Source organism: Hyalangium sp., assembly GCF_045802625.1.
Lineage (GTDB): Bacteria > Myxococcota > Myxococcia > Myxococcales > Myxococcaceae > Hyalangium.
Genome location: NZ_JBJMQP010000082.1, coordinates 1 through 55,070 on the forward strand (window position 1 = coordinate 1; position 55,070 = coordinate 55,070).

The 55,070-nt window shown below is 65.7% G+C and carries 37 protein-coding genes and 2 pseudogenes; 17 read left to right on the plus strand and 22 right to left on the minus strand.

Features of this window, described 5'->3' with window-relative positions:
* The 3 genes from ACJ8AT_RS15555 to ACJ8AT_RS15565 all read left to right on the plus strand — a co-directional run.
* On the plus strand, window positions 1-621 hold a 621-nt coding region (locus ACJ8AT_RS15555; protein ID WP_407738515.1), incomplete at its 5' end, for a LuxR C-terminal-related transcriptional regulator.
* A gap of 242 nt (window positions 622-863) precedes the next feature.
* Window positions 864-1,772, plus strand: a complete 909-nt coding sequence (locus ACJ8AT_RS15560; protein ID WP_407738516.1) for a DUF6310 domain-containing protein — start codon at window positions 864-866, stop codon at window positions 1,770-1,772.
* Window positions 1,769-2,524, plus strand: a complete 756-nt coding sequence (locus tag ACJ8AT_RS15565) for a DUF5953 family protein (RefSeq protein ID WP_407738517.1) — start codon at window positions 1,769-1,771, stop codon at window positions 2,522-2,524. Before ACJ8AT_RS15560 ends, ACJ8AT_RS15565 begins: the two co-directional genes overlap by 4 nt.
* A 306-nt stretch (window positions 2,525-2,830) precedes the next feature.
* On the opposite strand, the gene ACJ8AT_RS15570 is transcribed toward ACJ8AT_RS15565, so the two are convergent.
* The 5 genes from ACJ8AT_RS15570 to ACJ8AT_RS15590 all read right to left on the minus strand — a co-directional run bounded on the left by ACJ8AT_RS15570 (window position 2,831) and on the right by ACJ8AT_RS15590 (window position 6,873).
* Window positions 2,831-3,226, minus strand: coding sequence for a hypothetical protein (locus ACJ8AT_RS15570; RefSeq protein WP_407738518.1), 396 nt, complete (start codon window positions 3,224-3,226; stop codon window positions 2,831-2,833).
* 13 nt (window positions 3,227-3,239) lie between these two features.
* The gene (locus ACJ8AT_RS15575) at window positions 3,240-3,389 is read right to left on the minus strand and encodes a hypothetical protein (RefSeq protein WP_407738519.1); all 150 of its coding nucleotides are present in this window, start codon (window positions 3,387-3,389) and stop codon (window positions 3,240-3,242) included.
* Between the two features lie 16 nt (window positions 3,390-3,405).
* Window positions 3,406-4,908 (minus strand): serine/threonine protein kinase, encoded by a 1,503-nt coding sequence (locus ACJ8AT_RS15580; RefSeq protein WP_407738520.1) that lies wholly within the window; start codon window positions 4,906-4,908, stop codon window positions 3,406-3,408.
* A 96-nt stretch (window positions 4,909-5,004) separates the two neighbouring features.
* The gene (locus ACJ8AT_RS15585) at window positions 5,005-5,898 is read right to left on the minus strand and encodes a trypsin-like serine protease (protein ID WP_407738521.1); all 894 of its coding nucleotides are present in this window, start codon (window positions 5,896-5,898) and stop codon (window positions 5,005-5,007) included.
* A 24-nt stretch (window positions 5,899-5,922) separates the two neighbouring features.
* The gene (locus ACJ8AT_RS15590; RefSeq protein ID WP_407738522.1) at window positions 5,923-6,873 is read right to left on the minus strand and encodes a trypsin-like serine protease; all 951 of its coding nucleotides are present in this window, start codon (window positions 6,871-6,873) and stop codon (window positions 5,923-5,925) included.
* 140 nt (window positions 6,874-7,013) lie between these two features.
* On the opposite strand from ACJ8AT_RS15590, the gene ACJ8AT_RS15595 reads away from it, so the two are divergent.
* A complete protein-coding gene (locus tag ACJ8AT_RS15595) occupies window positions 7,014-7,946 on the plus strand; it encodes an ABC transporter ATP-binding protein (RefSeq protein WP_407738523.1) in 933 nt (310 codons plus the stop codon).
* Entirely contained in the window at window positions 7,943-8,710 is a 768-nt protein-coding gene (locus ACJ8AT_RS15600) for an ABC transporter permease (RefSeq protein WP_407738524.1), read from the plus strand. Before ACJ8AT_RS15595 ends, ACJ8AT_RS15600 begins: the two co-directional genes overlap by 4 nt.
* Here the strand turns inward: ACJ8AT_RS15600 and uvrA are convergent.
* Window positions 8,707-11,256: an excinuclease ABC subunit UvrA gene (uvrA, locus tag ACJ8AT_RS15605; RefSeq protein ID WP_407738525.1), complete on the minus strand. Its 2,550-nt coding sequence runs from the start codon at window positions 11,254-11,256 to the stop codon at window positions 8,707-8,709. The genes ACJ8AT_RS15600 and uvrA overlap by 4 nt on opposite strands.
* 152 nt (window positions 11,257-11,408) lie before the next feature.
* Between uvrA and ACJ8AT_RS15610 the strand changes: the two genes are divergently transcribed.
* The 4 genes from ACJ8AT_RS15610 to ACJ8AT_RS15625 all read left to right on the plus strand — a co-directional run bounded on the left by ACJ8AT_RS15610 (window position 11,409) and on the right by ACJ8AT_RS15625 (window position 19,511).
* On the plus strand, window positions 11,409-16,097 hold the full coding sequence (locus ACJ8AT_RS15610; protein WP_407738526.1) for a hypothetical protein: 4,689 nt from the start codon (window positions 11,409-11,411) through the stop codon (window positions 16,095-16,097).
* A 366-nt stretch (window positions 16,098-16,463) separates the two neighbouring features.
* Window positions 16,464-17,006, plus strand: coding sequence for a hypothetical protein (locus ACJ8AT_RS15615; protein WP_407738527.1), 543 nt, complete (start codon window positions 16,464-16,466; stop codon window positions 17,004-17,006).
* 267 nt (window positions 17,007-17,273) lie between these two features.
* Complete coding sequence (locus tag ACJ8AT_RS15620; RefSeq protein ID WP_407738528.1) at window positions 17,274-18,908, plus strand: DUF1521 domain-containing protein; 1,635 nt, start codon at window positions 17,274-17,276, stop codon at window positions 18,906-18,908.
* A 108-nt stretch (window positions 18,909-19,016) separates the two neighbouring features.
* A complete protein-coding gene (locus tag ACJ8AT_RS15625; RefSeq protein ID WP_407738529.1) occupies window positions 19,017-19,511 on the plus strand; it encodes a tetratricopeptide repeat protein in 495 nt (164 codons plus the stop codon).
* 71 nt (window positions 19,512-19,582) lie between these two features.
* On the opposite strand, the gene ACJ8AT_RS15630 is transcribed toward ACJ8AT_RS15625, so the two are convergent.
* Window positions 19,583-21,049 carry a flavin-containing monooxygenase gene (locus tag ACJ8AT_RS15630; RefSeq protein WP_407738530.1) on the minus strand — a complete coding sequence of 489 codons (1,467 nt, stop codon included), beginning with the start codon at window positions 21,047-21,049 and terminating at the stop codon, window positions 19,583-19,585.
* Complete coding sequence (locus tag ACJ8AT_RS15635) at window positions 21,037-22,893, minus strand: hypothetical protein (RefSeq protein WP_407738531.1); 1,857 nt, start codon at window positions 22,891-22,893, stop codon at window positions 21,037-21,039. The genes ACJ8AT_RS15630 and ACJ8AT_RS15635 overlap by 13 nt, the downstream gene beginning before the upstream one ends.
* 487 nt (window positions 22,894-23,380) lie before the next feature.
* On the opposite strand from ACJ8AT_RS15635, the gene ACJ8AT_RS15640 reads away from it, so the two are divergent.
* On the plus strand, window positions 23,381-24,703 hold the full coding sequence (locus tag ACJ8AT_RS15640) for an ATP-binding protein (protein WP_407738532.1): 1,323 nt from the start codon (window positions 23,381-23,383) through the stop codon (window positions 24,701-24,703).
* A gap of 27 nt (window positions 24,704-24,730) precedes the next feature.
* Here the strand turns inward: ACJ8AT_RS15640 and ACJ8AT_RS15645 are convergent, their stop codons facing one another.
* Window positions 24,731-26,257, minus strand: a complete 1,527-nt coding sequence (locus ACJ8AT_RS15645; protein WP_407738533.1) for a hypothetical protein — start codon at window positions 26,255-26,257, stop codon at window positions 24,731-24,733.
* On the minus strand, window positions 26,254-27,018 hold the full coding sequence (locus ACJ8AT_RS15650; protein ID WP_407738534.1) for a hypothetical protein: 765 nt from the start codon (window positions 27,016-27,018) through the stop codon (window positions 26,254-26,256). Before ACJ8AT_RS15650 ends, ACJ8AT_RS15645 begins: the two co-directional genes overlap by 4 nt.
* 80 nt (window positions 27,019-27,098) lie before the next feature.
* On the opposite strand from ACJ8AT_RS15650, the gene ACJ8AT_RS15655 reads away from it, so the two are divergent.
* From ACJ8AT_RS15655 to ACJ8AT_RS15665, 3 genes and pseudogenes are all read left to right on the plus strand, one after another.
* Window positions 27,099-27,398, plus strand: coding sequence for a hypothetical protein (locus ACJ8AT_RS15655; protein ID WP_407738535.1), 300 nt, complete (start codon window positions 27,099-27,101; stop codon window positions 27,396-27,398).
* A gap of 77 nt (window positions 27,399-27,475) precedes the next feature.
* On the plus strand, window positions 27,476-28,822 hold the full coding sequence (locus ACJ8AT_RS15660) for a hypothetical protein (RefSeq protein ID WP_407738536.1): 1,347 nt from the start codon (window positions 27,476-27,478) through the stop codon (window positions 28,820-28,822).
* Between the two features lie 38 nt (window positions 28,823-28,860).
* Window positions 28,861-29,077: pseudogene (locus tag ACJ8AT_RS15665) on the plus strand (IS5/IS1182 family transposase); the annotation flags it as partial.
* On the opposite strand, the gene ACJ8AT_RS15670 reads toward ACJ8AT_RS15665, so the two are convergent.
* The 3 genes from ACJ8AT_RS15670 to ACJ8AT_RS15680 all read right to left on the minus strand — a co-directional run bounded on the left by ACJ8AT_RS15670 (window position 29,072) and on the right by ACJ8AT_RS15680 (window position 34,930).
* Window positions 29,072-30,142 carry a DNA/RNA non-specific endonuclease gene (locus ACJ8AT_RS15670; protein WP_407738537.1) on the minus strand — a complete coding sequence of 357 codons (1,071 nt, stop codon included), beginning with the start codon at window positions 30,140-30,142 and terminating at the stop codon, window positions 29,072-29,074. The pseudogene ACJ8AT_RS15665 and the gene ACJ8AT_RS15670 overlap by 6 nt on opposite strands.
* Before the next feature lie 471 nt (window positions 30,143-30,613).
* Complete coding sequence (locus tag ACJ8AT_RS15675) at window positions 30,614-33,385, minus strand: DEAD/DEAH box helicase (RefSeq protein ID WP_407738538.1); 2,772 nt, start codon at window positions 33,383-33,385, stop codon at window positions 30,614-30,616.
* Window positions 33,386-33,541: 156 nt separating this feature from the next.
* A complete protein-coding gene (locus tag ACJ8AT_RS15680; RefSeq protein ID WP_407738539.1) occupies window positions 33,542-34,930 on the minus strand; it encodes a spondin domain-containing protein in 1,389 nt (462 codons plus the stop codon).
* A 167-nt stretch (window positions 34,931-35,097) separates the two neighbouring features.
* On the opposite strand from ACJ8AT_RS15680, the gene ACJ8AT_RS15685 reads away from it, so the two are divergent.
* Complete coding sequence (locus ACJ8AT_RS15685; RefSeq protein ID WP_407738540.1) at window positions 35,098-38,670, plus strand: DEAD/DEAH box helicase; 3,573 nt, start codon at window positions 35,098-35,100, stop codon at window positions 38,668-38,670.
* Between the two features lie 99 nt (window positions 38,671-38,769).
* On the opposite strand, the gene ACJ8AT_RS15690 is transcribed toward ACJ8AT_RS15685, so the two are convergent.
* Window positions 38,770-38,898, minus strand: coding sequence for a hypothetical protein (locus ACJ8AT_RS15690; protein WP_407738541.1), 129 nt, complete (start codon window positions 38,896-38,898; stop codon window positions 38,770-38,772).
* Between the two features lie 413 nt (window positions 38,899-39,311).
* On the opposite strand from ACJ8AT_RS15690, the gene ACJ8AT_RS15695 reads away from it, so the two are divergent.
* Entirely contained in the window at window positions 39,312-42,947 is a 3,636-nt protein-coding gene (locus ACJ8AT_RS15695; protein WP_407738542.1) for a protein kinase domain-containing protein, read from the plus strand.
* A 120-nt stretch (window positions 42,948-43,067) separates the two neighbouring features.
* Here the strand turns inward: ACJ8AT_RS15695 and ACJ8AT_RS15700 are convergent, their stop codons facing one another.
* From ACJ8AT_RS15700 to ACJ8AT_RS15710, 3 genes are all read right to left on the minus strand, one after another.
* Window positions 43,068-43,544, minus strand: coding sequence for a hypothetical protein (locus tag ACJ8AT_RS15700; RefSeq protein ID WP_407738543.1), 477 nt, complete (start codon window positions 43,542-43,544; stop codon window positions 43,068-43,070).
* A gap of 126 nt (window positions 43,545-43,670) precedes the next feature.
* A complete protein-coding gene (locus tag ACJ8AT_RS15705; RefSeq protein ID WP_407738544.1) occupies window positions 43,671-44,534 on the minus strand; it encodes a hypothetical protein in 864 nt (287 codons plus the stop codon).
* Window positions 44,535-44,893: 359 nt separating this feature from the next.
* On the minus strand, window positions 44,894-46,291 hold the full coding sequence (locus tag ACJ8AT_RS15710; RefSeq protein WP_407738545.1) for a hypothetical protein: 1,398 nt from the start codon (window positions 46,289-46,291) through the stop codon (window positions 44,894-44,896).
* Window positions 46,292-46,583: 292 nt separating this feature from the next.
* Between ACJ8AT_RS15710 and ACJ8AT_RS15715 the strand changes: the two are divergent.
* Window positions 46,584-46,898 (plus strand): annotated as a pseudogene (locus ACJ8AT_RS15715) (helicase-related protein); the annotation flags it as partial.
* 42 nt (window positions 46,899-46,940) lie between these two features.
* Here ACJ8AT_RS15715 and ACJ8AT_RS15720 read toward each other — a convergent pair.
* The 5 genes from ACJ8AT_RS15720 to ACJ8AT_RS15740 form a co-directional block, all read right to left on the minus strand.
* Window positions 46,941-47,918, minus strand: coding sequence for an MBL fold metallo-hydrolase (locus ACJ8AT_RS15720; RefSeq protein WP_407738546.1), 978 nt, complete (start codon window positions 47,916-47,918; stop codon window positions 46,941-46,943).
* Window positions 47,919-47,982: 64 nt separating this feature from the next.
* The gene (locus tag ACJ8AT_RS15725; protein ID WP_407738547.1) at window positions 47,983-48,252 is read right to left on the minus strand and encodes a hypothetical protein; all 270 of its coding nucleotides are present in this window, start codon (window positions 48,250-48,252) and stop codon (window positions 47,983-47,985) included.
* A gap of 82 nt (window positions 48,253-48,334) precedes the next feature.
* The gene (locus tag ACJ8AT_RS15730) at window positions 48,335-49,108 is read right to left on the minus strand and encodes an SDR family NAD(P)-dependent oxidoreductase (protein ID WP_407738548.1); all 774 of its coding nucleotides are present in this window, start codon (window positions 49,106-49,108) and stop codon (window positions 48,335-48,337) included.
* A 191-nt stretch (window positions 49,109-49,299) separates the two neighbouring features.
* Complete coding sequence (locus ACJ8AT_RS15735) at window positions 49,300-50,070, minus strand: NAD-dependent protein deacylase (RefSeq protein WP_407738549.1); 771 nt, start codon at window positions 50,068-50,070, stop codon at window positions 49,300-49,302.
* 56 nt (window positions 50,071-50,126) lie between these two features.
* Complete coding sequence (locus ACJ8AT_RS15740) at window positions 50,127-53,726, minus strand: NAD(P)-binding protein (RefSeq protein WP_407738550.1); 3,600 nt, start codon at window positions 53,724-53,726, stop codon at window positions 50,127-50,129.
* On the opposite strand from ACJ8AT_RS15740, the gene ACJ8AT_RS15745 reads away from it, so the two are divergent.
* Window positions 53,725-55,070 (plus strand): FAD-dependent monooxygenase (locus ACJ8AT_RS15745; protein WP_407738551.1); only part of this gene is annotated, 1,346 nt, incomplete at its 3' end. The two genes, ACJ8AT_RS15740 and ACJ8AT_RS15745, sit on opposite strands and share 2 nt — an antisense overlap.

Genomic DNA, 55,070 nt, shown 5'->3' on the forward strand with positions numbered 1-55,070 from the left:
AAGATGATGCCGGACGTGCTCCTGCTGGACCTGGGGCTGCCGCGCATGAGCGGCATCGACGTGACGCGAGCGGTGAAGTCCAGCTACCCCAAGGTGGAGATCCTCATCTTCACGATCTTCGACGAGGAGGACAAAGTCCTCGAGGCGGTGAAGGCGGGAGCGTCCGGGTACCTGCTCAAGGGCGCGCCGGTGGACAAGATCATCGAGGCCATCAAGGAGGTCCGAGCCGGAGGCACGGTGATCCAGCCGAACCTGGCGCGCCGGCTGCTCAGGCACTTCCGGGTGGATCCGGACAGCGTGCCGCTGCCCGCCACTGCGCGCCCCGCCGCTCCCGAGGCGGCACCGGCGCCCAAGGTGGAGGCCGCGCCCGAGGCGGTGCCGGGGCCCGTGGCGGTGGCGGCGGCCGAGGAAGAGTCCCCGCTCAAGCCGCTGTCGGATCGAGAGAAGGAGATCCTCCAGCTCATCGCCAAGGGCGTGTCGAACAGCGAGGCGGCGAAGCTGCTGAACCTGAGCAAGGCGACGATCCGCACGCACCTGGAGCACATCTACCGCAAGCTCGAGGTCACCAACCGCGTGGAAGCCGTCACCGAGGGCATCCGCAAGGGATTGATCTCGGTGTAGCCAACTCGAAGGAGTTAGGAGCTTCACCCCGGAGCCCTTGCGCTTACGCAGGGCATCCTTTGACGGGGACTCCTTCCGTCCGGGAACGCCCGCAGGCTTCTTCCGCATCGCGGCCTTGAAGTCCTCGATCTCCGCTGGACCTTCGGCACATGCCGAGCGCCCTAGCCCTCAGACGGGGCTGGCATACTCCAGGAGGAGCGAGGCTTGCCCCACAGCCCCCGCTTGATTGAAAGGACGTGGCCATGCGTTTCCGAACTTGCAGCGCCCCCCTGCTCCTGCTCCTGCTCTCGGCCTGCGCCACGATGGATCCAAGCCCGGGAGAGGTGGAGGCCCCGAGCCCGCGACTCGCCAATCTTCAGCGTGCGGCGCTGTACCCCTGGACGGATGCTGGGAAATGCGTGGCGCGGGAAGCCTCCAACGAGTGGCCGATCCTTGCGGAGCGGTGTTTTCACGCGCTCGATCGCGACAGGGTCAGGTTTCGGGATGTCACCAAACGATGCGCCGTTGCCTATGCGGATGCAGCCGCCCCCGCAGTCGTGGCCCTCTGTGTCTTTGCGGCACCCGAGATCGTCGTCGGGGCAGTGATTGTTGTTGGCGCGGTGGTGGTGGCAGCCGCCATCCAAGAGGGGATCGATGCTTATCAACGGAACGCATCCCGCGAGCGCGCGAAGCCCAAGGCTCAAACTCGGCCCGCTCAGGAGCCGTTAGCGAACCAAGCGCCTAAGCCAAAGGGCTCACCCACCGGAGACAGCTTCCCCCCACCGCCAGAAACCAAGCCGCGCCGTCCGTCGTGCGAGCCCATCCCGGTGCGGCACGCGGGCGAAGATGTCCCGCATAACGAGTGTGCCGATAAGTTTCCGCCCAACCGTTATCCCGGCATGGACGTATTCGTAGGCGGTGAGCGCTTCGATGCGCTGCAAGTCGGCGTGCGTGTGCTGTGGGAAATCAAGACACATCGATTTGACACATACAATGCCTTTATCCGGGATCAGGAGATTGATAAGGAGATTGAGCAATTACACAGGGAGCTTCATGCTGCGAGTGCCTGTGGATATGACTTCGTCATTGGTGTGAGCACCGAAGCGCACAAGCAAGCACTGCTCAATCGCGATTCCACCCTCAAGATCGTCGTCACGGGGTGCAAACGATGACGACTCAAAGTACCCTCATCCTCATCGTCTATGCGCCTGCGCTCGTGGGTGACGGCAAACGCACGCTCGCTACCATCCATGGCTTGGAACGGGCATTGCCCGGATTGCGCCTGGAGTGGAGAGTGACCGAGAGGCGGCGACTTGCCGCGTTGCCAAAGCGCGACGAATGGCTTGCTGAGTCGGCAGCGCGCGGGAAGTTTCCTCTCGTATGCAATGGTGATGAGGGCTTTCCGGTGACGATTAGCGGGTTGACAAGGCCCGCGAGCCAATCGCCGGGCGGCCAGCCGTTGCTCGATGTTCATGCGAAGATGCCGCTTGACGCAACTGTTATCGCGGCAGCGGGGGTTGTGCTGGAGGGCGTAGCGGAGGGCGCACGCGCGTTCTGGGGGCGTGCGACGCCGGATGGTGCTGCGCTGGACATCGCGTATCAGACAGCCCCCACGCTGGAAGGGCCGCCTTCCCCACGCCGGGGGTTGCCCGCCCTGAAGCTCTTCCAGCACATCCGCTCGCCAGAGATTCCCTATTATCTTGGGTGGCTGAACTACTGGTCTGCCGCTGCCGCGAAGGCCATCGGGTTCCCGGACCCTGCTCGCGACGCCGAGCTGCTCAAGCGGGCGCGGCGCACGGCGTCGGGCGGGTGGATCGTGCAGCTCACGAATGCGCCGCTCGATCTCGACAACCCCGCCCACCTGGACGCGCTGAAGCGAGCCTACGAGCGCTTCCCGCAGATCGGCGGGCGCGACTCACCCTGACCGATCCCCAGGCTTGCAGTCAGGGGGCTCTCGGTTGCGCAGCGGCCATCCCCATGGCTGCCTGCTTGGTGGGGGGTAGAAAGATTCAAACTTCGACTAACCGATGCAGGCTATTCATGGAACGGCGCTGTGCGGTTGTATTTGCGCTTTACCAAGCGCAAGAAATTGGACCTTCCATGGATTCGCCTCTGGACTTGAGTCCAAACAAGGGTTGGGCGTTCTCTATTATTGCCAGCTCACTTGTCCTGCGAATTCCTCTTCGGGCATATGGCAAGCCGGGCCGGCCACTGCACCCATCTGGATGCGTCATTCCGTGCTCCAGAACTGGTCGAGCCAGCCTGCTGTCAAAGTAGCGATCTTCTTCTCGCGGCCATAATCGCTCGACGAAGCAGTCCATTCGAATCCGATATAGGCCCGCTTTCCGGGACCGTTGTCTCGCACCCCCGGCGAGGTCCATGCATGAGCCACTGGAACGGGTTGCGCGACGGGTCTCCGTGCACTCCAACCCTGCTTGACTGCATCGTTGGAGGAGTAGAGATGCACGCGAAGTGTGCCATTCGCGAGTGCATCCACTGCAAAGTAGGTCCCTTTCGAGACGTGGACCGCCCAGTAATGCACCTCACCGAATGGCTCACGCCCCTCAGACGCCCGAGGTGCGACAATTTCTTCCTGCGCCCACTCCAAGAACTCCTCCCGCGTCATGTCAAAATGCTTCCTAATCGAGCAAGCCCGCCGCCGATTGCAGCGAGCGGCCGGTCTTCTGACGGATGTTGCAGCGCACATCGTGGATGAGCTTGAACGTACCGTCGTTGCGCCTCCCGCCTCCAGAAATTCTGTTCGGGTTACATTCCAGCATCTTCTCCACCTCGGCTCCGGAGCGCTCACTCTGGGTGCGACGTCGTCTGGCGGCGGGTCGGAAACGAGGGCAGGTAACAAGCATTCTTCCACTCGTATGCGTCTTCCCGGCAGGGCGCTGGGGCATCTCCCAAGCGGTACCAGCACCCTCCACGCAGTTCCACTTCGCCATATCGGGTGCACGGAGGTGTGCGTTGGCCGGGAAAGGGCTTCTCCAGCGGTAGCCCTACTGCGGGCACCCTGCTGTCCTTGGACATGGGGGCCAACGTTGAGGCGGGAGTCGTGCTGGCGCTGTCTCCCACCGCCACGAAACCATGCTCGCGGGAATCCTTGTCCGAGGTGACCTGCGCTACCTCCGGCCTACGGTAGAGGCACGCCACGGTGAGCCCTGCGAGCAGCAGCCCCAGGAAGGCCATCGCCACTTCCACTCCCCACACCGATGTGAAGCTCTGGGACCGGAACTGCGAACTCTCGGGAACCGCGCGAGTCCCCTCCCCGGCCTCGCGCAACGCGAACTCCTGCCTCGCAACAGCGTCCCGCTCCGCAGCCAGACGGAGCGCCCCTGGCGAACGCCACCGAGGCCCATGTTCGTCCCCCACAGAGAACAGAGGAACATCCCCCTCGGCCCCCGCGCCCTGCGCCGCCTGCTCCAGCGCCTTCGCCGCCTCCCGAGCACGGCCCTCAAAACGCTCGATGGGCGCGGGGGACAGCAGTCGCAGGATGAGCGCGTCCAGTTCCGGAGTGATCCGCGGGTTGAGCTCGCGCGGGGGACGCGGCCCAGGCCCGCCCTCGCGCCACACCTCGGAGCCGGTGTCCTCGGGACGGGTGGACGGCGGGTACTCGTCCATCACCAAGCGGTATGCCGTTACTCCCAACGCGAACAGATCGTCACACGCGCTGGCCGGGTAGTGCACCGTGGGATGACGGCGGAATGCGCTGAGAAACGCCCACGCCTCGGGGCTGCGGTAGGCCTGGGTGCCCGGGGGCCACAGCTTCGAGGTGAGCGTGGCGGCGCCTCGGTAGTGCCCTGCCCCGAAGTCCGTCAGGAAGACCCGGCCATCCGGCCGCACCAGCACGTTGTCCCCTTTCACATCGCGGTGCACACCACCGGCCGCGTGCGTGGCAGCCAGCGCCCGCGCGCCCTGCGCCAGCAGCCTCAGCACCTCGCGCGAGCTGGGATTGCGCCTGTCCGCCCACTCGTACAGCGTCTCGCCTTCCACCCAATCCATCACGAGATACGGATAGGCCCCCGAGGGATGCTCCCACACTCCCTGCGCGTGGAGCCGGGGAACGTGAGGGCTGACAATGCGCGACAGCAGCCAGGCCTCGCGGGCGAAGCGCTCATCCCCGGGGTAGATGGCCAGCTTCAGCGCGAACGGGCCCGCCTCTTCGCGGCCTACCTGCTCGACACGGTAGAGAGTGCCGTAACCCCCCCGCCCCCTCCAGCCCATCACCCGCCACGCGCCGATCCGCAGCCCCACCGGCAGGCAGAGCGGATCCACTTCCCGTAAGGTTCGCTGCGTCCCCATGGGCACTCTCCGGCGCGGGCGTTCACCTCCGCCCGCTTGCCCTACCCTACCTCATGGGTCTCCAAGTGTGCTGCCCAGAAATCCACAGGGTTACAGTCAGGGGGCTCTCGGTTGCCGGGCCTTCTCAAGCTGCGCTGTGATCCAATCGTAGTAACTGGCAGTGCTCGTAAACCAGGATTGCGGCTCAGTGTCCGAGTACCCGCCATTGATGCCCACGAGCCATCGCTTCCCGTTGTCGTCAAGAAACAAGGCCGGGCCGCCGCTGTCTCCTTCATGCGTATGAGCCCCCGAATCGTTGAAGCGGAACTCCCGGCCTGCCCGGTCGGACAGTGTGCGGATGGTGGATACTTTATTGGTGCCAAACCGGCGCAGACCTCCATCGTTTGCCTCGTGCTTGGTCGACCCGTAACCAATCACGATGAGCTCATCACCCTTTGAGACTTCCTGCTTCCTCAGGAGAACGTCTGGCGCGATCCCATTCAGTTCGTGATCGAGCGTCACAATGGCAAGGTCCGCGACTCGCTTGTCTGGATCCACAAACCCTTGGCTATCGAGTTGAGAAGTAAAACTCTCATGCACGATGACATTCCCTGGGGACGACTCCGCAATGGGCTTCCAGCCCTTTTCCTCCGGCCGGTAGAGATAGAAGGGGCTGATCACCGTGGCCTTCTTGACACATGAACTCCTGTTGAAGGCTGCTTTCGTTACCGAGCAGAAGCAATGAGCAGCAGTAAGAACTGTCCGTGGGGCAATCAGGACGCCACTGCAAGTCCCTACGCCACTGTAGATCCTCACGATGGCTCGCCAGAGATTATCGTGATCGTCCCGCCCCCCAGAAACGCCGTTCATGTCGTGGGCGGCGAAAGAACTTCCACTCACCCGGGGAACGCTTTCTCCACCTCTGAGCCCAGAGGAGTTGGAGGTGCATCCAACCTCCAAGGAGATGACCATGAGCAGGTAAGATGCCAATAGACTGCGGCAAGCGGCCATACGAGCCACCTCTTCAAGTTTGCGTCAATGATTTGGAGTAGGAGGTATATCGGTCGCAGCGCGGCGGACCTCAGCCCGTAGCCAATCCCGATATTGAGAAACACGGGTGAATGAAAGCTCCTGGTCCGTACCGATGCTCGCGATTCCGACCAGCAGATGCCGCTGAGCAGCCTCGCGAAAGCAAGGGCCACCGGAGTAACCGTTATAAATCGAGGGACCTTGCTGCTGATAGAGAACTCGTCCCTCTTCGGGGGCCAGGACTTGAGTGACGGTGTTCTTCCGGAAGTAGCGAATGCCATAGAGCCCGCCTACCGTCCTGTGGCTTTTAGTATCCGCATAGCCCGCCATGACGAGAGGCTCACGGGCTTGGACCTCGCCTTGTTCCATCAAGGGTTCGGAGGGTACTCCCTTCACGGCTTCATCCAAGACAATGACTGCCAGATCCGCGTGCCCCGGCTTTGCCGAATTTGAGTTCTCCGAACCGGGCGTGAATTCAGGATGGGGCCGGACCGTGCCTTCATAACTGTTGAAACTCATCGAGCTCGTAGCTTCTGGGTAGTCCTTATCCTGTGCAGCCTCGTAGATGGCCGTGGTCACGGCGGCGCGTTCCAAGCAAGACACACCCCGACCGAGAATCTTACCCTTGATGGGAATGCTGGCGCTTTTTCCAGGCTCGCAGAGACAGCTGGCCGCGGTCAGGACGACTCGAGGGTTGATGACGACACCGCTGCACAGAACCGTTCTCGACTGGGCGTCGGTGGTGATCATGACCGTGGAGACGTAGCGGTTCTCGACGTCCATCGTGCCGGCATATTGATACAGGCTCGTATTGGTCACCCCATATTCCGAGGTTTCGCGGTCGGCTTGTGTATTGGCGGCGCCCGCATCCACCTTCAAGGGCTGCTCCGTGCGGCTCCTGCATCCAGTCACGCCCGAGAAGAATGGAATGAGCAGCAGGATGGCAGCGAGGGCCATGCGCTGGAGGCGTGTGGGTGCGATGGAAACGCGCATGCGTCTTGGCTCAAGGGATGTTCAGCCTCGTCATTGGAGCATGGATGGGGCCTTGGTAAGAAGGGTCCCTCAGCCCGTCACGCCTGCGCTATGGTCCCCGCCCCATGCAGCCAGTCATCTCCGTTTCCGGCCTGACGAAGACCTACGCCTCCGGGCAACATGCGCTGAAGAAGATCGATCTCGAGATCCGCAAGGGAGAGATCTTCGCCCTGCTCGGCCCCAACGGCGCCGGCAAGACGACGCTCATCAGCATCATCTGCGGCATCGTCACTCCGAGCTCGGGGACGGTCATCGCCGACGGCCACAACATCTTCAAGGAGTACCGCGTCGCGCGCTCCAAGATTGGCCTGGTGCCCCAGGAGCTCACCACCGACGCCTTCGAGACGGTGTGGGCCACGGTCCGCTTCAGCCGCGGGCTGTTCGGCAAGGCGCCCAACCCCGCCCACATCGAGAAGGTGCTGCGCGATCTGTCCCTCTGGGACAAGAAGGACTCGAAGATCATGACGCTCTCGGGCGGCATGAAGCGGCGGGTGATGATCGCCAAGGCGCTGAGCCACGAGCCGGAGATCCTCTTCCTCGACGAGCCGACCGCCGGCGTGGACGTGTCGCTGCGCCGGGACATGTGGGCGCTGGTCCGGAAGCTGCGCGAGCAGGGCGTCACCATCATCCTGACCACCCACTACATCGAGGAGGCCGAGGAGATGGCGGACCGGGTGGGGGTGATCTCCAAGGGCGAGCTGATCCTGGTCGAGGACAAGGCCACGTTGATGAGGAAGCTGGGCAAGAAGCAGCTCACGCTCAACCTCCAGGAGGCCCTGGCGTCCATCCCGCCCGAGCTGAGCCAGTGGCAGCTGAGGCTGAAGGCCGGCGGCAACGAGCTGGAGTACGTCTTCGACGCGAACGAAGAGAACACCGGCGTGCCGCACCTGCTGCGGCGGCTGGGCGAGCTGAACATCGGCTTCAAGGACCTGAACACCCGCCAGAGCTCGCTCGAGGAGATCTTCGTGAGCCTGGTGACGGAGCGTGCCGCATCATGATCTTCAACTTCCATGGCGTATGGGCCATCTACCGGTTCGAGATGGCTCGGGCGCTGCGCACCTTGCTGCAGAGCGTGGTCACCCCGGTGATGACCACCTCGCTCTACTTCGTGGTCTTCGGCTCGGCGATTGGCTCGAAGGTGACGCGCGTGGGTGGGGTGCCCTACGGGGCCTTCATCGTGCCCGGCCTGATCATGCTCAGCCTGTTCACCCAGAGCATCTTCAACGCCAGCTTCGGCATCTACTTCCCCAAGTTCACCGGCACCATCTACGAGCTGCTGTCCGCGCCGGTGAGCTACCTGGAGATCGTCCTCGCCTATGTCGGCGCGGCGGCGACCAAGTCGATCGCCCTGGGGTTGATCATCCTGGCCACCGCGTCGTTCTTCGTGCCGCTGGAGATCCTCCACCCGCTGTGGATGATCGCCTTCCTGGTGCTGACGGCGGTCACCTTCTGCCTGTTTGGCTTCATCATCGGCGTCTGGGCCAGGAGCTTCGAGCAGCTCAACCTCATCCCCATGCTGATCGTGACGCCCCTGACCTTCCTGGGCGGCGCGTTCTACTCCATCGACGTGCTGCCGCCCTTCTGGCGCACCGTCACCCTGTTCAACCCGGTGGTCTATCTGATCTCCGGCTTCCGCTGGAGCTTCTACGGGACGGCGGACGTGGCCGTGGGGACCAGCCTCGCCATCACCCTGGGCTTCTTCACGGCGTGCCTGGCGGCGGTGGGGTGGATCTTCAAGACGGGCTACCGCTTGAAGAACTAGCCCAGGACTCGCGCGAGGAAGGGCGCCATGCGGCTCGCCCGGGAGGCGGCGACCTCGGCGGGCGTCCCGGACGCCACCACCCTGCCCCCCTCGTCCCCGGCCCCGGGCCCCATGTCGATGACCCAGTCGCTGGCGGCGATCACTCGCATGTCGTGCTCGACCAGGACGACGGTGTTGCCGGCCTCGACCAGCCCGTCGAGCTGCGCCATGAGCTTGTCCACGTCCGCGGGGTGCAGCCCGGTGGTGGGCTCGTCCAGGATGTAGAGCGTGTTGCCGCGCTGCACCCGCTGCAGCTCGGTGGCGAGCTTGATCCGCTGCGCCTCGCCGCCGGAGAGCTCCGTCGCGGGCTGGCCGAGCCGCAGGTAGCCCAGGCCCACCTCCCTCAACACCCCGAGCGCGCGGAGCAAGGGCGGCTCCTCGGCGAAGAACTGGTAGGCCGCGTCGACGGTCATCCCCAGCACCTCGGCGATGTTCTTTCCGCGGTACTGAATCTCCAGCGTCTTGGCGTTGTAGCGAGCCCCATGACACGTGGGGCACGGCGCGTAGACGCTGGGCAGGAAGAGCAGCTCCACGCTCACGAAGCCCTCCCCTTCGCACGTCTCGCAGCGCCCCTTGGCCACGTTGAAAGAGAAGCGCCCCACGTCGAAGCGCCGGGCCCGCGCGGCGGGCGTCGCGGCGAACAGCTTGCGCACGTTGTCGAAGAGCCCCGTGTACGTCGCCAGGTTGGAGCGCGGCGTGCGCCCGATGGGCTTCTGATCGACTCGCACCAGCCGCTTGATGCCCTCCATCCCCTCGGCGATCCGGCCGCCCGTGGTGAGCACGACGGTGCGCTCCAGCGCTTCCCCCTCCTCTTCCTCGGGGGCGAGCTCATGGCCGAGCTGCTCGGCGACCAGCTCCACCAGGACCTGGCTCACCAGGCTCGACTTCCCCGAGCCGGAGACGCCCGTCACCGAGGTGAAGACTCCCAGCGGAAAGCCAATGTCGAGCCCGTGCAGGTTGTTGCGGCTGACGCCCTGGAGGCGAAGCCACCCCTTGGGCGAGCGAGGCGGGCGGCGCGGCGCGGTCTCGGCGCCCAGGAGATAGCGCCGCGTCTGGGACGCCTCCACGGCTCCGAGCCCTTCGAGCGGCCCGCTGAAGAGGATGCGCCCCCCGTGCTCGCCAGCGGCCGGCCCGACATCGACGATCCAGTCGGCGTGGCGGATCACATCCACCTCGTGCTCCACCACGAACAGCGAATTGCCCGAGCCCTTGAGCTGATCGAGCGCCTTCAGCAGCGCCTCGGTGTCCGCCGGATGGAGCCCCGCGGAGGGCTCGTCGAGCACGTACACCACGCCGAACAGGTTGGAGCGCACCTGGGTAGCGAGCCGCAGCCGCTGGAGCTCGCCGGGAGAGAGCGTCGGGGTGCTGCGCTCGAGCGAGAGGTAGCCCAGCCCGAGCTCCGTCAGCACCTGGATCCGCACCAGCAGATCCTTGGCGATCCGCTGCGCCACGAGCGCCTTCTCCGGGTGCTCCCGCGCCAGCTTCGCCGCTCCCGGTGCCGTGCCCGCCGCGGCGGGCCGCAGGATCTCGGCGACGCGCTTCAGCGGCAGCCGGGAGAGCTCGCCAATGTCCAGGCCCGCGAAGGTGACGGACAGGGACTCGCGGCGCAGCCGCTTGCCCTGGCAGAGCGAGCACTCCCCGCTCACCATGTACTGCGACACCCGCTTCTTGAGCATCGCGCTCTGCGTGGTGGCGAAGGTCTGCAACACGTAGCGCCTGGCGCTCGAGAACGTCCCCATGTAGCTGGGCTCTTCCTTGCGCTTGAGCGCCCGGCGCGTCTCCGCTGGGGTGAACCCCGCGTACACCGGCACGGTGGGCTGCTCCTCCGTGAAGAGGATCCAGTCCCGATCCTTCTGGGGCAGCTCCCGCCAGGGGCGGTCCACGTCGTAGCCGAGCGTCACCAGGATGTCGCGCAGGTTCTGGCCGTGCCACGCGGGAGGCCATGCGGCGATCGCCCGCTCGCGGATGGTGAGCGAGTCATCCGGCACCATCGAGCGCTCAGTCACCTCATACACGCGGCCCAACCCATGGCAGTTGGGGCAGGCCCCCGCCGGGGTGTTGGGCGAGAACGCATCCGAGTCGAGGTGCGGCTGGTGCGGCGGGTAGCTGCCTGCGCGCGAGTACAGCAGGCGCAGGGAGTTCGAGATCGTCGTCACGCTGCCCACGGACGAGCGGGTCGTCGGAGCGCCGCGGTGCTGCTGGAGGGCCACCGCCGGGGGCAGGCCATCAATCGAGTCCACCTCGGGGACACCGGCCTGATCGATCAAGCGCCTGGCGTACGGGGCCACGGATTCGAAGTACCGCCGCTGGGCCTCCGCATAGAGCGTCCCGAAGGCCAGCGAGGACTTGCCCGAGCCGGAGATCCCCGTGAAGACGACCAGGGCGTCACGCGGGATGTCGACATCCACGTTCTTCAGGTTGTGCTCACGGGCCCCACGCACCCGGACAAACCCGGCCCTCGTATCGCTGGGAGTGTCGGGAAGCTGAAGACCGCGCGGCTTGGGCATTCGCCTGAAAATGGTGCCGGGGGCCCCCGGGAGCAAGGGAGGAACAAGGGGCCTGGGCGCCACATGTGAAGTGGTTGCACGATCCGTTCTATGGTGGGGTGCCCGGCTCCATCCCCCCAGGGGAGCCCGGTCCCCGCCCAAGGAACTGCCCCATGCGCCATCTCATCGTCCTGCTCGCGCTCGTCTTCGCCGCATGCGGCACGGAGAAGCCCCCCGGGGGCGACGAGCCGGACGCGGGGCCCGTGGGCACACCCGACGCCGGCCGTCCTGATGCCGGAGGCCCCGACGCCGGAAGCCCCGACGCCGGGGGCCCCGACGCGGGTGGACCCGACTCGGGGGTGACTTGTGGCCCCGCGAGCTGTGCCGGCTGCTGTGACAGCGCGGGAAGCTGCCGCGCGGGCACGGAGAACACCGCGTGTGGCCTGTCGGGAGCGAGCTGCAGCGACTGCGTGCAGGGGGTGTGCGTCACTGGCCACTGTGAGACGCCGGTGCAGCCGCATGCGGGGGACACCTGCGCGGCGCCCATCGCGCTGCAGGTGGACTCGAATGGCTTCGCCAGCGCGACGCTGGACCTGACGGGCCTCGGCGATGAGGCCCACTCGAGCTGCGGCGAGGGAGGAGCCGATGCTGTCGTCTCCTTCGACGTGGCGAAGGACGACACTTATGTCGAGCTGATCGTGCGCTCCGATGACGCGGGGGTACGCCCCCTCATCGCCGTGCGCACCACCTGCGACCAGAGAAGCTCCGAGGCCCTGTGCACCCTCGCCCCCGTGGACGCCCACAGCGCGCGTATCTCGGCCTTTGCCCAACACGGCCGCTTCTTTGCCTGGGTGGAGGCGGTCGGCACCGCGAGCTCGCCGCTGCACCTGGAGCTGCGACTGTCCCCTCCGGGGCCGGGTGACTTCTGTTCCCAGCCCCAAGCCCTCACGTTGACGAATGGGACCGCCACGCTCCATGACGACCTGCGCCGCTATGGCCCGGACCAGCTCAGCTGCGTCGAGGGAGCGCGCGACGCCGTCTACAGCTTCAGCCTCCCGGCCCTCTCGCAGGTGGCCATCTCCGCGAAGTCGCTCACCGCCGGCTTCGAGCCCACGCTCCGAGTGGGCTACAGCAACTCCTGCACGAGCCCGGGCTGCTCAGCCTCCGGGCTGGAGACCGCCCAGTTCAACGGCCTGCTCTACTACGGCTACTACGACATCATCGTGTCCTCGAAGGACCTGGCCGCCGGGGAGTTCGAGCTCTCCGTCACCACCACGCCTCCGCCCAGCGGAGAGACCTGCCAGGAAGCCTTCCCGCTGACCTTCGATTCCACGGGCCACGCCTACGCGGGGGTGGAGACCTCGAACCACTCGGACGACTTCACGCTGGGGTGCCTGGGCCAGCCGTCCGGGCCTGACTCCGTGCTTCACTTCCGGGTCGATCAGCCGAGCGACTTCTCCGCATCGATCCGCGAGACGTATCCCACGTACTCCCATTACAACGTGATGGCCTTGCGCTCCGCGTGCGGCGGAGCGGATCTCGGCTGCGGTACGGCGCTCTCGGTCGCGAACCTCACGCCGGGCGACTACTACCTGCTCGTTGACTCCGATGCCTCCGAGACCAACTCCCTCTCGGTGAATGCGGCGCTCACCCCACCGCGCGCTCCGGGCGAGACGTGCGCACGCCCCATCCCGCTGGCGCTCTCGAATGGCGCGGCCGGAGGCACGGCGCAGGTGTCCGGCACCCTGAGCGGGGCGTTCAACGACATCCCCTCGTACTGCGGCTCCTCCGCCGACGGGTACGATCAGATCTATTCCATCACCACCGATCGGGAGCTGGTCGTCCGGGCCACCGCGACGCGGACGGACACGCCCTCGGGCTCACTGTCGCTTCACCGCACGAATCCAGAGCGCTGCGCGACAGGCTACTCGCTGGCGTGCCAGGGCGGGACGACGAGCGCCACCCTCGCCTCGATCCTCCCGGCGGGCACGCACGAGTTCGTCGTCGAGTCAGGCTACACTCTTGGCTACACCCTCGACGTGAGCGCGACGCCACCGACCCAGGGCGAGTTCTGCGCCAATCCCTTCGGCGTCGACTTCCCCGCGGGCGGCGGCACGCTCACGTATCAGTCCTCGACACGAGACAGCGTGCAGGACAGCTACAACGCGTGCCCGGCATACGCTCTGCCCGATCGCGTCTACCGGATCACCCTCACCGATCCGTTCTCGAACCTCCAGGTGAAGTCCACCGCCCGGGGCTCGACCAACGCCCCGGGCATCATCCTCGTCTCCACTTGCGAGGACGTCTTGTCCCTTGGGGGGAGCTGTGACTCGACGGCCTCCGCCACCCGGGTGTTCCATACGACGGCCCTCCCAGCGGGCACCTACTTCCTCTGGGTGAAGGGCCCCACGGCCGCCGGCACCGACTACGATCTCCAGATCTCCGCGGCGCCCACCCCGCCCGGCGACACGTGCTCGGTCGCCACGCCGGTGACGCTGTCCAATGGGCCCGCGGGAGGAACGGCCACCCTCACGGGGACGACCGTGGGGATGTCGGATGACTTCTCCGCGTGTGCCTGGATCAACCCCGCCCCGGACCATGTCTACTCGGTCACCCTCGATCGCGAGCTGGATCTGCGGGTGAAGATGACGCCTCAGCAGTCCACGGCGAAGGGCACGCTGACGCTCCTGGAAGACTCGTGCAGTGGGGGGACCAGCGTGTGCGGGCAGCCGGATGCGAACGGAGTGGCCACCCTGCTCGCGGGGAGCCTGCAGCCGGGGACGCACTACTTCTCGGCCGAGTATTTCTCCGGGGGGCCTGGGGACTACTCGCTGGAGATCTCCGCGTCTCCGCACCAGCCGGGAGAGACCTGCTCGGTCCCCCTGCCGCTGGCATTCTCGGGGGGCGCCGCGGGCGGGACCGCGGCCGTCACCCTCAACCTGGATGACTTCTTCGACGATCCGCTCGTCGACTGTGGCGGTACTGGCACGGACACGTTCTTCACGTTCACCACCGACCGCGTGCTCGATCTGCACGCGAGCGTGCAGGGCTCCTCGAGCCTCGGCACTGCGTACATCTCCCTCGTCAGCTCCTGCGACGGACCGCTCTCTTGCACGCCGCTCTACTCCTTCTCAGCCCCGTTCGCGGTGGGCAGCCTGCCGCCGGGAACGTACGTGCTCGCGGTGGACTTCTGGTCCCAGGCTCAGTCAGCGAGCATGACGCTGCAGGCCTCGCTGACACCGCCCACGCCCGGGGACACCTGCGCCAATCCCATCCCGCTCACCTTCCCCGACGCCGGTGGCACGGTCACGGTGACGGGAGATCTGTCCAACGCCTTCGACAACCCCCAGCCGGACTACTACTGCGGGACGTACCTCCCGGATCGCGTCTACACCTTCACCACCACCCAGCCGCTGAGCCTCCTCGCCCAGGCCACCACCTCCACGGGCGCGAAGGCCCCCTCCCTCTCCCTGCGCGGTGGCGCCTGTAACGGCTCGGCCGTGGTGTGCGAATCCGGAGGCCTGGAGGAGTCGTTCCTCCGCGCCAAGGATCTCCCTCCCGGCACCTACTACCTGTTCGTCGACAAGGGGACCTACGACGCGCCCAATGACTACACGCTGAAGGTGACCCTGGGCGGGCGGCCGGCCGGTGATCAGTGCGCCAACGCGCTCCCGCTGGGGCTGCCGGCGAGCGGCCCCGGCCAGGTCACCGTCCAGGGTGACACGCGGCCCTTCTTCGACGACGTGGTGCCTGTCTGCGGGACCTACCCGGGGCCGAACACGGCTCCAGACACCGTCTATGCCTTCACGACCACCACCTCGATGAACCTGCGCCTCACCGTGAAGCCCCTCACCTCGGGGTTCCGGCCCACCGTGGCGCTGCGCCAGGGGTGTGGCACCAACGACTTCGACCTGCGCTGTGATGAGACCCCCTCGTACTCCTCGAGCGCCTGGACGAGCTATCGCGCTCTGCCTCCGGGGACGTACTACGTCGTCATCGACGGGTACGACTCGACCGAGGCGGGGGCGTTCGAGCTGTCCGCGCGCCTGTCCGCCGCGGAGCCGGTGGGCGAGAGCTGCGCGAACCCACAGCCGGTGACGCTCTCGCAAGGCACCCACGGCCGCGCGACGCTCACCGGCAGCTTCCCTGACTACTTCGAGGACATCTCGGACTGCTGGAACTACTTCGGCGGCAGTGATGCCGTGTTCGCCCTCACCACGGACAGCCCGCGGCTGCTCCATGCTCGCGCCCTGGGCTCGCCCTCGGTGACCCAGCCTACGCTGTCCGTCCGGCGCAGCCCGTGTGATCAGTCGTCCTCGCAGATCGCATGTGAGCGCTCCTCGTACGACGGCACCTCGAGCGTCTCCACCCCGCTGCCGGGCGGCACCTCGTACCTGATGGTCAAGTCGGGCCTGAGCAACCCGACGGGGACCTTCCAGCTTGACGTCCAGGTCGACGACTTCGAACCCGGTGACGTCTGCACGGGCGCCCTCCCGCTGGTGCTCTCGAACGGAGCCGCGGGCGGCACGGCGAGCGCCTCCGTGGATCCCTACGCGTTCGCCTCAGATGTGAAGCTGTCGTGTGACAGCTCCATCACCCCGGACACCTTCTTCACCTTCACCACGGACCGCGCGCTCAACCTGTCGGCCACCGTCCACCGCCAGAACACCAGCGAGCCGTTCTCGATCGGGCTCCTGTCGGGCTGCGGAGGCGCGGAGTCAGCGTGCGGCAACAGCGGCTACTACTCAGGGCCGCTGGTCCTCACGAAGTCCGCGCTGCCCGCGGGCACCTACGTCCTCGTCGTTCGAGGAGGAGAGGTGCTGCCGTCTGGCTTCACGCTCGACGTGTCGCTCACCCCCTGAATCCAGAAGAGGGGCCAGATCTGACCGGTCAGATCCAGAGGCAGGGGGCCAGCTCTGACTGGTCAGATCTGACTGGTCAGATCCAGAGGCAGGGGGGGCCAGATCTGACCGGTCAGATCCAGAGGCACCGGACCGCGTCACACGCGTGACACAATGCGTTGGCATTGTTTTCTCTCAGACATCGAGATTTCCGCGCTACGGTTGCATGCACCGGCCATCAGGCCGGCCCCCGCCTTCCCCCCGAGGCCCCCCATGCAGGTGCGTTCCCTGGCTGATTGCCGTTGGCTCTCCCTGGCCGTTCTCCTCTCGCTGGGCCCAACGCTCAGCGCCTGCGGCACCTTCGCTGCCCGCACGGGCGAGGGGGAAATGGAGCAAGAGGAAGACGAGGAGCTCGCGATCTCGGAGCAGGGAGTGACGTGCGGCACCGAGCGCTGGTCCGTGAAGACGGGCAGCGACGCGGACATCAGCAGGGTCAACCTCACCTCGACGACGACCACCATCGCCTCGCTCGTGGGCCTCAGCGCCCCGGGCTCGCTGCCGGCCAACAACCGCGTCAGCCCGGTGGAGCTCACCACCTACCGGCTGCGCAACGTCACCATGACCAAGTACAAGGCGGAGACGGACAGCGACTACCACATCGTCGTCAGCGACGGCAGCCGCACCATGATCGTGGAGATCCCCCACCCCGGCTGCGTCAGCGGCAGCAGCCCGCTCTACTCCAAGATCCAGTCGGCCCGGGCCGCCTTCGACGCGAAGTACTCGGCCACCAGCTCCTTCAAGACCAGCAGCGACACCGTCACCGTCGTCGGCGTCGGCTTCTGGGACTTCGCCCACGGCCAGACGGGCGTGGCGCCCAACGCCATCGAGCTGCACGCGGTGACGTTCTTCTGCTCCGGCCTCAACTGCTGAGCCCCCCTTTTTCTACTTCAGTTGAAAATTCACGGAGAGTCTGGGGAGGGGGTCGTTCCTAACCGACGAGAAATCGGCCCCTCTTCAGAGCGTGTGTGTCCGTGTCAGGTAAAAAAACACCCACGGGCCGCGAAACTTCGCCAAAGCACTCCAGATAATATTGGCAAGACGCTCGGGCTGGACAGACGCCTTGGGATCTTGGCTGCGATTTCGCGCCGGAACCGAGGAGCCTCCTCCAGCCCGATTTAACGCAAGGAGATAGTACCCATGAACGCCACTACGAAGACGACGCTGGGCCAGACCCCCAAGACCCTCCAGAGCTGGGGAGCTGGACTGAAGGACGGCCTGAACGCCGCGGAGAAGCAGCTGGTCAAGGCCGCCGTGAGCACGCTGACGGCCGCCGTCAAGGTCGCCACCGCGGAGCTGGAGCTGCTGTCCAAGGCGCAGGGCCAGGGCCAGGGCAAGTCGATCGATGATGTCCTCAAGAACGCGGGCTCGGGCTGCCCCTCCACGCCCGCCCCCGCCGACTCCACCCACCCCGCCGGCAGCCTGAAGGCCGACAAGGATGGCGTGATCACCACCCCGGGCGGCTACAAGATCCAGGCGACCGACAAGTTCAACTGGAAGATCACCGGCCCGGACGGCAAGGAGACGAACATCTGGGGCGACCCGCACGTCAAGGAGAGCGACGGCGGCGAGTGGCAGTTCAAGGACAACAGCACCTTCGTGCTGGGTGATGGCACCCGCATCAACGTCAACACCACGCCCTACGGCAACGGCGCCACGGTGACCGGCAGCCTGGACATCATGGCCGGCAACGATCACGTGAAGGTGACCGACATCGACAAGGGCAAGGGCAAGGTCGGCGACATCACCCACGACGGCTTCCAGCACGTCAACGACTTCAACGGCAAGGACGTGTTCGTGATGGGCAAGGACTCGGATGACTGGTCCTTCATGAACCGCGAGATCACCGGCAGCCAGGATCAGGGCGCCAAGCTCACGCTGGGCGACAGCATGGCGGCGGGCTCCCCGAACAACTCCAACAACGTCACCACCGGCGGCACCACCGGCGGCACCACCGGCCACCTGTCGGCTGACGACAAGGGCGTGATCACCACCCCGGGCGGCTACAAGATCGAGGCGACCGAGAAGTTCAACTGGAAGATCACCGGTCCGGACGGCAAGTCGACGGAGGTGTGGGGCGACCCGCACGTGAAGGAGAGCGACGGCGGCGAGTGGCAGTTCAAGAAGAACAGCACCATGGTGCTGCCTGACGGGACCCGCATCAACATCTCCTGCAAGCCCTACGGCAACGGCGCCACGGTGACGGGCGACCTGGACATCATCGCCGGCAACGAGCGCGTGCAGATCAACGGGATCGACCAGGGCAAGGGCCGGGTCAGCGATCTGACGCACGACGGCTACAACTACATGAACCAGAACGAGGGCCGGGACGTGTTCGTGATGGGCAAGGACACGGACGACTGGACCTTCCACGGCAAGGAGGTCACCGGCAGCGAGAACCAGGGCGAGACGATCAAGACCGGCAATGACATGGCGGCCGGCACCACGCCCTCCACCACGCCGTCCACCTCGCCCTCGACGAAGCCCACCACCAACCTGAAGGACCTGACCACCAAGCTGCAGCAGATGGTGGACATGTTCCGCTCGCTGGCGCAGGTCTTCTCGTCGCTGAAGAACCTCGAGAACGTGCTCGGCAAGCGCTCGCAGCAGAACCCCGGCATCGTGCCCCCGGGCCGCCAGCCGGCCACCGAGCGCCGCCAGCATGTCCTGGAGCGCTCCTTCGCCCAGATCGGCCGGATGATGGACACGCTGCTCCGGTTCCAGAACCTGAGCAAGAGCATCAACACGAACCGCAACCACATGTTCCAGGGCTGATAGACGGAAGGCCCCGAACCGCTGCATGATTGGGAGGTGGACTCGCCCTGGCGCGTTCACCTCCCTTTCTCGTTTCTGATGGAGGCAGTCTTGAGATTCAAACCGCGGATGGCTTCGGAGCCCCCGAAGTCCCAAGTGAACCCTGAGCTGGCGGAGAAGCTGATCCTGGGAGAGATTACCCCGGGCCAGTATCTCGGCATGTCCCCCGAGAACCTGTACAAGATCGCGGCGATGGGACACGAGATGTTCAAGTCGGGCCAGACGCAGGGCGCGCTGGACGTCTTCGAGGGCCTGGTGGCCGCCTCGCCCTATGACAGCGTCTTCCACTGTCACCTGGCCGCCACGTACGCGCGGCTGGATCGCTTCGATGAGGCGATGGCGTCCTATACGCGCTCGCTCGAGCTGAACATCGCCAACGTGGACGCCCTGGTGGGCCGCAGCGAGCTGTACATGCGCGAGCGGAAGATCTCCGAGGCGCTCCAGGACATCCAGCAGGCGCTGAAGCTGGATCCGCAGGCCAGCCGGGACACCACCAAGCGGGCCCGGGCCACCCTGCAGCTGCTCCAGAATATGGCCGAGACCCCAGACGCGCCCAAGAAGTGAGCCCCAGCGCCCAGGCTCCGCCACCTCGAGAGCCTGGGCGCCCCGCGCCCGTCCACGGACGGGAGGGCCGGCTACGGCTGCAACAGGTAGTCGCCCAGGTGGACGTGGCGCGTGCGCAGCCAGTAGTCGAAGGTGAAGCCGGGCCAGATCGCGGAGTTGTGGCCATCCGCCGTCTGGTACCAGCTCCGGCAGCCGCCGGACTGCCACACCGTCTGCGCCAGCTTCTCCCGCAGTTGCTCGTTGAAGCCGGCCTGCACCCCGGGGCGCACCTCCATCCAGCGTAGCTCCCGCGTGCGCAGCGCCTGGATGCACTGCAGCGCGTAGCGGGCCTGCGCCTCGATCATGAAGATCATCGAGTTGTGGCCGAGCCCCGTGTTCGGCCCCATGAGCAGGAACAGGTTCGGGAACCCGCTCACGGTGATGCCCAGGAAGGAGCTGGGCGAACCGCTCCAGAGCTCGTTCAGCTCGCGCCCTCCCCTGCCCACGATCCGGATCGGCGCGAGGTAGCGCGACACATCGAAGCCCGTGCCATACACGATGGCGTCGACCTCGCGCTCCACCCCGTCCCGAGTGCGCACGCCTCGCGGGCCGATCGACTCGATCCCCTCTGTGACCAGCTCCACGTTCGGCTGCTGCACCGCCGGGTAGTAGTCGCTCGACAAGAGCACGCGCTTGCAGCCCAGCCGGTAGTTCGGCGCGAGCCGCTCGCGCAGCCTGGGATCGGAGACACTCTGGGCCAGGTACCGGCGCGACACCCACTCGACGATCCGGTTGAGCCCGCCCGCGCGCAGGAAGAGCGCGGCACGCCACTCGCTGTTCCAGTAGAGCGCGGCGCGGTAGAGCCAGCGCAGCAGGGGGATCCGCTCGAAGAGCTTGCGCCGCTCCGGGCTGAAGGCCTTGTCGAACCGCGGGAGGATCCACGGCGGCGTGCGCTGGAACAGGTAGAGCTGGCGCACGCGGGACGCGAGCTGGGGCACGAGCTGGATCGCGCTCGCGCCCGTGCCGATCACCGCCACCGTCTTGCCGGCGAGCTCGGCGTCATGCCTCCAGCAGGCCGAGTGGAACGCGGGGCCCTGGAAGGACTCCCGCCCGGGGATGGCGGGGTACGCCGGCAGGTGCAGCGCCCCATTGCCCAGCACGAGCGAGCGCGCCCCAATGCGCTGCCCGTCCTTCATGTGCACCGTCCACCCGCCGCGAGCCTCGTCGAACTCGGCGCTCGTCACCTCGGCATGGAAGCGGAGGTGCGGCCCCATCCCGTACTTGCTGGCGCAGCGCCTCAGGTACTCGAGGATCTCGGGCTGGGAGGCATACGTCCGGCTCCATGCGGGGTTGGGCTCGAAGGAGAACGAGTAGAGGTGCGCGGGCACATCACAGGCCGCGCCGGGATAGGTGTTCTCGCGCCAGGTCCCCCCCACCTCGCCCGCCTTCTCGAGCAGCAGGAAGGACTCCAGCCCCGCCTTCTTGAGCGAGATCGCCATCCCCAGCCCGGAGAAGCCGGAGCCGACGATGGCGACCTCGACCTCGGTTACTGGTTGCAACAGAGCAGCGCGTGCGGCTGGCCGGCGGGCGTGCGGCTCACGCCAGCCACGTAGCGGCCCACGCCGCACTGCCCCTTGTAGCCCGCGCTGTCCCAGTCGCCAAACTCGGTCGACTCCCGGTTGTCCGCGGTGGCGAAGACGACCGTGGAGCAGGAGCTCGGCGTCACGGTGCTCGGGCAGCAGAGGACGTGGCTGAACTGGTGAGCGTCCGGCGACTGCGCCACGCCAGCGACATACTCGTCGGGAGCGCACTCGGCCAGGTAGTTGCCGGAATCCCAGTCCTGGTTGAACGTGGGCGGCTTCGCCGGAGAGAGGAGCTGTCCGCGATCGCTGCCGTTCATCACGTTGCGCACGGTGCAGAGCCGGGGCGGCGGTACGGGGGCAGGGTCCCTCAGCGGGGGGTGCATGTAGCGGTTGGCGTCCAGCGGATCCTTGTAGCAGAGGCCCTGGCGCGCCCAGCCATTGGCGGTCGACTTGGACAGGCCCATGATCCGCTCGCCCGGGGCGCACTCGCCCTTGTTGAAGCTATAGGCCCAGTCGCCGGCATTCGTGGTGCGCTGGGTAGAGATGCCCTCGAAGTCCACCGCGACGTAGGCGCCCTTGATCCAGCAGGCCTCGGGGTTGGTGTTGCCCGTGCTGCCGGTCATGCTCCGGTACTTGTTCCAGGCCGCCGCCTTCACCACATACTTCTGGCCGGTGGTGAGATTGGGATCCCAGTTGGCGCGCAGGCCAAAGCCCTTGCTCCCGTCCGCGTCGTCCCGGTAGTCGCGCCAGATGCCAAACGGCGTCACGCCGCTGTTCACCAGCGCGTCTCCCGCGGCCGCCATGGCCGCCGCCACCTGCAGGAACGGAGGCGGATCCATGGGAGGACTGCCCGTCTTGGCGCTCAGGAACAGCGTGCAGTTCTCCACGTTCGGGCCGCAGGTGGGGCCGGAGATGACCTGGAAGCCGAACTCGGTGGCGAACAGCTTGGTGTCCGTGGTGCCCGTGGCGGTGTTGAGCCGGGTGGCCGCGGCCTTCAGGCCGTTGGTCACGTTGTTCCTCCACGGGACGAAGCACGTGGTGAGGCCCGAGTTGATGCAGTTCAGATAGCCCGCATCCACCACGGGATCCGTGCCGGAGCCCGGGGGATTGTTGTACGGCTGGATGCCGAAGTAATCGAACGGCCGGATCTTCGCGCTGCCGTTGACGAAGGCCTGCGAGGTCACCAGCGAGTTCCAGAACGGCTGGGTGGTGAAGGTGTTCATCACGCCGCCGCTGACCATCAGCTCCGGGCGGCCATTCGCCGTCTTCCAGTCCCACGTGCGGCGCAGCAGCCACGCGAAGGCGTTGGGCGCCACGCGGAAGCGCGCCACGCCGTCCGGGCAGAGCGCCTCGGTGACGTTGGGCTTGTTGCCAATCTCATACGCGTCCGCCGCGCCCGTCTCGCCCGTCGCCGTCGTCCCGGTGAAGGTGCTGGTGGCCAGAGAGCTCAGGTGGTTCACGTAGCTGGTGGTGAACGCATCAATGTCTTGCTGGTTGGTGTCCGAGCCGCAGTAGCGCGCCGGTACCTCCACCAGCACACTGAGGCCCTTGGCGTGCGCCTTCTGGACGATGCGCCGGTAGGTCTCCGCGTCCACGCCCGGCGAGTCCGCCTCGATGCGGATCCACTTGGCGCCCAGGTTGGAGAACTCGCAGAAGGCCTGCTCCGCGTAGTTGCTCAGCGGCTGATACCCCGCGGTGTAGAAGTTGCCAGTGCCCAGGCCCAGCGTGACACCCGTGAGCGGCTTGTCCTCCGTGGCCAGCTCCTCGGCCTCCCCAGGGTTCTCCTGCACGGGGCTACATGCGCCAAGGATGGCCGCCACGAGCACAGTGGCCTGCCAGCAATTTCTCTTCCTGCTGAACTCTGTTTTCACTCTGCGCTCCTTGGCTCCACGGGGAGCCCTGACGGGAAGGGACGGTCGGCCCATGGGGGGGCTGGCCGCGGCCCTGGATCGCGTGCCTGCGATACCTCAGGCCGTTTCCCCTCTGGGAAGAGGATGCCTGACGCAGCCCTGGCACAGCGGCCCCATGGTAAACAGGGAGCCGAGTCACCACAAGGCCAAATCTGGAATTTCCAGTAAGTCCCAGTAACGTTTAGAGGCCCTGGGGCCGCGCGCCGCGCTCGCCAGGGCCCGCCAGGGCATCCGTCGACCAGCCTACAATCCAGAAAGAAACTTCCGCCCTCGGTGTCCGCCACCTCCTTAAGGGTCCGTATCATGGCTGACACGGAGGGGGGCCGTACCGGTTGTGCCGCACGCAACCGCCTCCGGCACATCCAAGGACGACCACACCCAACCGGGAGCGGGAGAGATGACGCCTACGTCCGAGCCAGCACTGCTCGCGAGCCACCGTCTGTTGCAGGTGCTGACCGCTGTCCAGACCGCCTTCATCCAGGGACAGCCGGCGCCACGACTCTTTGATCCGCTGTTGTCGGTGCTGCTGGAGCTGACGGGCAGCGAGGGTGGCTTCATCGCCGAGGTGGTCCGCGGCCCCGAAGGCAAGCCCACGCTGCAGCCGCACACCGTGACGAACCTCGCGTGGGCCCAGTCCCCCGTGCTGTGGAACCTCCTCGAGGCCGTGCTCATCAGCGGCCAGCGCGTGGTGTCCAACCACCTGCTCGCGGCGAACGTCCATGGCAGCCAGCCCGAGGGACAGCGCCCGCTGAGCGCCTTCCTGGGGCTGCCCCTCCATTCAGGTGGGGAGCTGGTGGGCATGGTGGGGCTGGCCAACCGTCCCGGTGGCTATGACGACGCGGTCACCTGCTTGCTGCAGCCGTGTCTGGCCCCCTGCGGCTCGATGCTGGCGGGGCGGCGGGGCGAGCAGCGCAGGCGCCACGCCGAGGAGGAGCTGCGGGAGCGGCTGGTGGCCACCGAGCGCCTGGCCTCCCTGGGCACCCTGACGGCGGGGATGGCGCACGAGATCAACAACCCCCTGGCCTACATGCTCAGCAACCTGAACTACCTGAACGACGAGCTGCACACGCTCGTCGAGGAGGGCACATTCCTCCAGGGCGAGCGCGGGAAGGAGCTCCTGGAGGCGTTGGAAGAGACGCTCGAGGGGAGCTGCCGGGTGAGGGACATCGTGCGCGATCTGAAGCTCTTCGCGCGCAAACCCACGGAGCCGCCGGGGCTGGTGGATCTCCCGGCCCTGCTCGACTCGTGCCTGAACATGGCCTGGGGCGAGCTCGAGCACCGCGCCCGCGTGGTGAAGGACTACGGGGCGGTGCCTCCTCTGTATGGCAACGAGTCCCAGCTGGCGCAGGTGTTCCTCCACCTGATCATCAACGCCGTTCAGGCGCTGCCGCCGCGCGGAGGAGAGTCGGCGGAGATCCGCCTCTCCACGCGGCACGAGGAGGGGCTGACGATGGTGTCCATCCGCGACACGGGGGTGGGCATCCCGGAGGAGAACCTGGAGCGGCTGTTCGCTCCGTTCTTCACCACCAAGCCGCCGAATGAAGGCACGGGGCTGGGCCTGTCGATCTGCCACGGCATCATCAAGGAGCTGGGAGGCCACATCACGGCGGAGAGCCACCCCGGCCGAGGCAGCACCTTCCGGGTCTTCCTGCCCACGAACGTCCACGGCGCTCGCCCTGCCGAGTCCATGGAACCGGCTCGGCGCGCCAGCGGGGAATGAGCCCGAGCCTCAGCGCCCGGGAGCACCTCAGGGCGCGGGCGGGGGCAGCGCGTCGTAATCGAGCTCGGCGCCCTGCGCGCCGGGGATCAGCTCGACTCCACGCTCCTGGATGTGCTCGACGAGGGCCGGGAAGAACCCGAGCAGCGTGTCCGAGCGCACCACGGGCGGCAGCTCGCGCTCCTCGGAGAGCAGCGCCGCGGTGCTGCCCAGCCGCTCCATGGCGCCATGGCTGCCCGCCGTGCCCACCCCGTTCAAGCTGCTGATGGGCGCCTGGTAGCCCACCGACATGAACGGGTAGCGATAGGACACCACGATGTCCGAGGGAAACTCCACGCTGATCGGCTCGAACGCGGTGCGGGCCCGGAAGAAGAAGTCCGGATACGTGCGATCGACGCTCAGGGAGAACAGCGCCTCGTCACTGAAGACGCCGTAGCGCGCGTCCTGAGCGAAGGTGACGGGGAGCTCGAGCGCCGCCCAGTCCGCATCGCTCGGCAGGAAGTAGGAGTCCGTGGCGGCCTCGTAGCCGAAGCTCGCCAGGCGGTTGCCCTCGCGCCAGACGCTCACCCACTCGAGGCCCTCGGGGAAATCCGGCCCTGGCGCCTCGCCGCGAGCGAAGACCAGGTCCGCCGCCGCGCACGTGGAGGCCCGGCGCGCCACCTCGGAGATCCAGCGTGGCCGCGCATGGATCGCCACATAGGTGACGCGGGTGTGGAGGATGGCGATCGCCGCGGGCCCGTCCACCTTGTCCGCGTCCTCGAGCGAGTCCACGGTGGTGACTCCCGCCGAGTGGAGCTGGTCGCGGAAGTCCACCACCTTGTCCTCCGGCTTGGCGATCCCGTCGATGCCGTGATCTCCGAACAGGGTGAACACGAAGGTGCGCTCGGGGTGATCGCGCTTGAACTTCTCGATGCGCTCGCTCAGGGAGACGAGCACGTCGGCCACATCCTCCTCGGAGCGGATGTGCCCCACGACGTCCGTCTCCAGCACATAGGCGGTGAAGGTCTGCTGGACCTGGCTGCGGCCGGCGAGCGCCTCGAACACGTTGTCGAGCCCGCGGTAGTAGCCGTAGACGGGGCGATCGTAGCTCCAGAGCGCGTCGAGGTAGGAGCTGGCGTGGTAGTCGAACGCCTTGTAGTAGGCGGGCGTCTGGGCATAGTCCGGCACCATGAAGGAGACCTCCTCCAGCGGCGGCACGAGGTGCACCAGCATTCCCCCCAGGGCCTTGTTGTAGACCTTGTCCTTCACCGGATCGTAGTGGCCGAACTCGTACCCGGCGAAGCGCGCGCTGTGGAAGATGCGCGTCCAGCTCGCGTCGCTGGTGGCGGGGAACATGGGGATGAGCCGCGAGAGGTTCCACCCATCGAAAGCGCCCCGCTCTCTGGCTCGCGTCACCGCGTCGTACGAGAGCCCATCGAGCCCCAGGTACACACGCACGCGAGGGTTGAGCGAGGAGTCTCCCTCGGCGGGGATGCTGTTCATCATCGCGTAGTGCTCCCAGTCACACGCGGGCGCGGCGAGCGCCGAGAGCAGGAGCACGAGCAGCCAGCGCCTCACAGGTACACCCCCAGGGCGATCATCGGGTTGGTCTGCCGTCCCTGCTTGAAGAAGCGGTAGAAGTAGCCGAGCTGCAGCTCGAACCACTTGCGGCGGTAGCAATAGGACGCGCCGAGCATGTCGAAGTCATGGTTCCAGTAGCCCACCTCGCCCAGGTGGATGCGGACCGAGTGGTGCTGAAGCGCGAGGAACTCGGCCACCAGGTTGGTGCCGAGCACCAGGCGATCCTGGTACGGCCCGTTGTCGAAGATGCCCATGACGGTGGCGGTGCCATGCAGGTAGAGCCAGGGGAGGACCTCGTACGAGGCCGTGGCGCCGACGGGGACCACGGTGAGCAGGATGTCCTGGGTGTCCAGGCGGGAGATGTAGTTGCTGGAGGTGAAGGCCTCGCTCGCGCCGGGCAGGAAGACGTCCACCTCCACATGAGCGGCCACCGAGAGCCGCTCGCGAGCCAGCAGCCGCACCTTGGCGTGGATGTTGGGCGTGCGGAAGATGAAGGAGAGGGGGCGCACGCCGAGCTGCGCCACATCGAAGAGGCCGAGCTCCGAGTTGCTGGTGCCCAGATAGAGGCCGCGGTGAGGGAGCACCATGCCGGTGTTCTCCCAGAGCGGGTAGAGCGCGGTGAGCGTGGGGGAAGGCACCTCGGCGGGCTCACTCCCCTGCTCGGCCGGAGGCGCCGCCGGAGCGGGCGGTGAAGAGGACTCCGCTCGGGCAGCGCTCGTGGCGAGGAGCAGGCTGAGCAGAGCGAGGGAGCGACGCACACTGCGGGACGGGTTCATCACGGCGGCGCATCCAACCGTGTGGCCCCCTTGAAGGCAACGATTGGCTAGTGTGGACCCTCGTGTCCGGGCCATCCCCCAAGACGTGTACCGCATGCGGGCGGCAGCTCGCCCCGAGCGAGCTGTACTACCGCTTCACCCTCGTCCTGGAGGGAGAGCAGGACGTGCTCGATACGTCGGGCAGCAAAGGGGCAGGCGATGAACTCGCCTCGATCCTCCGGCAGCTCGAAGCGGGACCCGAGGACCCACGCGAGTGGGAAGAGCAGATCCACTGGGAGCACAAAGGCGTCATCTGTAGCGCCTGCCGCTCCGTGGTGATGCGGACGCTCGCTCGGCCACCGAGGGATACCGGCCCTCATTGAGCTGGACTGACACGCCCCCGACTCTCGTACGCAAAGGAAAAGAAATGTCCTCAGCTGCCAGCGCTGTCGTTCCACGGATGCCTCGTTCGCGCTCCCGTCTCCTGCCGTGGGTGGCCTCGCTCGGGCTGGGCCTGGCCCTCGCCGGCTGCGGTCCGACCCACGCCGTCACGGGCGACTCGCTGAATTACAAGCACCCGCTGGCGGAAGGCACTCCCATCTGCGGGCGGCCCGACTTCAACCAGATGTTCCCGTACTCGATCCGCTCCGAGAAGCTCCCGGTGCTCGTCCACTACTACAAGGAAGTCGAGCGGGAGACGGCGCAGCAGGTGCTCGCGTACGTCGAGAAGGGCTGGGATTACCACGTCAACCAGCTCGGGATGCGCCCGGCGATCACGGACCATGGCGAGTGCGGCCCCGATGATGCGTTCGATGTGTTCGTGTGGAAGGGGCACCGGAGCTGTCTGGTGAATGTGCTCTCGGGAGAGCCCTCCACGCCGTGGGATGACCGGCGCGGCTTCATGGTCGTCGATCCGTGGGGCCCCTACGGCGGCCCCGAGCTCGAGGAGACCGTCGTCCACGAGATGGCGCATGCCTCGCAGGCCGCGGACGATTGGTACGAGGCTCCCATCACCTTCGAGATGTCCGCGGTCTTCACGGATCAGATCTACGCCAACCGCTACATCAAGACGTACTTCGACGACTTCCAGGCCCACCCGGACTGGGCGCTGGATCGCGATGACAAGTACGAGACCTGGTACATGTACGGCTCGTCTATGTATCTGCTCTACCTGAAGGATCGCTTCTTCGGGGGCCAGCCGCGGTTCCTGTCGGACATGTGGCTCCACTCGCGCAACCCGCCGGGCGCGGAGAAGGATCAGACGCTCAACGAGCCGGACTTCGCCGATGCGCTCGACGGCATGCTGAAGGACAAGGGCTCCAGCTACGTCGCCACCGTCCCCGAGTTCTCGCGCTGGCGTTGGTACACGGGCGACCACGTGGATGATCGCCACTTCCATCACTTCAAGGAGGGGCTCGAGAACCTCAAGGCGGCGAAGCTGGCGCTGGCGGCCCGGCAGGAGGCCGCGCCGGGCAAGATCAGCATCACCGACAACGCACCGATGATGCTGGGCACCAGCTACCTTGAGCTGTCGGCCGGCGCGTCCACTCCGCGGACGGTCTACGTGTCGCTGGAAGTGCCGGCCGGTGCGCCTCAGCGCCGCTTCATCGTGCAAGCCGTGCCTGGGCTTACGCCGGACTCCGATGGGGAGGTGCTGGAGCTCTCCTCGGGCCCCAAACAATTGAAGTTCGCGGCGGATAACCACCGCACGCTCATCGTCACCGCCATGCCGACGGGGGCGTACGATCCCGACCTGCGGGACGAGATGAGGTATCCGTTCTCGATCGTCCTCTCGGACAAGCCGTAGGTCTCACCTGAGAAGGGTGGCATCAATTCTGGCACTTCCGTCAGGCCGTGGCTGCGGACAGGCGCATCTCGGAGGAAGACGGGGAGATGCGCCACGGGCGTAAGACCTGGCGCGACAGGGGCGCATATCGAAGAGTTGCACATTGATCGCGGCTACATCGGCAGTCCCGTGGTGAGCGAGGTGCTGGACAACGGGGGCGAGGTGCTTTGCAAGCCGTGGGCACCGAAGAATGGAGAGCTGTTTGCCAAGTCAGCCTAATTCAGGTTGCATAATATCTTGCGCAGTCTCTTTTGATATCTCCTCCACCATTAAATCGCTAGCATTTTCAAGCACTTGCTCATGTGAAATGAACTCCTCGCATTGTTCTTTGGTGACAACCGGTTCCTTAGTGGTAAAAAATTCAAGAGCAGACAAAATTTGTTTTACGTCCCCAATTCCTTCAAGTGGAAGATGCTTATAAAGACTTTCTTTAATTAGCTGCTTAAACGCATTTATCTCAAACGCATTTATCTCAACCGGTTTATTCCAAGAACGAGAAGGAACCAAAACATAGCCTTTATCAAAATAATTTTTGCGTTCCTCCAATACGACCATTAGCGAAAACTGCGCCGCACCACCCTGCTTGTCACATGGATATACATGAAGCCCAATATTATAGAGTTTTTCCCCTGATGGGGGGGATGTTAATTCAAGATTCATCTTCACAACATAGTTTGGCGTAGGCAAGGCTTTCATAATGAAGTGCTCCAGCATTTTGGGCTCGAAGGGTGCTGTGTTTTTGCGCAGCCATTTGGCAACAGCGAGCGCCTGGAGTTCTTTCACTGTTAGTGGAAATTCAGATTCCTTAGCTTGGTTGGCGTTCATTAGCGTACAGGCAAAATGATATATGGCGGTCTCCATTTTGCGCCAGAATCCTGTACGTTGCCAATCGCTTGGTTGAGCGATGATATTTTCGCTTCTGTCGGGTCCGCCCAACTGCAGAGCCATTAAATGCCCTTTGTCTGTTCCCTGACTGTTGCCGGTCTTCTGACGCGAGTTTGGCTCTGGAGGTTTGCCGCGACCTCTCGTCGTGATAGGAACAATGACGCCCTCGACCCCAGACGCATTCTGCCCATTATGTTTACCTAAACCCTTTCCGTCTGCGCCTGTAATTTTCACAAGCCCTGCCCACGCTGGGCGTGGAACTCCCAATGGAATATCGAACATCTTATCGTGCAAACCATCTTTTCCTCGGGCCTTGTGCTTCGGCATGTGGCGAAGACAAAATTCCGTTGCGATCATTGCAGGTAGGAATTTGCATGTCTGGCAAAGCTTTGTCATTTGGCCCTCTTTGGTCGTTTGGGTCGGAATCGCTATATCTCAACTCTCCGCGCGACTGTGGAGTCTTGCGGTAGAAAGCTCTACTGGCACTGCTTAGCCTATCCGAAACTCGCGTGTCCACCGTCCCCCTCTCACCTGTCGGCGCTGGTGTGCGCCACAACGACAGGGGCAGAGAGGTCTGATCTGGTGGGCACCCTATCTGATATACTGCGACACAGTTGCCGGGCGGAGGGATTCTCGTTGTGGGAGGATATGTCACTGGATCAGTCGATATTGCGTCGGCTGAAGAGTTCGATCCAAGTTCAAGAGATGGGTGCACCGCCACAGTGTTGCCCGGCGGCAACGTTCTCATCGCAGGAGGGGGAGGCGGCGAACCGGGAGCGACAGCGGCAATCTATGACTATGCCGCTGACACCTGGAACACGGCTGGAATGATGCTCGCGACGGCGGAACTCTCCATGCCCTGAGTTCTCACCTGCGGCCGCCGCGCCTCGAAGGGCCACCGCGACCTCGGCCTCCACCGCCTGAGCCGCGCCCTCCTCCGCCATGTTGGCTCCCGCTCCGGTGGCCTCCACCGCCCCTGGGCTTGCCTCCTGCGTGGTGCCCATGCCTGCGCGGTGAGGATTCGCGCTCGTACGAGCGGCCACCCTGGCGCATCTCCGGACGTCCGCTCGTGCTCCGGCGACGGTCGTCGCGCGCGGCTTCGACCTCGTCCGGCGTCCACGGCAGATCGAGCTGCTCCTGGAGCTCGAGCAACGTATCCGCACGCACGGCGCCGCGCCGGCCCCGGAACACCCCGAAGCGCAGCGGCCGATCCAGCACCGGCAACTCTTCCTCCACCAGCGTCCGCGCCAGCTTCTCCGGCAGGTGCAGCCGCACCACGCCGATGGGTGCTCCCGACTTGGGCTGCTCCACCTCGTAGCCCAACTCCACCTCGCGATCGCGGATGAATACGGCGCTCGGCAATGCCAGGTATTTCTCGCGCGTCTCGGGTGGAACCAGCGCATTCAGATCGAGTTCCAGCGGGCGCGCGTGGAACTCATCCATGGTGGTCACCCCTTCGAGCTGCGCCTCGTAGAGCGCCGTCAGCTCCGCCTCCCCGAGCTTCGCCGTCCGTCCGCCCGAGCGGCGCCACACCTCGCGCACCTCATCGATGGCCGCTTGGTTGCGGCGCACCGCCGGGTGCTGCGTCTCCCCGCGCGCCGCCGCCTCGGCCAGCACGTGCCGGGCCATGTCGGCCAGCTCCGGCTCCCAGGCTCGGAGCACGTGGACGTCGCGCTCCAGTTCGAAGCCGGAGTGCTCCACGCGCCACTCGAGCACGAGCGATCTGCGCCCCGAGTCATAGGCCAGCTCCGAGCGGGTGCGCCGCGCGTACTTTCGCAGCAGATCGAGCGGGATCTGCGTGCCCTCGATCGCCGCCTGCGTCGTGCCGTAGCGATCGGCGAAGTACCGCAGCGATCCCGCTACCGCGCCAAAGCTCCCGCACACGCTCGTCTTCGAGATGCGAGCCTCATCCCCCCACGATGTCCGCTCGTCGATGACGAGATCGAACGGCATGAAGCGCGCCAGCAGGTCCGCGAAGCGGCGGAACACGCGATCTCCCGCGAACGGCAGGCGCGAGGGCAAGGCGATTCCCACGCTCCGGTAGACGCTCGCCATTGCCAGGGCCGCGTCCTCCACGGCCTTTACCAGCACGCCGCGGTGCTCGGCCCAGCGCTCCATCTTCTCCGGCTCGAACAGGTGGCGCGGCAGCCCGTACACCTCGCCGATGTAGCCCGCCGCGCGGTACGCATCCGCGTAGAGGTTGTAGGCCGTGAGGTGATCGCTGCCGGGCACCAGCACTCCGTCCAGGTTGCGCTCCTCGCGCGTCATGCGGTGGAGCGACTCGATGGCGCTGCTCACGGCCAGGAACGGGAGCAAGGCGTCCTCGCCGTTGACGATCAGCTCCGCCCACGCCCGGTCCACCGGGAGCGACTCGACCGCGCGGCCGTACTGCGAGAGCTTTCCGTGCTCGTCAATGATGTTGCGCGCCTGCAACCGCTGGAGCGCGCGCCGGTACGCGATGCGATCGAGCGGCACGGGGAGATCCAGCGCATCCACCTGCACTCCCAGGGCCGCGGCCGTGAGCGCCACGCGCTCCGAGTCGCCCGCGAGCTGGAACTCGGGCTCCGTCGGGCGAAGCGCGTAGAAGTTGATGGCGCGGTCGCTCAGGATGAAGACGCGTCCGCCCTCCACGCGGCCGTGCACGCGCCCGGCCATCTGGAGCAGCTCGTTGCTCCCGAGGTGGACGCGCGTGAGCACGTTGCGCCCGCGCTCGACGATGTTGGCGAAGCGCGTGTCGTCGATGACCACGGTGTCGAGCCCCTGCACGTTCAGCGCGCTCTGCCCCGCGGCCGTCATCGCCAGCAGGTAGGGCCGAGGCTCCGTCCCTTCGAGGAACGGCCGGATGGCGCGGATCGGCTCACCGCCGTGGTAGTACGCCGCGTTGATGCTCGGCCAGCGCTTGCGCACGTGCGTGGCCACCTGCTCGACCGCGGCCCGCGTGGGCAGGAAGACGCCCACCCCGCGCTCCTCCCGCTCCACGGACCGCAGGAATGTGTCGTCGAGGAACCCGAGCGGCTGCTTGCTCTCCACCACCACCGTGGCGACCTTGTTCGGATCGAACGCCTGGACCTCGAGCACCTCGGCGCTGTTCAGGTAGCGCGCGTAGAGCGTCGGATCCACCGTGGCCGACAGCCAGATGAAGCGGCCCCCCACGCGCTTGCCGAGCGCCAGGCACAGCTCGAGCTCCGCCGAGGTCTGGTGGATCTCGTCGATGATGAGCGTGTCATGCGGCAGGATGTCGCCGTTCTGGAACCAGCGCCGCGCGATGCCCGTCGTCACGATGATGACGTTCCAGGTGGGCGTGTCGGGCGTGGCCTCGCGCTCGCGGTTCACCACTCCAACGCGGAGCGGGGTGGCGCCTCCCTGGCCGACGATCTCCTCGGCGATGGAGCGGATGGCGAGCGTCTTGCCAGTCCCAGTGCCAGCGACGATCCCGAACCCCTTCCCGGCTCGGGCCAGCTCGCGGACTCGCGGCCCGTGGTGCTTCTCGAGGTAGGTCTCCAGGCGAAGCCCGATGGCCAGCTCGATGGTCTCACAGGCGGCTCGCGTGGGGGCGATGATGATGACGCGCCCTGTCGGCGGCTCGGTGGAGACGAAGGCGTCGTGGTCCGGTAGGTAGCGATCAGTGGGAGTGCGCACGCCGGGACATCACGCCACGAGAGGGGCCTGCACGGAAGCGCGAGGATCACTCCCAACGGGGCGACGCCTCCCCAGACGTCGCATCCCCGACCCTCCATGCCTTCCGAGCGGCCCCTCTCGTGTACAGCCGGGCAGCTTCCCCCTGCTACCCAAGGCTCAGCGGCTGATGGTCAGCTTCAGGTGGCGAGGCGCCGGCGTCCCGTAGACGGAGGCAGGGACCTCGCGAACCCGGTTGTCCGAGTCCACCGCACCCGTGTTCGCCGCGGGCTGCTGGGGGGCGATGTTCGGGCCCACCCCGGGCTCCTCGGACAGCTCGGTGCCCAGATCATAGAGGTGCATCATCGCGGTGACATCTCCGGTGAGGGGCTGGCCCGCCTCGTCGAAGAGCGCGATGCCTTCCGGCGCGGTGCTGAAGAACCAGTCGTTGGACATGCCGAACATCGTCACCAGCGAGAAGCGATCCCCCGGGAAGGCCTGCACCTCGAACTCGTAGCCCGTGCCAGGAACCAGCGGGCTGGTGGCGTAGTCACCGTTCGGAGAGGAGAAGGCGCCGACCTTCGTCCCCGAGGGCATCGCCGCGCTCAGCGTCTGGGCCAGCGGGGTCACGTTGCCCTCCTCGGCGATCCGCTCCAGGCCCTGGCCGCGGTCAGGCTCGCCCAGCTTGAACAGCGGCGCAGCCGCCCGGTGCACCACGTAGACGCCCGGCGACAGCGGCGTGGCGACACCGCTGGTGTTGGTGAGCTCGGTGGCGAGCTGCGTCACATTGCCCGACTCGGCAATCGCCTCCAGCCCCAGCCCACGGTCCGACTTGCCCTCGGAGAACAGGGGCTCGCCGCCGGTGGTCACCGTCCAGACTCCCGGCGAGATGCGCACCGGCTTGAAGCCCTGGGACGTCTGCAGCGTCGCGGTGTCACTGGCCACGTTCTCGATGCGCAGGGTGAACCGGCGGGAGACCGCGTCCGAGCGCAGGGAGACGCGGATCATCGACGACACCGGCGGCACATTGAACGAGTTGCCATTGGACAGCCGCGTCAGCGGCATGACCTTGCGCAAGGTCGCGTCCGGGTCCGGAGCACCGGGCCCGTCGGTCGAAGTGGCCTGGTTCGGGCCCGTGTGGGGCCCCACCGCTGGCTCCTCGTCGATCTCGGTGCCCACGTCCCACAGAGAGACGCTGGAGGTGATGTCCCCGGAGATGGGGTAGCCGTCCTTGTAGAGCTCGATGCCGCCCGGAGCGGTGGCGAAGATCCAGTCATTCGACTGCCCGAACATCGACGCGAACGAGAGCTTCTGACCCCTACCGGCGGTGAAGGAGACCTCGTACGCGTCGCCCGGGGCCAGCGGGCCCGGCGAGGTGCCGCCCATGCGCGTGTTGTAGACGCCCGACTTGAGCTGGGTGAACGGGGCGACGTTCTCCAGCCGCACCTTGAAGGTGGTGGCCTCGTTGGGGTTCTGGGGCTCCGAAGCAGAGTCCTGGCCACCACAGGCCGCGGCCAGCAGCGCGGAGACCAGGAGGGCGGATACACGTCCAGCGCGAATGTCGATCATGGTGCAACTCCAGAGAGGAAGGGGGAACTCGTCGCCGGGGTAGCGACGCTCTGCTCTCTTGTACGCAGGCCGAGCAAACCGGTTACATCCCCTGGCGATGGTGCCGCCGGTAGGCTGAGCTAGAGTGCGCGGCCCGTGTCGCTCTCGCCCAGCATGGAGCCATTGCCGTGACCGTGGTGTCCGAAGGTCCCTTCGCGACGCGAGCCGAGCTCGAGCGCTGGGCCGAGGAGCACCAGGTCCGGCACGCGCTCGCGGTGTCCGCGGAGGTCCTCTTCTCGGACCTGCCCATCAATGAGGCGCAGAGAAACGGGCTCCGGTATGCCCTGAACGGGCTGGCGCTCCGGGACGTCGGTTCGAGAGAAGGCGCGCTCCGTCATGGCGGCGCACGCGGCAGAGGCCTGGAGGTAGCGCTCACCGAGGCGACGTGGGCCTTGCTCCAGCAGGAAGCACGCTCGGTCCAGGTGGCGCTCTCCGAGGAGGCAGCGCGTCCCGAGTCGCACGCGGACGAGGCGCTGGCGCCGCTGTGGAACCGCCTGTTGGAGGTGCGCCGCACGCTCCGGCCGCACGCCCCTCCGCGCTCGCGCGAGCAGCGAGCCCTGGCGGCCTGGAGCTTCGAGGCGGCGACGTGCTCGCTCACGTGGAAGGAGCGCGAGCGCGTCGTTCGCGCGGGTCCGGACTACGGCACCGTCTGGGTGTCCGCCCGGTTGACCTTCCCTGGTGGTTTCGAGGGCCGAGTGGAGTGCAACTGCGGGACCCGGCAGCGCGGCTGCGTCCACGCGCTCGCGCTCATCGACACGACGCTGGATCTCCTCCATGACGGCGCCCGGGCCGCCGAGGCCCAGCGCATCGCCGAGGAGCTCCTTCGCCCAAGCTGGGCCCGCGCGCTCAAAGAGCTCGAGCTGTTCGAGGCGGTGGCGGCGAAGCCTCGCGCGGCGATCGAGGTCTGGTGGTGTATCGAGCATGAGCTGGGCGCGCTGACGGTGTCGCCGCTCGTGAAGAAGCAGACCCGCCGAGGCACCTTGAGCGCTGGCGCACGGATGACCGCGGCCCGATTGCTCGAAGAGCATCGCGAGCTGCTCTCCGAGGCGGAGCTCCGGATCGCCGAGAACCTCGCCTCGTGGGCTCCGGCGTCTCGCGCGGCCGGGACGTACCCCTCGCGAGCGTTCCTGGCGCTCGTGGGACATCCGCACGTGGTGATCGACCTTCGCCCCGAAGAGCCGATCGAGGTAAAGCGCGTCCAGCTGGGCTTCACCGCGCTCTCGGCCGGGGAGCACATCCGCCTCGAGCCTTCCATCGAGGGAGAGCGCTTCAGCCCAAAGCTCCTGGGAGCCCTGCTGCGCTCGTTCGCTCCGGGAGAGCCGCTGTGCACGGTCGAGGAGACACGCAACCGCTGCCTGCTCATCGACGTGAACGAAGAGGCGCGGCAGATCTGGAGCGTGCTCGAGCGGCATGGCGATCAGTTCCCACCGGAGAGCCACGAGCAGCTGCTCGAACGACTGTCTCGTCTCGAGGCGCGTCTTCCGCTCGTTGTCCCGCCCACGATGAAGGGCCGCGAGCTTCAGACGGAGACAACCCCCGTCGTACGCCTGCGCCTGCTTCCTGATGTGTCCCTCGAGCTCGAGCTGCTCGTGCGGCCGGGACCGGGCGCGCCGCTGTTCCATCCCGGGGTGGGCCCGCGGGATGTGCTGCTCTCGCGCAATGGAGAGCGCGGCTACGTGCGCCGCCAGCTGATACAGGAGGAGGAGCGGGCTCGCGCGGCGATCACTCCCCTGCCCCTCGCCACGGCTCAAGAGGGGCCGCCGTTCTGTTTCCGGATCGGCGACACAGAAGAGGCGTTGCAGTTGGTCTCCGCGCTGCAGAAGCCGCCGAAGGGTCTCGAGGTCGAGTGGGTCGATGCCCGGCCGTTCATCGCCTCCTCCGTCGGCCCGGAGGCCCTGAAGGTGCAGGTCGAGCGCAAGCGGGATTGGTTTGGCGTCTCGGGAGAGCTGAAGGTCGAGGCGGGCCGGCTCGAGCTTGCCGTGCTCCTGGACGCGGCCCGGAGACAGAAGCGCTTCGTGCGCGTTGATTCCCAGCGGTGGGTCGAGCTCAGCGACATCCTGCGCCAGCGATTGCTCGCCGTGGCGGATCACACTTTCGTGGGAAAGCACCGCATGGAGCTCTCTCCTGGGGCGGTCCCAGCCATCAGCGCCCTGCTCGATGCGGGGGCCGAGGTCGACGCCGAGCCCACGTGGCAGCTCTTGACGGAGCGGCTCGCCTCGTCGCTCTCGCTCAAGCCCAGGCCGCCCGCCTCGCTGGGAACCACGCTGCGCGATTACCAGGTGGAAGGCCATGCGTGGATCAGCCGCGTCGCGGCCTGGGGCGCCGGAGCGTGCCTGGCGGATGACATGGGGCTCGGAAAGACCGTGCAGGCGCTCGCGATCCTGCTCGATCGCGCACGGCTGGGGCCTGCCCTCGTCCTCGCGCCGACCTCGGTGGCCTTCAACTGGGTCCAGGAGATCCAGCGCTTCGCCCCGAGCCTGCGTCCCGTGCTCTACGCCGAGCAGCCGGAGCGGATGAAGTGCCTCGCGAAGCTCAAGAAGAGCGACGTGCTCATCGTGAGCTACGGCCTGCTGGTGCGCGATGTGGCGAGCCTCAGCGCGCTGCAGTTCTCGACGCTCGTCGTCGACGAGGCCCAGGCGCTGAAGAACCCCAACACCCGGCGAGCCCGCTCCGCGCGGCAGTTGAACGCCGGCTTCCGGATCGCGCTCTCGGGAACGCCCCTCGAGAATCACCTCGGAGAGCTGTGGAGCCTGTTCGCGATTGTCTTTCCGGGCCTGCTCGGGAGCTGGGAGCAGTTCCGCGAGCGCTTCGCCGCGCCCATCGAGCGCGGCAAGGATCCCGAGGCGAACGCGGCCCTCTCCCGCGTGCTGCGTCCGTTCCTGCTCCGGCGCACGAAGCAGGAGGTCGCGCGGGAGCTGCCGCCTCGAACGGAGATCCAGGTGCCGGTGGCGCTCTCCGAGGAGGAGTGGACGCTGTACGAGGATGCGCGGCTCGCGGCGGTCGCGGAGGTCAGCTCCCAGGGCAAGGGGCTCCGCAATGAGCAGCAGCGCTTCCAGGTGCTCGCAGCGCTCACGCGGCTGCGGCTGCTGGCGTCGCATCCGCGGCTGTATGACTCGCAGTCGGGTGTCGCCTCTTCCAAGATGCGGCGCCTGCTCGAGCTGCTGGAGGAGCTCCGAAGCGAGGGCCATCGGGCGCTGGTGTTCAGCCAGTTCACCTCGCACCTGGAGCTGGTCCGTGAAGAGCTGGAGCGTGCGGGCTTCACCTACCAGTACCTTGATGGAGCGACGCCCGCGGCGGCACGCGCGAAGCGAATCCAGGCGTTCCAGGATGGCGAGGGCGAGCTCTTCCTCATCTCGCTCAAGGCGGGAGGAACCGGCATCAACCTCACCGCCGCCGACTACGTCATCCATCTGGATCCGTGGTGGAACCCAGCCGTCGAGGATCAAGCCACCGATCGGGTCCACCGCATTGGACAGACACGGCCGGTGACGGTGTACCGGCTGATCGCTCGCGGGACGATCGAGGAGCAGATCCTCTCGCTGCACTCGGACAAGCGCGCGCTCGTGGCCGGCGTCCTCGAAGGGACGAACGTCGCGGCGCGGCTGACCACGAAGGATCTGCTGGAGCTGCTGGCGGGTGGCGACTCGCCTCGCGAGAGGCTGGACGACAAGGAGGAGCCGCTCACCCGGACCGTGCACTGAGCGGCCCGAGCGGAACTCGGGTCATTGCTGGCGCTCGTAGCCTTGCACCAGCCGCTTCGGCGCCTGCTGCCGCCACGCCTTTTCGAGCAAATCGAGCAACTACTCGCGCCGCACCTTCGCCAGCCGCACGAGGGCCCACGGATACGCCTCGTAGTGGTCCGTGATGAAGAACGGGTCGGGCTCGGACTGCATCAGCATGTCTCGCAGCATCATGTCGGCCCTGACCACGAGGGTCTCTCCATCCTCGCGCAGCTGGGCCAGGAGCTGGAGTTACCCCGATCAACCGGGTTAACTCCATGCTTCCGGTCAACCACCTGAGGTGTAGGGCTCATGGCCCAAGCCATAGAACACGAGAGCGTCCGCAGCAACCTGTCAAGTAGGACAGCCCGCGTCCCACCTGATAGAGCAGCAAGACAGAAAGGGGGCAGGCTGGCCGAGTGCATTCGCCTTGTGCTGAGTCGGCTGCTGGGGGAGCACTACATCACGGGCCTGCTCACCCTGGCTCAACACCCTCCTCAGCGTCTCCAAGTCCAACGCTGATCCCCATGAAGATCAAACCCCGCTGATCACGTCAACCACACCCTAGGTTAGGAACGAAACAAGCTTGTGAGTAAGCTGGGACATCAAGTGGAGTGTTCCCAATGAATCAGGATTTTGAGGCGGAGTTGCGCGTGGCCCTTGCCGAGGGGCTTCTGTCAGAGAATGAGGTGGCTTCCTTGCGCGAGGAAGCCCTCCGCCTAGCGCGAGCCCCGCTAGCCCTGCTCCACGAGCAAGGCCGCATCTCTGAGGAAATGCTCGTTGGACTGATCGCGCGGGTGCGTACCAGCGGGCAGCCAACAAATGACGATCCAGACGAGACCGTCACCATCGACGGCCAAGCTGTAGCATCTCAAAAGGAGGGGGCCTCCGAAGTTCCTGCATTCCCTGTGATGGACTGGGAGCGTTACCAATGTGTGCGCTTTCTGGGCGAAGGCGGGATGGGGCGGGTGTTCCTCGCATACGACCCGCGGCTGAGCCGGAACGTGGCCCTGAAGTTCGTTCGCGGCGAAGACCCCGAACTCACCCGGCGTTTCCTCTCCGAAGCACGAGCCCAGGCGCGGGTGAACCACGAGCGCGTGTGCAAGGTCTATGAGGTCGGCGAGGTCCAGGGCCGTGTCTACATTGCGATGCAGTTCATCGAAGGACGACCGCTGAGCGCACTCGCCCGTGAACTCACTATCGAGCAGAAAGCGCTGGTGCTACGGGATGCCGCCGAGGGTGTCCATGAGGCGCACCGCGTGGGCCTCATCCACCGTGACCTCAAGCCCTCCAACATCATGGTGGAGCGTGCCGATGATGGCACCTTGCGTCCCTATGTGATGGACTTCGGGTTGGCGCGCGACTGGAATGAAAGCAACACCGCCACCGGCACGGTCCTAGGAACGCCTCACTACATGTCACCGGAGCAGGCCCGGGGAGAGGTCTCCAATCTCGATCGCCGGACGGACGTCTACAGCCTCGGAGCCACCCTCTACAGCGTATTGACGGGCCAGCCTCCCATCCCCGGGAACAACGGGCTGGAGGTGCTCAACAACATCTTCAAGGTGGAGCCACGCCCTCCCCGCTCACTGGTACCAGACATCCCCGCAGATCTAGAGGCCATCGCACTTAAATGTCTGGAGAAGGAGCGCTCAGCTCGATATGATTCAGCACGTGCCGTCGCCGAGGAGTTGGAGCGATTCCTCTTGGGTGAGCCGGTGCACGCCCGCTCCACCGGAGCCTGGTACCGCCTGCGCAAGCGGCTTCACAAGCACCGGCGCCTAGTATCCTTGGTGGCAGCGGCGGTGGTAGTGGTGCTGCTCGCCCTGGGCTGGGGAGGAATGGCGCGCCGAGAGGCCGCTGTGCGCGAGCGCTTGGCCCGGCGTTTCACCGAATCGGTGGAACGAGTCGAAGCGCTGGCGCGTTACTCGGACCTCTCGCGCCTGCATGACACGCGGGTGGACCAGCGGGTCATTCGTGCGCGGATGCAAGCGCTTGAGGCCGAGATCCAAGAGGCCGGTGAACAGGCGGTGGGGCCCGGCCACTACGCGCTGGGGCGTGGCTATCTCGCACTGGGAGACGAGGTCAAGGCCCACGAGTACCTCGACTCAGCCTGGAGAAACGGCTTCCGTGAGCCCCGCGTGGCCTATGCGCTGGCCCTGGTGAACGGGCATCTGTACCAAGAGCAACTGCTGGAGGCCGAGCGCATCCGGAACTCTGAGCAGCGTGAAGCACGAAAGCGCGAGATCGAACACCGCTACCGGGCTCCTGCGCTGGCCTACCTCCGGCAAAGCGAGGGCGCCGAGGTTCCTTCCACCGCGTATGTGGCTGCACTGCTCGCCTTCTACGAGGACCGGTGGGATGAGGCGCTCGCAAGCCTGGAGACAATCAGGGGTGAACTCTCCTGGTTCTACGAGGCCCCCAAGCTACGGGGAGACATTTTCCTTGCCCGCGCCAACCGCTACGTCAACGAAGCCAAGCCAGAGCAGGCGCTAGCTGATTTCGAGGCAGGGCGCAAAGCGTATGCGGATGCAGCGGCCATTGGAGAGAGCACCTTCACAGTGCACATTGCGATGGCGGAACTCGAGTACTCACATATGGTGATGGAGTTGTACGGCAAGGGCGCGGTGCATCCCCCTTTCACCCGTGGCCAGGAGGCAGTGTCACGCGCGCTCCAGGCCAATCCCGATGACTACCGGGCGCGCTTGTTGGAGGCACGCTTTCTTCGCCGGTTAGCAGAGTTCCGGTCGAATCAGGGGCAGGATTCGATGGAGGTGCACCAGAAGTCAGTAGTGGCCGCACAAGCTGCTTTGGAACTTGCACCGACGCGGCTCGAAGTCCGGAAGGAGCTAGGCCGGAGCTACTGGAGATGGGGGCAGTCTCTTATTGATCGCAACCAGGATCCTCGCGATCAGTTGCGCAAGTCCATGGAAATGTTCGAGGGCATCGGATCAAAAGACCGCGATGACGATGTTTATGTCCAGCTCGGCCTCACCTTCCAGACGTGGGCCGATTACGAGGACCAAGTTGGTTTGAACTCCCTAGAGCACCGGGGCCAAGCGCTTGATGCCTATCTGGCCGCGCTGCGGCTCAATGACAAGCTGCCGGATGTGTGGATCGATCTCGGCACCACGTACTTTACCCGCTCCACCCATCCCAAGAGCGTCAACCCCGGGGACGATCTCAAACAGGCCCAACGAGCCTTGGACAAGGCGCTTTCGCTGAATCCCCACCATATTGTGGCCTGCTTCTATGCAGGCAGGGTCCATGACCAACTGGCTCAGCACCTTCGGGGGCGCGGCGAGGACGCTCGGCCAGAGTTGACCCGCGCTATCGACATGTATCGCCAGGGACTCAGCATCAATCCCCAAATTCCTCAGCTTCACAATGGACTGGGGCTGGTACTGCTCGAACAGGCCGCGGAGGCCTGGGAGAGGGGAGAAGATCCCTTCCCTTTTCTAGCGCAGGCCAGGGCCGTCTTTGAGCAGGCCACTGCGGTCGCCCCTCAGCATGGGCTTGGCGAACTCAATGTCGGTGAAGTGCTGACTCGCCAAGCACGTTATCAACAATCCCGTGGCGAAGATCCGCTCCCAAGCCTCCAGAAAGCCGTCCAAGTTCTCAAGAAGGCGGCCCCCCGACTCGAGGGCAACGTACTCCTCTGGGCGAATCTGGCGATGATTTACTCTATCCAGGCCTCGACCGAGATGGAGCGTGGGCGAACTCCCCAGCCATCCCTGGCACTCGCCTCGGAAGCCCTGCAGAAGGCGTTCTCGCTCAACCCTAACCACGCGCAGTCCTGGTTCTATCTTGGCGAGATACGAGGGCTCCGTGCCCGCTGGGCAGTTTCTCAGGGAGAGGGAAATGAGGAAGGATTTGAGGAGGCCGCTCAAGCCTATGAGAAAGCGCTGGAGTTGGCGCCGGAGGCGCAAGAATACCGGCTCGCCTTTGGCCATTTTTGCCTCGCTTGGGCTGCTTGGCAGCAGGGGGCTAGCTCCGATGCACGCCATGTGCTGGAACACGGCCTTGAGTTGGCTACGCACGTCTTGTCAGCCCGACCAGGCGCCCCCGACGCGCGAATTCTTCGGGCCAAACTGCTGGTGGCGCTGGCTGACCTCAGCACCTCCAAGCAGGAGCAAAAGAACTGGCGGAGCAGTGCACTGGACGACTTCACCCAGGCGCTCTCCGCCAACCCGAACCTCAAGCACAAGTGGACGAATGAACTCGTGCTGCTGCAGCAAAACACCGCGACTACTCCTTGATCTAAGCCGGGGATTTTAAGTTCGCACAGCGAGACCACTGCTCAGGCCGAGAAATCGGCCTCGGGACAGGCCCCCACTGAACGGCTTTACTTTCCCTGGCTTAGTATTAGCGGTCTTGGGCTACCTTGAAACGGTCAGCGTTCCTGCCGAGCCCTCACCTCCTCCGCCTTTGTCACCCCGATAGGGTGATTGATCTGTAACCTTGGCAAAACGGATCTCATATTTGTATTCGAAATCCGTGCGGTTGAAATTTGGGTCCGTGCCATCAGGAGCGTATTTCACCACGCGAGGATTGTATTTACCGGCGTCCTTGCGATAAACAACGATGATCTCCCATCCATCCGGGGCACTCACCCTCCCAGCCCAGTTATCATTATCCGAAAATCTGCTATTTTTTCCAGCCACTAGCTTGGGGAGAGAAGAACCGGTAGTTAAAAACCAAACAGCCACATCATGATCCACGTCAGAGGCGACACTAAGTTCCTCGTGAACTTTCATTGTCAAATTCGATACAACCGCGCCAGTGACAACACTCGTGAAAAAGTACTCATTTTTATCTTTATTAAATATGATTTTGACGTTATTTTCGGACGGCATCGGCGCACTTCCTTTGTATGAACGAATCTCAATAATCTGTAAAATTGCCCGCTAAGTTCGTTTGTGTCACTCAGGGGAGTGGGGTTCCGGGAGGAGTGGGGTTCCGGGACGGCATCAGGTCAAATGCTAGCGTCTCGTGGGACTCGGTCCATAAATATCTATCGCTGCGTCCATGTCCTCCTTTGTCAGGGCATAATCCACAAAAAACGTCGGATCACCGCACCCGTTGCGGTAATGCATCACGGAGTGAGCATCGTATTTCTCCCTCAGCAGGCGCATCCTGAGGGGTGGACCTTCACCTTGTTGTCTTTCCTGACATGGTCCTCCTTGCAGACTTGTTTGTTCGTGTTGGAAGCCAAGAACATGCCCGAGTTCATGCAATGCGATTCCGCCCGGCGTCTTCCATTTACTTCCTTCCACATCCATCTTGAGCTTTACCCAATTGAAGAACAATGGCTTGTGTTCTCCCCTTATCGAACTCGGAAAAGGCGCATAGGCATTGGACCCTGTGTCGTTGGTCGGTTGAACCACGAACACGACGTTCTCGTTTTCACTTTTGCAGTTGGTGTCCTCATCTGCCTTGTAGATAAACTGCACGTCGATGGCATCACTCCACTTCTCCGCCGCGCTCTGGAGTGCCTCTACAACCTCGGCATGGTGTTCGTTGAAAGCATCAGCCACACAATAGGTAAGTTGCCTCTTCTGCTCATCACCCCACCTATCGTCGTTGCATTCGACTGGATTCGCGCAGTTCTCACTGCAGTTCTCACTACAGACCTGATTGACGGTAAGAGGAGTGCTCTGACGGGCGAGATCGCCCTCTTGTGGTAATGCCGGAAGAGACTGCTGATGGTTGTGGTGGCGATCGAAGTAATCCTTGAGGTCGCTGAGATCAGAGATAAGGATATCTCCCTCTACAACGTACGCATTGAGTTCGGGGGAATGAACCTGTTGCACCCACGCCTGGAACTTTGCTTCGTTGGTCTCCACTTCCTCATGTGCTTGCGATCCACACCCGTTCCACAGCAACCCTCCCACTCCTATTCCAAGCACCACCCAATAGCCCCTTGTGAACTTCCTTTTGTGCATCACTGCTCCTCACCTGTCTGCATACGAGAGGTAGTTACCGATGTGCCACCACTCACCAAGGCGCGATTAATCTGCCACTAGGCATAGAGCCCCAATTCTCCGAGGCCCGTTTGAGCAACATCTAAGTCTTAGACTTAAGAGGGTGTTGCGCTGAGTGCTGATGGACTTGGGTCCTGGCCAGACAGTCCGCCTGCTTGCTCCTGCTCAATCTCTTTAGACCAAGTTCCACCACGGGCAGCAGGTTCACCAAGCAAATTGTCCTACGTTTTGGGCATCCCGAGCTCCGCGGGTTTTGTCGCCGGGGCAGTCGCTGGTGGTGGCGGGAGCGTCGCTGACTGGGAACCCACCTTGCTGCCCTCGGGCAACTTGAAGCCGAGGTATGTCCCTGAGCTGATACCCATCAGGCCCAGCAAAGTTACGCTGAACTCCGGCATCTCCAAAGTGCTGTAAACCGACCGGCAGAAGATGACACCCAGTACGAGCGTCCAGACGAAGAGCTGGAAGCGATGGAGGCAGATGTTGCCATTCTCGTCCTTCAGGACTTCCTCAAGGAACCTCATGAGTTCCAGCGGCTGGCGGGTGTCCGGTGACGGACCAGCGGGCGATATCCCGCGCGCAGTCGCCTTGTTTATATCGATCACCTGGGAGCCTAGTGCCGTCGCGGCCCCGATGCTCATCATCGCGAGCACCGACTCGTTGAGGTTTGAGAGCTCTCCGTTGACCATCCAGATGAAGACGTAGGCCCCAACCACGAGATAAAGCCAGAAGACCATCTGAAAAAGCGAGAGGCTGTACGGCCGCTTCTCGATATCCCCCACCCCAGCCCGGATCAACCCTGTGCGCTTGCAGAGCCGCAGCAGCACCACCAACAGCACAACCATGCTGCTGAGATAAATGAAAAACCCCAGCTTGGGAACCGCCACAAGCTGGAAGTCGTAGACTGATGTCTGGATCGGATCACGATTGGACAAGCCTATGCTGATACTCACTTGGCGCTGACTGCTGGAAGGTCTGCCCAGCAGCACGCGCCAGACGTCCTCCGAGCTTTCGGTTCGGTCGAGTCGGTACCGCACGGAGCCCGTCAGGTTGTCGCAGGACTCTGGGTGCAGTCCCTCGATGGCCATGCGGTCGATAAAGAGTACGATCTTATCACAATCCGCGAAATTCTTGGACAGTGCTTGATGGTTGGCAACATGCACAGAGATCATGTCGCCTAGACCTGCCTTCATCCATTGTCTCTCCTTTGAGTGGATCGCTTTGAAATCGCGCATCCTCATGTAGTTGGCTTTTATCTCCTCCCACTCGCTGCCGCCTAAGAATGAGTGGACAAAGTAGACGGAACTTCTTCCTGAGTTGTCATCGCATTCAGTTGGCGTACAGGGCGGTTCGCCCACCGTGATCGTGGCCTTCTGGCAATGTCCAGGTAGGTTCTTCATCTGCTCAGAGCACGCCTCCTCCATTGAGTCTTTGTCCTTGTCTCCAGGGACTGGTGGAGGCTGACCCGTCGAGTCCGTGCTTGTCTCAGGTGTGGCTGCCGTGCCGGTGCTTATACCTTCCGCATCAGAACCAGGGACGGTGGTACTCCTAGCCTGGGCACCAAATCCTTGCGCGAATGGAATGCAAACGAGCAGGCTCGCAAGCAACAGTGGTGTCCTCATGTCATCGTTCTCCAAGGCTTGTTCCGTCCAGAGATCGTCTGCCCAAACGGGCATGCGGAAGAACGATTTCCGTGGCTGGCTTATCCTACGGTGAACGTTCATTAATGATCAAGCCTAAGAACGGATGGCTCTACAGCACTCAAGCGAGCAGGGGCTGTATGAGCTGGCTCCCCCACAAGCCAGATGAACGATGGGAGCTCGCCGTGCTCCATTAGCATGAGCCTCCTCGTCGTTATTGCACTCAGACAGGACGTTGAAGAGCCTAGCGGAGAAGTTCGGTTGTACTGAGCAAACCGCCGCCGACTACGTCATCCATCTGGATCCGTGGTGGAACCCGGCCGTCGAGGATCAAGCCACCGATCGGGTCCACCGCATTGGACAGACACGGCCGGTGACGGTGTACCGGCTGATCGCTCGCGGGACGATCGAGGAGCAGATCCTCTCGCTGCACTCGGACAAGCGCGCGCTCGTGGCCGGCGTCCTCGAAGGGACGAACGTCGCGGCGCGGCTGACCACGAAGGATCTGCTGGAGCTGCTGGCGGGTGGCGACTCGCCTCGCGAGAGGCTGGACGACGAGGAGGAGCCGCTCACCCGGACCGTGCACTGAGCGCCGGAGGGAGCCCCGGCCGCTCAGCGCTCGGGCGCCGCATTAGAACTTGGTGGTGTAGTTGGCCGGGAACCACTCGTAGCCCTTGCCCTCCACGCCCACGTGGCCGATGCCCGGGAACGGAATGTGGGCGCCGGCCACCCAGTAGCCCTGCTTCGCGGCGTCGGCATAGGCCTTCTTGCGCTGGGCCGCCGCAGCCTTCGAGTCGGTGTCGAACTGGATGGTCACCGACGGATCGGCGAACTGCACCGCCGCCAGGTGCATCAGGTCACCCCACAGCATCAGCTTCTGGCCCTTGCTCTCCACGACGTAGACGGTGTGGCCGGGCGTGTGGCCAGGGGTCGCCATGGCCTTGATGCCGGGCACCAGCTCGGTGTCGGCCTCGAAGGTCTTGATCTTGTTCGCCGTCTTGTAGGGAGTCAGCATCGCCGTGGTCTGCTGGAACATCGGCTGCGCATCGGCGGGGGCCTTCTTCATGTTGTCGGCGCTGAGCCAGTAGTCCGCCTCGGCCTTGGCCATGTGCACGGTGGCGTTGGGGAAGGCGAGCTTGTCACCCGCCATCAGCCCGCCCTGGTGATCCGGGTGGAGGTGGGTGATCAGCACTGCGTCGATCTGCTCCGGCTGGTAGCCGGCCGCCTTCAGGTTGGCCTGCAGCTTGCCCAGCGTCGGGCCAAAGAGGTTGCCGGCCCCGGTGTCCACCAGCACCAGCTTGGTGCCCGTGTTGATCAAGAACGCGTTGGTGGAGCTCTCCACGGGCGTCTTCAGGTACGAGCGGGCCAGCGCCTTGTCCAACTCGCCGGGCTTGATGTTGGTCAGCAGCTTGTCCATCGGCAGGTCCACGGTCCCGTCGGACAGGGCGGTGACCTCGAAGTCGCCCAGCATCATGCGGTAGTAGCCGGGGGCCTGGGTCTTGACCTGGGGCGCGGCGGCCTGAGCGGTGGCCGGCACGAGCACGGCGCCACTCGCGGCCGTGAGGACCGCGGCGATCGCGGCACGCCAGGGGGAAGTACGAATCGTCATCAGGAATCTCCAAGGTGGGGGTGAAACCGCCGGGGTTATGCCTCAGCTCCCCCCTCTTGGGTCCCTAATTCAGCCTGCATCCAAGCAGCCGCGCCTGGGCCGCCCTGTCCGTTCTGACGGTGTCGAAGCCATCCGTGAGCCCGGCCACTTCCTTATAGGCGCGAGGCAGCTCCGCCCGGGGAGGTGGCGCGTTGACGCGCCGCGCCACCTCCTCCTGCTGAGCCATGGACTGCATCTTGGCGTAGTGCATGTCGGCTTGCTGCTGAGCCAGACCGCGCGCCTTCAGCGTGGAGTGCAGGATGTCTTGGGCCAGGGTTTGTGGGCAGATAGCCATGTGTGTCCTCCGGGTTCCCACCTTCTACGCAAGGGGGGCCTGAGCGGTTACATGGCCCTTCGCATTTTGTGGCGCCCAGCCCTCAGATGAGCCCCGCGGACCAGCCTCCATCCGCCACGTGCACGCCGCCCGTCATGTAGCTGCTCTCGTCGCTGGCGAGGAAGAGGTTGAGCCGGGCAATCTCCTCGTCGGTGCCATAGCGCTTGAGCGGGATGCGGTTCTCCATGCAGACGCGCGAGTACGCCTCGTTGCCCGGAGCCAGCTGGCGGTGCATCTCCGCGGCCATGTTGGTGTCCGTGGCGCCAGGGCACACCGCGTTGATCCGGATGCGGTGCGGCGCGCCCTCATACGAGAGCGCCCGCGCCAGGCCGATCACCGCGTGCTTGCTGGCCACGTACGGCGAGGCCGTGGGGAACCCGCCCAGCCCCGCGATGGAGGAGGTGATGATGATGCTGCCGCCACCCCGCTTGCTCAGCAGCGGGAAGGCGTACTTGGCGGACAGCCACACCCCGCGCACGTTGGTGGCCATCAGCTGGTCGAAGTCCTCCACCGAGTACTCGGTGATGGGCTTGAAGAACCCGCCGTCTCCGGCGTTGCTCACCAGCACGTCCACGCCCCCGAAGCGCTGCACCGTCTCGCGCAGGTAGCGCTGGGTGTCCTCGGCCTTGGAGACGTCCGCCACGCAGTAGCCCACGTGCTCCTGGTTGATGGCCTGCACCGTCTTCTGCAGCTTCTCCTGCGTCCGCCCCACCACCATGACCTTGGCGCCCTCCTGGGCGAATAGGGCTGCCGTCGCCGCGCCGATGCCGCTCCCACCGCCAGTGATGATCGCCACCTTGTTCTGTAAGCGCTTCATGACACGTCCCCCTGTTGTAGGTGCCTGGCACGAACATCCGTTCACCAGGGCCGGTGTCTCGTTGGCCCTGATGGGATGAACCTTAAACAGGAGGCCTCGCGACCGCTGTGAATCGCTTCACATGGAAGCTGTGTGTTGCCCCACAGCTCCGCCGCGCTCTTCTTGACCGTTGGCGTCATCAACCCGAGTGCTTACGCGTGGCGCCACTTGTCCCGCGCGGCCCACAGGGCTTCACACGCGGTCACGGCGCTCGTGGCGAGCCGCACGCCCACGACCTCCGAGAGTGAGGTACGCCCGGGGTTGATCTCCACCGTCGCCTTGCCTTGCGAGGCGGCCTCCACCACCGGCAAGGTGATGTATGGGAACACGCTGGAGGTCCCGATCGAGAACACCACGTCGAAGCCCCGATCGAGCTCCTGCTGGAGCAAATCCGTCTTGGCGGGAGGCAGCATCTCCTCGAAGAGGACGACGTCCGGGCGGATGACGCCGCCGCATCGGGCACAGAATGGGGAGGGCGCGAGCTGGGAGTAGTCCTTCACGCGCTCCTTGTAGCCGCAGCGGGTGCAGCTCAGGTCGTGCAGGTCTCCGTGAATGTCGATGACGTTCTTCGAGCCCGCCGCCCGGTGGAACCCGTCCACGTTCTGGGTGAGCACCCAACAGCGCTCGAAGCAGCCCTCCATGAGGGCGAGGATCTCGTGGGCGCGGTTGAAGCTCGCGCCCCGGCAGGCGTTTTCGATGCGGTGAAGGTGCTTCCAGGTCAGCTCGGGCCGGCGCCGGAAGACCGGGCCGGACATGACCTCCTCGATCGGCATGCCCCCTTCGGCGTGCTGGTCGTTGTAGAGCCCGCCGATGCCTCGGTACGTAGGCAGGCCCGACTCCGCGGAGATGCCAGCGCCGGTGATGAACAAGACACTGCGAGCCTGAGACAGCGCCGCGACAACGCGCGTGACTTCGAGTTCCATGCCATCAGTGTATCAACAGGCGGCACGAGGATCTGAAACCCCAGAGGGCTCACCTTCTACCGGTGCTCCCAGATGACCTGGCCCTCTTCGATGCGGGCGGGAAAGCGCGCCGTGCCCTGCGCGAGCGGAGCGAGCACCCGGGAGCGCCCCTGCTCGCGCACCACCGACAGCCCCAGGGTCTCCACGAGCCGGTGGCTGTCGTACGTGTGGATCGTGGCCTCCCATGAGCCCGGCAGGAGCGCTGTCTCCACATCTCCGACGATCCGCACCTCCCCTTCGACGATGGCCTGGTAGCAGGCGCGCCGGCCGTCCTCCACATCGGGGAACTGCTTGAGGAAGACCATCTTCATGCCGCGCGCCTCGACGTCGAACACCCCGCGCAACACATCCAGCCCTCCGAACCAGGCCAATGCCGGGTTGTCGCGCAGCCCCGCGACGGCGCCGAGCGCCCGGGCCATCACCTCGCCCGCGCGCCGCAGCTCGCGCAGCGGCCCTTCCCGGCCACCGTCGGTGCGCCGCACCTCAAGCAGCCGCCGGTGCTCGATGGGGTGCTTCGGCCCGAACGTCGGGATCACCCAGGTGTCCAGCGAGAACACGGCGGGATCCTCCGCGCGGCGCGGCACCACCATCGTCCCGAGATCCTTCGGGAACCCGTAGAAGAGCCGGCCGTTGTTGAGCGCCACGTCATTGCTCACCCAGATGTAGGGCGTGTAGGTCACCACGCGCTCCGGCCGGAAGACGCCGCGCTCCTCCCGCCCCGCCACGAGCGGAATCCAGATCCCGAAGTCGATCTCGGGCACCCACCCGAGGCGCTCCACGAGCGGATGGTTGTCGACGCTCGCGCAATACAGCACCACCACGGGCGCGAACGGGCGATAGCGGACGGGCCCACCCAGGTTGAGCTGCTGATCACAGACCGCTTGCAGGCGCGCGGGATCCGCGCGGAGCACGAACATGGTGACATCGATGTCGAGCGCGATGGGCGGCGTGGCCAGGAGCGCCCCATCACGCACCACGAAGCGCGGCAGATCCCGCGCAGCCCGGATCGCGGTGGCACCAGTAGCGCTTCGCGTGGCAGGGGGCGCCTTCTTCCGTGCGAGCATGACCACCGGGGCCTCCCCGCTTCCGCGCCGGCCGCCCGCGTCGAGCTCGGTCAGCCAGTCTCCGATCGCCGGACGCACGGCCGCGTCGATGGCCGCCGCGGCGCGATTGCCCGCCAACGCCGCTGCCTCGATGCAGCCGATGCTCAGGCTGGTCAGCGTCCAGTCACCCGCGAGGACGAGGTTCTCGTAGCCCGACTCGCCGGGCCGGAGGCGATGGCGGTTGGTCCCCGGCGCGGCAATCACATACCGGTCCGAGGGATTCATGAGCGGAGACACGAACTGCGCCTGGAGACGCGCTGGCCCGTCGCGATCCTCTGGATCGTGGAGCCAGTGCCAGTTGAGCTCCCGGTGATCGTGCCGGCTCGTGGCCCTGGGCCAGAGCCCCCACGCCCGGCGGCCGAGCCAGCCCTCCAGGTTCTCCGCCATCCGGGCCCGCAGGCGCGCGGGGTAGTCGCTCGGTCCGCGCGGAGGAATGGGCTCGGTTTCATCGAGCCGGGACGTCACGTATGCGAGCGAGCCCGGCCGCGAGCGCTCCGGCCACTGCTCGCGCGTGAGCAGGTGCGTCATGTCCGCCCACGAGTCGAACGGGCTGGCGAACGGAATGACCATGGAGCTGCCGCCGCGCCAGCCGAGCCGCTCGAGCTCGACGTTGAACCAGAGCTGCGCCGACTGCGTCGGCACGGTGCGCACGTGCTCGACCATGGCGCGGAAGCGAGGGTTGCCCTCGTCCGCGACGAGCTCGCGGCAGACCTCACCCAAGGCGCCCAGCGAGATGCCCAGGATCACCATGTCGAAGTCCTGGCGGTCGCGCAGCACGCGCCGCTCGACGGCTGGCCACGAGCCCCACCAGTCCTCGAGCTCATGGCCGCCCGCCCGCAGCGCCTCGCCCTCCTCGAGCTGATCGTACAAGGGCCGGGTGGGCCAACATGGCAGGCCGTCCACCTCGTAGAGGGGCCGGTAGGGGCCCTTGCGGACCGTGGCCTGTCGATCGATGACGATCCGCGCCACACGGCGACGGTCCTCGGACAGTTCCAGGTGATCGACGGTGTGGAAGAACTCGAAGCGCACACCGCGGCGCGCGAGCACCTGATAGAGGGGCGCGAAGACGGTCTCGCCCATGCCCGCCGCCATCTTGTAGAGGATGGCGCCCTGGTACGTGAACGCCAGCCGCAGCAGGGCATACGTCAGCGTGCCTGCGCCGATCTCCGTCCCACCGCAGTAGGCCGCCGCGTGGAGCCCCTCGACGAGCGCGGAGTTCACGCTCTCCGGCCGCGCGCCATGGCGGCTCAGCCACTGCCGGAAGCTCTCGTCATCGAGCGAGAACCAGTCGCGCGGTCCGGTCGCGAGCCCATCGGCGATGAGGCCTCGTACGAGGGTCAGCAGGAGATCGACCTCGGTCCCCACGGTCTGCTGATCGCTCTCGTCCTCGAGGTAGCGCCGCAGGCTCGCGCCTACGACATCGAGGAGGACGAGCACCTCGCGGCGTCCCTGCTCGCCCTCGAAGGAGGACTTCCGGCCGGTGTCGGCCGCGATGAGCTCCGCGACCTTCAAGCCAGCCACCGAGGTTGCGAGCTCCCAGAGCGTCTGCGCGGCGCCGACAGCCGCCACCACGGTGCGCCCCAGCCCCTTGCGGACCGTGGTCTCCAGGGCCTCCTTGACGGCCGAGGCCCGGCTGCCAACGGATTGCCCGAGCCGCTCGATCATGCGGCGCAGCCCGGGCAGCTCCGCGCCGAGCAGCTCCCGGAGGCGCACCGCGAATCCTCCATCCACGGCGCCGAGCAGCTCCAGGCTCCGGGCCTCGGCGAAGCGAAGCAACCGGGTGATGTACTCCCAGGGTGCCAGCACATGCGTCCCGGTCCCGGGCACGCCGCTGTTGCGCACGGAGGTCATCCAGCGGAAGGACCACGTGTCCCCTCCCCGCTCGGGAAGCACGATGGAGTCGTGCGGGAGGAACGCCTCGCTCATGGTGGCGAGCGGCGCGCGAGGAGGGCGGCCGAGCTCCTCGTAGCACTCGCGCAGCAGCCGGAACGTGTTCTCGTAGAAGCCCCAGAGCACGTGCAGCCCGTGCTCCTCGATGCGGTGGTGGGCCTCGGCGTTACGGCCCGAGGCGCCCTTGCCGCCCAGGCGGAAGCCCATCTGGTAGACGGTGATCTCGTAGCGATCGCGCCACCCGGGCAGGCTCGTCAGCTCGTGCACGGCGGCGAGGGAGGCCATGCCGCCTCCGAGCACAGCGATTTTCCGTTTCACCGGGGGACGGTCGCAAGATCGCGCGGGCGCTGTCAATGCACCGGCCCTCCCTGTCGTTGGCATGCGCGGCGCGGGCCGCACGCCTGCGCTCATGGGCAAAGATGGCCGCACGCTCGATGTCGTCTCGTCGTTGAGAGGTCCGTCTTTGGAGGGGGCGTTTCGCTTCGGGGAGGCGCATGCGGGACGCGACATCTCCCCCTTGCTACATCCAGTTGTATGCCACGACCGGGGGATTGCCACAAGACCCCCTCTGTGAGGCACAGACGCCGGCCGCACGCGAAAAACAGCGGGCGCGGAGGAACCCATGCACAACGAATCCGGACGCAGTGTGGCCACGAACAACCATGCAGTGCTGATCGCCGGAGGCGGCCCGACGGGCCTGATGCTGGCAGCCGAGTTGGCGTTGGCGGGGATCGACGTCGCCGTCGTCGAGCGGCGCGTGAACCAGGAGCTCCCCGGGTCACGCGCGGGCGGCCTGCACGCCCGCACGATCGAGGTGTTCGATCAGCGGGGCGTCGCCGAGCGCTTCCTCTCGCAGGGGCAGATCATGCAGGTCGCGGGCTTCTCGTTCATCCCGCTCGACATCAGCGACTTCCCGACGCGCCACAACTACGGGCTCGCGCTCAGGCAGGCTCGCATCGAGCGCATCATGGCCGAGTGGGTCGCCGAGCTGCCGGTGACGTTCTATCGAGGGCGTGAGGTGACGGGGTTCGCGCAGGACGACACCGGCGTCGACGTCGAGCTGTCGGACGGCGCCTCGCTCCGGGCGAGGTACCTCGTCGGGTGCGACGGAGGCCGCAGCCTGATTCGCAAGCAGGCCGGGATCGAGTTCCCCGGCTGGGACGCGTCGACCAGCTTCCTGATCGCCGAGGTGGAGATGACCGAGGAGCCCGCGTGGGGCATCCGCCGTGGAGACAAGGGCGTCAACGCCATCGGCAAGCTCGACGACGGGAAGCGCGCCGGCGTCGTGCTGGTCGAGCCGCAGGCCGACAACAGAACCGAGCCGACCCTGGAGGATCTGCGCGCGGCGCTGATGGCGGTCTACGGGACCGACTTCGGTGTTCGCAATCCGACCTGGCTCTCCCGATTCTCCGACATGGCTCGGCAGGCGGCGTTCTACCGGGAGCGACGGGTGCTCCTGGCCGGCGACGCGGCGCACGTGCATGCCCCCACGGGCGGACAGGGACTCAACATCGGCGTGCAGGACGCCGTGAATCTCGGCTGGAAGCTGGCGCAGGTGGTGAAGGGCCTCTCGCCGGAGACCCTCCTCGACACCTACCACGCCGAGCGGCACCCCATCGGGGCCCGCGTGCTCCGCCTGACGATGGCCCAGATCGCGCTCGGCCGCGGCGACGATCGCACCGAGGCCCTGCGCGAGAACATGGCCGAGCTGCTGAAGATGGAGCAGCCTCGCAAGCGGTACGCCGCGATGATGTCGGGCCTCGACGTCCACTACGAACTCGGTGCGGGGCACCCGCTGCTCGGGCGTCGCATGCCCGACCTCGAGCTGAGCACGGAGAGCGGTCCGAAGCGCGTGTTCTCGCTGCTGCACGAGGCCCGGCCGGTCTTCCTCAACCTCGGCGAGCCGGGCGCCTTCGACATCACTCCGTGGGCAGAGCGGGTTCGGCGGGTGGATGCCCGATACACGGG

What these genes read in the sequence shown, in the direction of transcription:
- ACJ8AT_RS15680 (WP_407738539.1), bottom strand. Translation starts at nt 34,930, where the DNA reads ATGATCGACATTCGCGCTGGACGTGTATCCGCCCTCCTGGTCTCCGCG.
- ACJ8AT_RS15725 (WP_407738547.1), bottom strand. Translation starts at nt 48,252, where the DNA reads ATGGCTATCTGCCCACAAACCCTGGCCCAAGACATCCTGCACTCCACG.
- ACJ8AT_RS15620 (WP_407738528.1), top strand. Translation starts at nt 17,274, where the DNA reads ATGAACGCCACTACGAAGACGACGCTGGGCCAGACCCCCAAGACCCTC.
- ACJ8AT_RS15600 (WP_407738524.1), top strand. Translation starts at nt 7,943, where the DNA reads ATGATCTTCAACTTCCATGGCGTATGGGCCATCTACCGGTTCGAGATG.
- ACJ8AT_RS15615 (WP_407738527.1), top strand. Translation starts at nt 16,464, where the DNA reads ATGGAGCAAGAGGAAGACGAGGAGCTCGCGATCTCGGAGCAGGGAGTG.
- ACJ8AT_RS15660 (WP_407738536.1), top strand. Translation starts at nt 27,476, where the DNA reads ATGCCTCGTTCGCGCTCCCGTCTCCTGCCGTGGGTGGCCTCGCTCGGG.
- ACJ8AT_RS15625 (WP_407738529.1), top strand. Translation starts at nt 19,017, where the DNA reads ATGGCTTCGGAGCCCCCGAAGTCCCAAGTGAACCCTGAGCTGGCGGAG.
- ACJ8AT_RS15740 (WP_407738550.1), bottom strand. Translation starts at nt 53,726, where the DNA reads ATGGGTTCCTCCGCGCCCGCTGTTTTTCGCGTGCGGCCGGCGTCTGTG.
- ACJ8AT_RS15595 (WP_407738523.1), top strand. Translation starts at nt 7,014, where the DNA reads ATGCAGCCAGTCATCTCCGTTTCCGGCCTGACGAAGACCTACGCCTCC.
- ACJ8AT_RS15585 (WP_407738521.1), bottom strand. Translation starts at nt 5,898, where the DNA reads ATGGCCGCTTGCCGCAGTCTATTGGCATCTTACCTGCTCATGGTCATC.
- ACJ8AT_RS15640 (WP_407738532.1), top strand. Translation starts at nt 23,381, where the DNA reads ATGACGCCTACGTCCGAGCCAGCACTGCTCGCGAGCCACCGTCTGTTG.
- ACJ8AT_RS15590 (WP_407738522.1), bottom strand. Translation starts at nt 6,873, where the DNA reads ATGGCCCTCGCTGCCATCCTGCTGCTCATTCCATTCTTCTCGGGCGTG.
- ACJ8AT_RS15695 (WP_407738542.1), top strand. Translation starts at nt 39,312, where the DNA reads ATGAATCAGGATTTTGAGGCGGAGTTGCGCGTGGCCCTTGCCGAGGGG.
- ACJ8AT_RS15720 (WP_407738546.1), bottom strand. Translation starts at nt 47,918, where the DNA reads ATGACGATTCGTACTTCCCCCTGGCGTGCCGCGATCGCCGCGGTCCTC.
- ACJ8AT_RS15610 (WP_407738526.1), top strand. Translation starts at nt 11,409, where the DNA reads ATGCGCCATCTCATCGTCCTGCTCGCGCTCGTCTTCGCCGCATGCGGC.
- ACJ8AT_RS15570 (WP_407738518.1), bottom strand. Translation starts at nt 3,226, where the DNA reads ATGACGCGGGAGGAGTTCTTGGAGTGGGCGCAGGAAGAAATTGTCGCA.
- ACJ8AT_RS15735 (WP_407738549.1), bottom strand. Translation starts at nt 50,070, where the DNA reads ATGGAACTCGAAGTCACGCGCGTTGTCGCGGCGCTGTCTCAGGCTCGC.
- ACJ8AT_RS15580 (WP_407738520.1), bottom strand. Translation starts at nt 4,908, where the DNA reads ATGGGGACGCAGCGAACCTTACGGGAAGTGGATCCGCTCTGCCTGCCG.
- ACJ8AT_RS15710 (WP_407738545.1), bottom strand. Translation starts at nt 46,291, where the DNA reads ATGAGGACACCACTGTTGCTTGCGAGCCTGCTCGTTTGCATTCCATTC.
- ACJ8AT_RS15700 (WP_407738543.1), bottom strand. Translation starts at nt 43,544, where the DNA reads ATGCCGTCCGAAAATAACGTCAAAATCATATTTAATAAAGATAAAAAT.
- ACJ8AT_RS15560 (WP_407738516.1), top strand. Translation starts at nt 864, where the DNA reads ATGCGTTTCCGAACTTGCAGCGCCCCCCTGCTCCTGCTCCTGCTCTCG.
- ACJ8AT_RS15670 (WP_407738537.1), bottom strand. Translation starts at nt 30,142, where the DNA reads ATGACAAAGCTTTGCCAGACATGCAAATTCCTACCTGCAATGATCGCA.
- ACJ8AT_RS15565 (WP_407738517.1), top strand. Translation starts at nt 1,769, where the DNA reads ATGACGACTCAAAGTACCCTCATCCTCATCGTCTATGCGCCTGCGCTC.
- ACJ8AT_RS15730 (WP_407738548.1), bottom strand. Translation starts at nt 49,108, where the DNA reads ATGAAGCGCTTACAGAACAAGGTGGCGATCATCACTGGCGGTGGGAGC.
- uvrA (WP_407738525.1), bottom strand. Translation starts at nt 11,256, where the DNA reads ATGCCCAAGCCGCGCGGTCTTCAGCTTCCCGACACTCCCAGCGATACG.